The organism is Bacillus sp. NTK034 (genome assembly GCF_017303275.1).
GTDB lineage: Bacteria > Bacillota > Bacilli > Bacillales > Cytobacillaceae > Cytobacillus.
The window spans coordinates 113580-171250 of sequence record NZ_JAFKOJ010000008.1; the positions used below are offsets into that span (position 1 = coordinate 113580).

Consider the following 57671-nt stretch of genomic DNA (forward strand, 5'->3'; position numbering starts at 1 on the left):
TTTCACCGCCCGTATGATAGAGGGCAGCAGCAACCATTCTCATGACTTGGGCTGAATTCCCATAAACAGTGATTACTTCCGGTTCAAATGCTGCTCTCCCCAGAGGAGCCATTAAAATAGTTCCCGCTTCCTCCTTTGAAAACTTAGGAACGGCCGCTTCGGTTAAGGCACCAAGGTCACAGGTTTTTGTATACATGCCATCTGTTAAGCTTCCTTTTGAGTAATAGTCCAGTTCCACTTCAAATCCAAAAGCGATTTTGGCAATTGGGCATGATAAGTCTTCCTTGCCCATGGCAATGGACCAGCCATATCTTCTTGACATGGTCACACCCTGGCAGATGCTGAATGTTTTGCCAAAGTCTCTTGCCGGACGTTTTACCCTGTCAGGCAGTTCCTCCCCTTTTTTTAAAACTCTTATAGCCAGCGGAAAAGTATCGGGTCGCACATATGTAAGAATCGCAGTTTCCAGATCAGAAAGTTTTTGGGCTTGAATCGTTTCCTGCATCATGATCCCTCCTTTAGTTATTAGAATAATTCTGTAAATTATATGGATTAACCTGCATATTTAGGCTTAATTTTAGGAAACATCATAATATTCCAGTTGACATAAAACCAAAAGGTTGTATATGATTTAAATGAAACCAAAAGGTTGTACTTTATAATTAAAGGAGAGTATGTATATGGAAACACTTCAGGATATTAAACAGACAGTTATACTTAATGCACCGATTGAAAAAGTTTGGAAGACAGTTTCTACATCTGAAGGGATTGAAGCCTGGTTTATGCCAAATGATTTTAAGGCTGAGCTGGGCTATGAATTTCATATTCAGTCCCCATTTGGTCCGTCCCCGTGTAAGGTCACAGAACTGGATGAACCTAATCGGCTTTCTTTTAAATGGGATACAGATGGCTGGTTTGTATCTTTTCTATTGAAAGATTTGGGCGGCAAAACTGAATTTACGCTTATACATGGCGGCTGGAAACAGGCAGATGAACTAGTTGAGAAAGCTCAAGCCGAGAGTGCGGTTATCCGTGAAAGAATGTCTCAGGGATGGACTGGAATTCTTGCGAAGCTTGGCAAGGTTGTTGAGGAATAATGGGTGCTTCTGCCAGGAAACATGATGTGTTTCAGGCAATCGCCGATCCAACGAGGAGAGAAGTATTGAGGCTGCTGGCCGAAAAAGAACGCCCGATCTCAGAGATAAGCGCTCATTTTCCCATAAGCCGGACTGCCATATCAAAACATCTTCATATCCTTTCTGAAGCTGAGTTAGTAAAAGGGAAAAAGGCAGGCAGAGAAAGAATCTACCATCTCCAGCCTGAGCCGCTGACAGAATTGAAGCAATGGCTGTCCTATTATGAACAATTCTGGAATAATAAGCTGCAAAAACTTAAATATATAGTTGAAGAAGAAAATGAGTGATGTCCTGGAAAAAGAGCTTCTGCAGCTCTTTTTTCTTTTGTATAAAAGTAAGGTCTTTATTCTTAAAGATATAATATAATGATATTTGTGTTTACTATTTTGAGAAGGAGTCCTTAGGATGTATCAGACGTTTACTTTACAGGAGAAGATCAGGCAAATTACCATCATGCTGATTCCTATACTAATCACGCAGCTTGGCATGTTTGCAATGGTCTTTTTTAATACGATCATGTCGGGAAGATATAATGCTTCAGACCTTGCTGGTGTAGCGATAGGCTCATCCATTTGGAATCCTGTTTTTACCGGGCTCAGCGGAATTTTAATGGCTGTTTCTCCAATTGCTGCTCAAGCGTTTGGAGAGAAAAAGAACAAAGAAGTTTCTGCTATCGTGAAAAATGGAATATTTCTTGGCTTTGTTATTGCCTTTGCCGTCATCCTGTTGGGTTCATTTTTGCTTGACCCGCTGCTTGGGAGCATGAATCTTACTGATGCTGTGGAAACAACGGCTCGGGGCTATCTTGTGGGACTCAGCTTTGGAATCATTCCTTTATTCATATTTAATGTTTTAAGATCTTTCATATATGCACTCGGCAAAACGAGAGTTGTAATGGTGATTTTGTTTTGTTCGCTTCCAATCAATTTCTTTCTGAATTATGTCCTGATATTTGGCTATTGGGGATTTCCTGAATTGGGAGGAGCAGGAGGAGGGTATGCAACTTCTATCACTTATTGGTTCATCCTTGTCATGACTGCTTTTATTATAAAAACGAAGGAGCCTTTTTCGAGTTATACGATATTCAGCGGGCTTCATGATTTTTCATGGGATAAAGGTAAAGAAATCTTAAAGATTGGAGTACCCATGGGATTGTCAATCTTTTTTGAAACAAGTATGTTTGCCGTGGTGACCATCTTAATCAGCAGGTTCAATGTGACAACTATTGCGGCCTATCAGTCCGCCTTAAACATTGTTTCTTTCCTGTATATGATCCCGATCAGCATTTCTATGGCGCAGACAGTGTTAGTCGGATTTGAAGTGGGGGCAGGCAGGTATAAGGATGCAAAAGCCTACAGCTGGCTTGGCATCTATTTAGCCGTATTGATTGCCTTGTTTACTGGGCTGCTGGTTGTTTTCTTCCGCTATAAAGTTGCAGGTTTTTATTCTACTGATAGCGCTGTTATTACCTTAACTGCCCATTTTCTAATTTACGCCCTGTTTTTCCAGATTTCCGATGCCATCCAAGCTACTGCACAAGCTGCATTAAGAGGATATAAAGATGTGAATATTTCTTTTGTTATCACATTGGTTGCCTATTGGCTGATCTGTCTGCCTGCTGGCTACGTCCTTGCACATCATACCAGCCTTGGGGCTACTGGATATTGGCTTGGCCTTACGTTCGGGCTTCTTGCTGCAGGTGTTTGTCTTTCAATGAGGCTCATCTTTATCCAGAAGAAGAGATTTATCAATGAAGAAATAAGGGAAGCAGGCTAAAAAACCGTCTGGCCGATTAATGCGGCATTGAACTGCACCCCATTTGTTAGACACAACTAACAAATGGAGGTGCAGTTTTTTATTAGTAAATTTTTTTGACATCTTCCTGACATATTGCACCGATATAGTAAAGTCGAGGTTAAGAATGCTTGGCCTTGAAAATGATCAGGAGGTATAGTAATGAAAAAAACAATCATTGGTTTTAGCCTTGCCGGTTTATTACTGGCAGGGGGGTATGCAACAACATCTTTTGCCGCAGATACAGATGCTTCTGCAGAAAAAGGCGGGTTAAGCTGGAAATTTAAAAGCAAGGGGCCTGGCCATCAAGGCAGGGGGGGTACTAATGACTCTGAATCTATCCTTCAAAGGGCTGAAGAGCTCGATATTAAAACAGAAGGAAAAGATGCTGAAACATTAATTGGGGAAATCAGGGAAGCAGAAATTCTGAAAGAAGCGAAGGTGCTTGGGATTAAAACAGAAGGGAAAGACACTGAAGACCTTAAGGAAGAAGTATTGCTTACTAAGCTTAAAAAGGAAGCAGCAGAATTGGGCATCAAGACAGAAGGAAAAAATGCAGAAGCTCTCCATGAAGAAATCGGTACAGCAAAGCTGAAAGAGAAGGCAAAAGAACTGGGAGTATCGACTGAAGACAAAGATTTGGAGACTCTAAAGAAGGATATACAGACTGCTTCCTTAAAAAAGCAGGCAAAGGAGTTTGGAATTTCTGCTGATGGAAAAGATTTGCAGACCTTATCTGAAGAGATATTTACAGCATCAGTAAAAAAAGAGGCTGAAAAGCTGGGAATCTCCATAGAAGGCAAAGATATCAGGGAAGCTGCACAAGAGGTCTTTTCCGTGAAGGTCAAGAAAGAAGCGAAGGAACTGGGCATATCTATAGATGGGAAATTCATTCAGCAAATCGCCAATGAGGTTAGGGAGAAAAAAGTGGCAGACCTCGCTAAGGACTTGGGTATTCCCACCAATGACAAATCAACAGCAGACCTAATAGAGGAAATAGAAGAAAAAGACAGTGCTAAATTACAGGACGTTCTTGGAGAAACATTTATGGGGATCAAAGGATTTGGCAAAAAGGAAATGAGAGGCAGTTATGGGCATGGCAAAGATGGCAGCATGAAACAGCGGGTATCTAAAGAAGATCTTACTGATACAAGTACAGATTCAGGCTCTTTGTAATAAGTTTTAATAATCCCCGTGTACAAATTCGGGGATTTTTCTGTATAGTTAATTTATTGGAGGAAGGTAAAAATGAAAAAAATCCTTGTAGCAGAAGATGAATTAGCTATTTCCAAGGTTTTAAGCGCCTATTTGCAGCGGGAAGGATTTGAAGTTCTAACAGCATATGACGGCACCAATGCCCTTGAGCAATTTTTCAATCACTCACCTCAGCTTGTGATCCTGGATATTATGATGCCTGGCATGGATGGCTGGGGTGTACTCGAAAAAATACGTGAAAAAAGCGCATGTCCTGTCATCATGCTTACAGCGCTGGGGGATATCGATTACAAGTTGAAGGGCTTGAATACAGGTGCAGATGATTATATTTCAAAGCCATTTATTGGGGATGAGGTTGTTGCACGTGTGAATGCCGTTTTACGGCGATCAGCAAATATGTACACGGATGATCAAATAAAGCAATATGGAAGCTTAACGATAAATTTTGATGCGCATACCATTTTCCTGAATGGCAAGGAAGTAAGTTTGACTCCGCGGGATTTATCTTTGCTGCTGTTTTTGGCTGAAAGGCCAAACAGAACTTTCACCAGGGATCAGTTGATTGAACATGTCTGGGGAATGGATTATGACGGAAGCGACCGTGCTGTCGATTTGGCCGTAAAAAGGATACGGCAGGCATTAACGGACTGGCCGGAAACAGAAGGTGAAATAAGGACGCTCAGAGGAATGGGGTACCAATTCCATGTTTATGAAAAGTAACAAAAGAACAACACTGCTCCGCTATTGGACAACCCGCTATCTTTTTACACTTGTCATCGGACTTATCATACTGGCAGCGGGATCTATGTGGTGGATCAGGCAGACAACCCTTGAAAACCGGCTGAATTTGCTGCAGTATGTTGCTGATGAAACAGCGGGGCGTGTCGTACAGCAGGACGGCGGCATTGAATTCGATCCTTTTTTTAACAGAATGCTTGAGGAAAGAGCGAAGCTCCTGGAATTTAAATTTGATCCCCAGGTTTTTATAAGTGATTTAAATGGACAAATTTTATATAAGAAAACTGGACGTATGCAGAGGAATAACCAGGCTGGTCCTAATCTCGGTACTTTGCCTGCAGATTTGCTTGAGAACCAGAAGAATGTCCAAAAACTGGATACACAGGATGGGCAGGCCGTGTATGCGGTCAAGTCGGTAATATCATTCGACAATAACCAGGTTGGATGGGTCGTGGTGGTCCAAAGCGCAGATGATTTGACGAACGTAAATCAGGAATATTCCCTGTTATTTATCATGCTCACAGGATTGGGATTGCTTGGATGGAGCGTCATTTATTTTCTTTCGAGGAAAATTTCGCGGCCTATTCAGGAAGTAGCTCAGGCTGCCTCGAAAGTCAGCGAAGGAGACTATAAAATCGACCTGAAAGCCAGGGCCAATGAGGAAGAGATTCATAATTTAATCATATCGTTTAAAGAAATGACAGAGCGGCTAATGCACCTAGAAAAACTAAGGGCAGAATTGCTGGCTGGTGTCACACACGATTTGAAAACACCTGTCACATCTATAAGCGGCCTAATTCAGGCAGTGCGTGACGATGTTGTAAGCGGTGAAGAAAAAGAGGAATTTCTTGATATTTCCTTAAAAGAAGTAAGCCGTTTGCAGAAAATGATTGAGGATTTACTCGATTTCAATTCATTATCGGCTCGTGCCTTTTCAATCAGGCCTGAAATCTGTGATATGAATAAGCTCTTGAATGATATTGTGAGGCAATGGGCTTTATCACAGAAAGGCCATTTTCACTATAGTGTGAAAGTGCCCGCTGAAACCATTTGCAGATCAACAGACCCGTACCGTCTTCAGCAGGTTATGATTAATTTATTGAATAATGCTTATCATGCCATTGATGAAGATGGCAGCATTACTGTTATTTTAACTGAAAGATTTATTGAGGTTCATGATAACGGATCAGGAATAGCCGCAGAGGAGCAGCCTTATATTTTTGAGCGTTTTTACAGGGGGGAACAGAAGAAGCTGAAAGTAAGAGGGCTTGGCTTGGGGCTTCCTTTCAGCAAACTGCTGGCTAATGCTCTGAACGCAAATTTATTTTTAAAAGAAAGTTCGGCAAAAGGCAGTACATTTACGATTAAGTGGGAAGAAGAAGGGTAGGTATAAGCGGGGAAGACTTGCTTGCCTATCCTTTTTTGGAGGTGAATAAAAACTTTGCATGATGAGATGCGGAAAGTTGAATGGATTTTGGGCTCGCAGGCGGCAAATTTCAGCAGCTATTTTTCATGGCCTTTTTTCATATTTAATAAGAATTTACCGGCAGCATATACATTTTTGACTCCGAAATAATCTGGAGGGTAGAATAATAATGTTCTTTAAATAGATGACTAGACAGTAATGAATGTTTTAAATGAGGGGGCATTCGATGGAGACTAACTCTTCCAAGTATGAAATAAATGTAAATGGATCTTTATTCGATTGGGATTTGGATGATGCAACTTTTAGATTTGAGAATGACGAAGTAGTGGTATTTTGGGTTAACACAGCTTTCAAGACACTGCTGGACTCCATTGAAGAAATCTCTGGTGAAAAGTCGGCCGAGCTTGTGATGGAAACAGCTGGATACCGTACAGGGAAAATTGTCAGCAAATTTTATTTGGAATCGAATAAAGAAAAAGAAGATATTATCAATCATCTGCCCAATATTTATCTAACTGCCGGATGGGGAAAAACAGACATTGTTTCCTTCTGTCTTGAAGAAAAGAAAGCCATTGTACGTGTAAACAGCGGCTGGGAATATAAGATTAATATGGCTCAAAAGAAAAAAACAGAAGGTGCTTTTTTGCCTGGACATTGGGCAGGGGTGTTAAGCGGCCTGTTTGAAACAAATATGTGGTATAAGGTGAGTCATAGCCAGGTCCAGGGGGATCAGTATTCCGAATATGAATTTTTTAAATCCGAAATTACACCTTCCCAGAATATCAGTGCAATGATAAAGGCGCGGACTCAAAGCGCCCAGAAAGAGCTGGAAAAGGAAATTACTGAGCAGACCAGAGTATTGTCTGAAATCATTAAAGAGATTTCTTCTCCTATTATACCTGTGATCGACTCCATTTTGGTCATCCCTTTGGTTGGAAGATATGAAGAGCTGCGGGCAGAGGAATTGCTGAACAGAACATTACTGAATCTTCCCAGATATAAAGCTGAGTATTTAATACTGGACTTAACTGCATTAAAGGGTGTAGATAAATATACTCTGGATTTCCTGAAGAAATTTGTCAGGGCCGCTTCCCTTTTGGGCAGCAGCTGCATATTCGTCGGGATTTCACCGGATCTCAGCCTCCAAATAATCGAGAGCGGTAATAAGCAAACACAAATTCCATGTTTTTCTATTCTGCAGCAGGGTATCAACTACGCATTAGATCAATTGGGAATGGAGATTTCTCCTAAAAAATAAAGAGTAAAAACCAGCATTTAGGGCCAATGCTGGTTTTTTACTTCTTATTAATGTTACTGGCCTTTGACGATATTTCCTTCCGCAGGTATAGGATGAGCTTTTAACATTCTGGCAAAATGGATTAAATTGTAGGCCATTATTTTGGCATGCTGTCTTGTAAAGTCATTTTCATAGCCCTTAGCTTCAATGAAGGATGGGCCGGGACCAGCCTCTCCAACCCAATAGGTGTCAACGTTTGGCGGTATGGTGAATCCCATATGGGAGAGTGAATATAGCACAGAACGGGAAACTTGTTTGGCCCCATCTTCATTGCCAGTCACCACAACGCCGCCAACCTTGTTGTAATAAATATACTGGCCTTTTTCATTGGTCAGACTGCTTCCCCCATATAATCTTTCGATAACTTGAGTGGTGATGCTGCTCTGCTCGCCAAGCCATATGGGAGAACCAAGGATAAGGATATCTGCCTCTTCCACCTTCTTAAAAATATCCGGCCATTCATCCTCCTGATCCACAGCTTCAGAAGTAATGCCGTAACCAATCTTAAAGTCTGCAGCTGTAATAACCTCTGTTTCCACTTCCGTTTCATCAAAAAATTTAATAACCTCATCTATAAGTGCACCGGTATTGGAGGGTTCACTGCTCTTTTTTAGCGTACAGTTTAACACCAAAGCATTAATTGGCATGTTTAATCAACTCCCTTTCTATTATCCAATACTCTTAATTCCCTTTACTTTCATTCAAAAACAATAAAATAAAGGAAATGTGATGATTTTAACGAATTACATAATTTGGCATGAGATTGGAGGGGCTGAAATGATCTATGAAATGACGGTTCAATTCCGGGTTCTGGATATGAAAAAGGGTCTGTGGTGGTATGAAACTCTGTTTAATAAAAAGCCTGATTGCATTCCGCATGAAGGATTTGCAGAGTGGGAACTCATTACAGGGTGCTGGCTTCAGATAGCTGAGGGTACCCCTAGTATAGGAAGCGGTCCAATTAGGCTGGGCGTGCCTGATCTTGAACAGGAACGTGAAAGACTAATTACAGAATTAAAAATAACACCATTTGATATCCATACAAGGAAAGAAGTCCCTGTTAAGTGGGCTACATTTTCGGATCCATGGGGAAATAGAATTGGATATTTTGAATATATCGATAAGCATGAAAAGGAAAATCAAATAATAAAAGCAATTAAAAATACACTGGGGAGATGACTGCTATGGATCATCATTTTATAGAGAGAGAGGAAGGCTTTACCCTTCATTATCTGGAATGGATACCTGCATTCTAGAATGACAGCCTTCCAGTAATATGCATTCATGGGAACCTTTCAAATGGAAGAATGTTCAGGTGGATAGGAGAAAAACTTTCTCAAGGAAGATGGGGAATACAAAGACGTGATTTAAGAGGACATTCCGTTTTTGATCCAAAAAAACAAACAGAAAGTATTTTCGAAGATTATTTTGCTAGCTTGACATAAAAAGGAGGACGTAATGAAGATTCGAAGTATTGGCCATTCAGAGCCCCCTCCTATGAATCTGCTATTATTGGCAGATCCTTCAATTGAATTTATTGAGGATTATCTAAATCGAGGGAAAACATACATTGCAGAACTTAACGGAGCAGCAGTCGGCGTTTATATCCTTCTTGCCACAAGGCCAGGAACCTGTGAGATTGTTAATATTGCCGTTAGTGAAAAATACCAGGGAGAGGGCATCGGCAGAAAGCTTCTTCAGCATGCAATTGAGCATGCTTTTCAAGGTGGAAATAAGACCCTTGAAATTGGTACGGGGAATTCCAGTATTGTACAGCTGGCTCTTTACCAAAAATGCGGTTTTAGAATCACTGGGGTCGATAGAGATTTTTTTGTGCGGCATTACAAAGAAGATATCCATGAAAATGGAATTCATTGCCGGGACATGATCAGACTGTCTATGGATTTACAAAGACAGTCCCCAAATGACTAGGAACGATGGTGAAAAGGGCAGACTAAAAGCTGATTTCATGAATGTTATGCTGTAATGTGTTACGTTAAAATTAGAACAGAAAAGGAGTGTTTGGGTTTGCGTGAAAAGGAAACTTTAAAGGAAGACATTCTGAATGCCTATCAATTCAGGCATGCGACAAAGGAGTTTGACCCAAATAAAGAAATCCCCGTAGAAGATTTTCAATTTATATTGGAGACAGGCCGTCTGTCACCAAGTTCATTTGGTTTTGAACCGTGGCGTTTTGTGGTTGTTCAGAACCAGGAGCTCCGTGAGAAAATTAAGAATGCCTCCTGGGGAGCATTCGGTAAACTGCCTGAAGCAAGCCACTTTGTTTTAGTTCTGGCAAGAACGAAAAAAGATACTAAATATGATTCCCAGTATTTGCAGGATCACTTTAGAAATACCCTGGGTATGCCGGAAGAAATGATGGAAAAATATTTACAGCGGATTGAGGAATTCCAGAAGTCTGATTTTGATCTTCTGGAAGGAGACCGCCCTCTTTTTGATTGGGCCTGCAAGCAAAGCTACATCGCACTTGGGAATATGATGACCGCTGCTGCGCAAATTGGCATAGATTCCTGCCCTATTGAAGGCTTTGACATTGAAAAAATGAATAAGCTGCTTGGCGAGGAAGGTTTGCTTGAAGAAGGAAGCTTCGGTCTGTCAGTAATGTGTGCATTTGGGTACAGGGTGAAAGACCCAAGGCCGAAAACACGCAGACCATTCGATGATATTGTAAAGTGGATTGATTAGGAAAAGAGCTTTGACTCTTTTCCTTTTTTATTGTTTAAAAAAGGAAATTGAAATTCCAGCTAGAAAACTAATAAGTAATCAAACGCTCCTAATTAAGAAAGGAAATTATTTATGAAGATAACAAAAGAAAGATTTGAGAATACAGGCAGATGGATAAAAAGGAATGCAAGGCCTCTTGAATCTGCTTTATGGTCATACCATTTTGAGGATCGTAATGATGAAGGGGTAATAAAATGTATTGAAGCTTTTCAGAATGAAGATGGAGGATTCGGCCATGGCATTGAACCTGATTTCTGGTCACCTTACTCGTCACCGATGGCTTCCTGGACGGCCGGACAAATTTTGATGGAAATTGGAGCAAAACCCGGGTTAAATGTTGTACAAAAACTAGTGAATTATTTGGAACACATCTATATGCATGAGAAGAAAATTTGGCCATCAGTGATGCCTTCAAACAACGACTACCCCCATGCTCCTTGGTGGCATTGGACCGAGGGGGTTCAGGAAACTTGGTCTTATAATCCAAGTGCAGAGCTTGCCGGGTTCTTATTGCATTGGTCACTGCCTGGAAGCAGTGCTGCTGAAATAGGATGGGAAACCGTAAAGAATGCAGTTGCATATTTAATGGAAGCTGATGAGATGGATAGACATGAACTCAATAACTTTCAGCAGTTGATAAAGTTAATGTCTAAGCAGGAAACTGAATTTGATTCCCGAATTAATTACTCTCTCAAGCATACGACTGAAAAAGTGAATACTCTTGCATACAAAGCTGCCGGGAAGAACAAAGGAGATTGGGGATTAGGCTATACAGCCACTCCATTGGATTTTGCTGAGCATCCTGAAGATTCTCTTTCTATGAAATTTGGAAACTTAATTGATGATAATCTTGATTTCTATATTGAGCAGATCTCAAATGAAGGAACATGGGATATTTCCTGGAGCTGGGGACAATTTGATAATGAATTCCAAATCGCACGCAATTATTGGAAAGGAATACTTGCAGTTAAGCGATATAAAATATTGCATTCTTTTGGAAGGCTTGACGTTTAATAAATGAGGTGCAAATTATGAATCTAGTGATGAAAAGTGACTTAGCTGACAGGCTGGATCAGGCAGAGACCAGTGTGCTGCACTCCAGGTTGACAGCTATTCAAAATCGGGATGGAAACCCAATGGGTGTGGAGATTAAAAGAATAGGCCAGACAACCGTTTTTTTTGCCAGGAATATTCCGGGTCCAACCTTCAATCTCGTAAAGGGGTTTAAGGAAGCCGATGCCGAAGTTCTGGATCAAATAGTTGATTTCTACCAGGGAAAAGGGATTCCCATTCGATTGGAGATCACACCGTCAAACGGATCATCAGATTTACTGAAGATGCTTCATCAAAAAGGATTTTATCAATGTGCTTTCCATACCACTTTGTTTGCGGAGCCTTCAGATCTTAAGGACCTTCCCATTCATGCTGGTATTGATATACGCAGGATGCAAAGAACTGATTTTGATCTTTTCGGCGAGGTTTATACAAAGGGATTTGGCATGCCTCGATTCCTCAGCCAGGGGATAGCTGAAAATAATGAGGTGCTTTATGGCAATAAGAACTGGGTCTTTTACCTCGCTTTTGCAGATAACCAACCAGCTGGAATAGGTGTCATTTTTATGGAGGAAGGGATAGCAAATCTTGCGGCTGCAGCTGTTTTGCCTTCTTTTAGAAACATGGGAGTCCACAGCGCGCTTATTCAAGCCCGAATATACCAAGCGATAACAAATAATGCTGAACTGGTGACAGGTCAGGCGAGGTTTGGTTCGGCAAGCCAGAATAATATGGAAAAAGCAGGTTTGAAAATTGGATATACAAAAGCAATTTGGATAAGGGAATAAAACCGCATGAAGGCAGGAAGGTGAAAAATGGAGCATAAAATACATACCAGGAAAGCCGCTATCAAGGATATTCCACGCCTTGCCCGTTTAATGGAGGACTTGGGTTATCCTGTATCGCAGGAGCAAATGGAAACAAGGCTTAAAAACATCGGCTCACATCCTGATTACTGTACATTAGTGGCATGTCTAAAAGATAAGGTTATTGGCATGGTTGGATTCCACACCGGTCTTTTATACAATACTGACGGCATTCATATCAGGGTTATTTCTTTAGTAACTGATAAAAATTACAGAGGGGTTGGCGCAGGCAAGCAGTTGATGATGGCTGTGGAAAATTTTGCAGAACAATTGGGGGCTGCCGGAATCGTCCTAAATAGCGGAAACAGGACTGAGCGCGAAGCCGCTCATCATTTTTATTTAAGTTTAGGCTATCAGGCAATGAGTACTGGATTTGTGAAGACTCTTCATTAAATATAAAAAAAAGCTGAAATGATCGCATGGTAATAGTAAATGTAGCAAAGCATTTTCCTGTTTAACAGAGCAAGTTAAAGAGGTAAATAATAAATATACCATTGGAAGAGTCCTTATTAGGATATCATTATCAAAAGTGGAAAAAATACGTTTACAGATTGGAAAGACCAGGTGACAATCATGATTAGAATACAAGCTGTTAATAAGAAAAATGAACTGGAGAAAAATATAACACTTGAGAGGCTGAAAGCAGAGTGGGAAGGCTATAAGTGGTTTTGGGTTGATTTTGATCAGCCAACCGAGGAGGAAACAGCTGAACTCGACAAGACCTTTCACTTTCATCCCCTGGCAATAGAGGATTGTGTTGTCAAACTCCAGCGCCCCAAAATGGATTATTATGAAGACTATAGCTTTTTTGTCACCCATAGCTTAAATCATATTAACGAAGATAAGCAGGAAATCAACTTTTTCATCGGTTCAAATTACATAGTATCGTACCACCATGAACTTTCCAAAGAAATGAATGATGTTTGGGAAAGGCTAAGCCTGAGTAAGAAAATCAACAAATGGGACCCCTATCTGGTCATGTATCATATCATTGATAAAATAGTGGATAATTACTTTCCCATCGTTTATCAGCTTGAAGATCGTTTGAGTCTCATTGAAGATAATCCAAATGATGAAACAATGGAAGAATTATTGGAGAAATTATTTGATATCCGTCATCATTTATTGCAGATAAGGTATACAGTCATTCCGATGCGGGATTTAATATACCGTGTAATTAATTCCCATAGGCTTAAAGGCGTAAAGGAAAGATACGAATACTTTGCTGATATTCATGACCACTTATTGAAATTGACTGAAATGATTGATGGAAACAGGGAATTGACGACCGATATCCGTGACAGCTATTTATCAATCAACTCCCATCAGACAAACAGGGTGATGAGAGTCCTTACGGTTATAACTACCATATTCATGCCATTAACCTTCATAGCGGGCATTTACGGTATGAATTTTGAAAACATGCCGGAATTAACATGGAAATATGGATACTTTGAAACGCTGTTTTTAATGTTTATTATTGCCTTAGGCATGTTTTGGTGGTTTAAGAAAAAGGGCTGGTTTCGATAAGAGGATAATGAAAGCTTTGCCTGAATTTTTTGGCAGAGCTTTTTTATTGGAGTTTTGTTTTGAGGCAGGGAGGAGAACTTTTTACTTATATGGAATGTTAATGTATTGGATTCGCTATAAGCGGAATTGTCTGATAAAACAAAGAAACGGGTGAACGGGAATGGATATTTTCGAGGTAAAATCCATTGAAGGACATAAAAATGAGCTGTCCAAACTATTAATTGAGGTGGTAAATGATGGGGCGTCAATAGGGTTTCTGCCCCCGCTTGATCATGTTGAGGCAGAGGAGTACTGGGGGAATTTGTTAAAAAGCGATGATGTGGTTTTATTTATAGCTGTAATGGATGGGAAAGCTGCCGGAACAATCCAGCTCCATTTATGCCAGAAAGAAAATGGAAGCCATCGTGCGGAGATTGCAAAATTAATGACTGATCCCTCCATCCGCAGAAAGGGTCTGGGACGCATGCTATTAAAAGCGGCAGAAGATAAAGCGAAACAGGAGGGCCGAAGCCTGCTTGTGCTTGATACAAGAGAAGGTGATGTTTCCAATATCCTTTATCAATCAGCAGGATATGTTAAAGCAGGCATCATACCAGGCTTCGCACAGTCTGAAAAAGGCGATCTGGAGGCAACAGTGATTTACTATAAAAATCTAAACCTGACTTATGACACAAAAACTTCAAGTTAATAGAAGGCTGCTCTTAATTTTTCATTTATAATGATAAGGTATATTATATTTAACAGATGTATTTCTATTTACAAAGGAGTTTATATGGTTATTTTCTATCCGCTGGGACCGCTGGGAGTTTTAAATGAGAGTAAAAACCGGGAAGCGGCACAGCTTTTCTACGGATTTATGCAATTTGAACAAGGTATGTCTAAAATGGAGCAATACGGTTTTTCCTGCCTGCTGAAATGATTCAATCCGAATACTTTTGGTCACCGGTTAAACTCTCACTGGAAATTGCCTCTATTTCGCTTCTCGCTGTTTTAGTGATAGGGGTTTTTGCTGCAAAACTGATGGCAAATCGGACATTTAGAGGCCAGGCAATTATAGATACTTTGCTGCTTTTGCCATTGGTCCTTCCGCCATCTGTTGTAGGATTTCTGCTGATTGTGGTTTTCGGAAAGCAATCCTTTGTCGGCAGAGGGTTTGAATGGCTGTTTAACGGGCCAGTCATTTTCACGTGGTGGGCTGCTGTTATTGCAGCGACGGTTGTAGCCTTTCCTCTAATGTATCAATCAGCCAGGGCAGGTTTCGAATCCATTGACAATGAGATTGAAGACGCCTCAAGAGTCGATGGTGCATCAGATTTAAAGGTTTTTCTGTATGTAACGATGCCGCTGGCTTCTAAAGCCATCATGACAGGAGCAATACTAAGCTTTGCAAGGGCAATAGGAGAATTTGGTGCCACATTAATGTTTGCAGGCAATATACCCGGAAAGACACAAACACTTCCTACCGCGATCTACGTTGCTATGGATTCAGGAGATATGGAACTGGCTTGGATGTGGGTTTCAATTATATTACTGATATCAACTTCCATGCTTGTGTTCATGAATTTTATAAAGAAACGGTTTTAGTTAGGCGGAATGCAGTCATGTGCAATCCGCCTTTTATTTGTTTGAACCATTGGCATGATTCAAGTCGGTAAGCACCACTCGTTCTTGATTATTCAATCCGAAAGGCACTATTCTCATTTATAAGCGCCATTGACTGATGCTAAATCAGCCTGAAAGGCACTATTGGCATAGATAAGTGCCATTCACTCAAGCAGATTCAGCATGAAGGGCACTATCTAAATTTAAGGAGAGCCATTCGTTCTTATTAATCAACCATGAATCGCACGGCCCTACAAAATGATGTTTAGACGAAGTAACGTACAAATATATCCCTTTTTAATCTTTTATCAGCTGGTACAGCCTTAACATTTCATCTCTGCTGAAGATTTTCGGAACAGGATAAAGGGGATTGGCTTCCTTTAAGGCACGTTCAGCCATGATTGGAATGTCACTGTCTTGAATTCCGCTGACTTTTGACGGAATCCCCATTCTGCTGTTTAGGGATTTTATGCTAAGAATAAAATTTTTGGCATTTTCTTCAGCCGAATCTGACGCATTGCCAATACGTGCGGCCACTGCCAGCTCAGCTAAAGGATCCCATACTGCCTCACCATAATGCTCCAGTACATATGGAAGGATGACGGCATTTGCCAAACCGTGAGGGACCGAATAAAAGCCTCCGAGCGTATGGGCAATAGCATGAACATTGCCAACATAGGCCCTGGTGAAAGCCAGTCCTGCGAGATAAGCAGCCTTCTGCATGTTGGCTCTTGCCGTCAGGTTTTCACCATTCTGGTATGCTTCATAAAGATTATCATAAATTAGCCTGACTGCATCAATGCTGAATTTTTTAGTCTCTGCTGTATTGCTTCTGCCAATGTAGGCTTCGACGGCATGGGTTAGTGCATCCATACCGGTTGCTGCTGTTATAGAAGGAGGCATTTTTAATGTAATCAAGGGGTCAAGAACTGCATAATGCGGGATTAAGTTCAAATCAATGATCGCATATTTTTCATGTGATTGGCTGTCGGTAATGACCGCTGCAACAGTGGCTTCACTTCCAGTTCCTGCTGTGGTTGGGACTGCAAAGATTGGAGGGAGCTTTTTTCTAACCTTAAATTGACCTTTCAATTGTGATATGCTTTTCTCCGGCCTCACAGCTCTTGCACCAACTCCTTTGGCGCAATCCATCGGAGAACCCCCGCCAAAAGCAATTATCCCCTGGCAATCGTTCTTTTTATATACCTCCAGTGCTTCTTCTATATTAGTAATTGTAGGATTTGGAATGGTTTTATCATATATATAAAATTCAATATTCTTTTTCTGTAAATTTAACAGCAAACCATCCATTAGGCCAAGAGCACTGATGCCGCTGTCAGTTACAATCAGAATTCTGCTGATGTCTTTCTTCCTAATCACATCAGGAAGTTTGTCCAGGCTATTGGAACCTTCTAATAATTCCGGTTCCCGCCATGGCAGAAATGGCGATGCCAGCTTGAAAGTTTTTTGAACTATTCGGCAGTATGCATTATACATTCCCTCACCCCTAAATTTATCGGAAAATTCTAATATTATAAATCATATATACCTTTATGTTAAAGATGAAGTCAATATGCTGAATGAATAAAATGTTCAGTGTTTAAAATCCGTTAAAACAAATGAATTCAACATACTCTGAGCTTTTCTTGTTTTCACTGTGTAATAAAGAAAGAGTCTTTCAATCCGGAATATTGACATAATCATAAATGTATTTTATAATTATCTCGAAATCAAGATAAATCAATTCGAGGTATTGAGGCAGGTGATAATATGAAAAGGTTGTGCCCTAACCCGGCATTCCTGATTCTCATGCAGACATCCAAATCCATTCATGAATGCATAAAGGACAGTATCACCAATTATAGCCTTAGCATGACCGAGTTTTCAGTGCTGGAAGCTCTATACCATAAAGATATGCAAACGATACACGAAATTGGAAAGAGGATATTAATTACGAGCGGCTCAATGACCTATGTAATTGATAAGCTTGTGGAAAAGGGATATGCCAAACGAATCGCATGTCCGAATGACCGCCGGGCGATTCATATTGGTTTAACTGATAAAGGGAATAAGTTACTGGAAGAGATTATGCCGAAACACCAGCAGTGGGTGAACTCTTATTTTGAGGAATTGGATTCGTCTGAGCTGGATCATTTAATAAAACTACTTGAAAAAGTGAAAAGACGAACAGAGATTTAAATTGCGGTTTCATATCTTGAAAGGAAAATACTTGGATTAAAATGAGTTTTAATGGCTAATTTTAGGTTACATTAAATAGGATATGAGAAATCGCCATCGAGCGGAAATTAATTCCTATTGTAGTTAGGGAACCGGATTAAAACGAAGGGGGAAGATACTATGGAACATATTTTTCAACAAGGAAAAGATCCATCTAAACCTGTATTATTGCTGCTTCACGGAACAGGAGGTACAGAAACTGACCTGCTTCCGCTTGCAGAACATATTGATCCGGAGGCCTCTGTTTTAAGTGTGCGCGGAAATGTGCTGGAAAACGGTATGCCGAGATTTTTCCGCAGGCTGGCAGAAGGTATTTTTGATGAAGAAGATCTGATTTTTCGCACTAAAGAATTAAACGGCTTTTTAGATGAAGCCGCACAGAAATACGACTTTGAGCGTGAAAATATTGTGGCAATTGGCTATTCAAATGGAGCTAATATTGCAGGAAGCTTATTATTCCATCATGAAAACGCCTTAAGAGCAGCGATTCTGCATCATCCAATGGTTCCAAGGCGTGGTGCTGAATTGCCTGACCTTAGCGGCACATCAGTATTTATCGCAGCAGGAACCAATGACCCGATTTGTCCAGCAGAAGAATCCACTGATTTACAGTCTTTATTGGAAGGTGCAGGAGCGAAAGTCGAACTTCACTGGGAAAGTTTTGGACACCAATTAACCATGGGTGAGGTTCAGGCTGCAGCCCGCTGGTATAAAGAAATATAAAAATAGTTAATCTAATGAAATAAAAGGAAGATAATGAGTGAATAGGCGGTGCTGACATGGGTATCCTATCAAGGTTATTTGGAAATTCAGCTAAAAAGGAGACGATTAATATGGAAAATGTAAAATTGGCAGTCATTTTTTACAGCATGGGCGGAACAAACTATCAATTGTCTAAATGGGCGGAGGAAGGCGGCAAAGAAGCTGGTGCGGAAGTTAAAGTTTTTAAGGTTCCAGAGCTGGCGCCGCAATCAGCAATTGAAGGTAATCCTGTATGGAAAGCAACTGTCGAGGCGACAAAGGATGTGCCTGAAATTAAGCCGGATGATCTTGAATGGGCAGATGCCATTATCTTCAGCGTGCCGACCCGTTTCGGAAATATGCCTTCCCAAATGAAGCAGTTTCTTGATACAACGGGAGGACTTTGGGCGAAAGGAAAGCTTGCGAATAAGGCTGTAAGTGCAATGACTTCAGCCCAAAATCCGCATGGCGGTCAGGAAGCAACTATTCTTTCGCTTTATACCACGATGTACCATTGGGGTGCGATTGTGGCTGCTCCTGGTTATACAGATCCCGTTCTCTTTGGAGCAGGGGGCAATCCATATGGAACAAGCGTAACGGTTGACCAGGATGGAAAAATGATTGAAGATGTGAAAGAAGCTGTTAAGCATCAGGCGAAAAGAACTGTCACAGTTGCCGGGTGGATTAAAAAGGGGAATCAGTAATCATAGAGGGAGCAATTGTTTTCCAATTGCTCCCTCTACATGTAAAGGGGAGAAATGGCGTATGGGAAATGAGGAGATAACTAAGCGGGAAATCGCTTCAGTCAGAAAAGTAAAACTGCAGGAGCATAGCCCTATTCATACAGCAGGCCCTGTGATTGAACCAGGGAATTGGGAAAGGTTTGACCCATTCCTTCTGATGATGGAGGATAAATTTCAAAAGGGCGCGTTTGACGTCCATCCCCATCGCGGTATAGAAACTGTAACGTATGTCATTGAAGGGGCTATTGAGCATTTCGATAGTCATTCCGGTGAAGGAGGCGTGTTAGGTCCTGGAGATGTTCAATGGATGACAGCGGGCAGCGGTGTCGTTCATAACGAAGTGCCATCAGAAGGAATAACTGCCCATTCTCTGCAGCTGTGGATCAATCTTCCCAGCGAAAAGAAAATGACAGCGCCACGATATCAAAATCTTAAAGGCAGTGAAGTTCCAGTCAGAGAGGAAGAGGGTGCTGTTTTTAAAGTCTTCTCCGGATCCTCGAAAGGGGTTGTATCTCCTGCCCTAAATCATGTGCCTGTAACGATGGTTGAAGCAAGGATGAAAAAAGGCGCGGCAGCCTCGATTGACCTGCCTGGCAGTTACAAGGGCTTCATCTATATTTTAGAAGGAAGCGGTGTTTTTGGAGAAAATAAAGCTCATGCAGCAAAAGGCCAAGTCCTTGAATTGGGAGATGGCGGGAACGCTGAAAGCGAAATTTCTGTTAAAGCCGAAGAGCCTATGCGCTTTTTACTTTATGCAGGCGAGCCAGTCAAAGAACAGGTTGTTGCACGTGGACCGTTTGTTATGAACACGGTAGAAGAAATACGAACCGCTTATAAGGAATATATGGAAGGAACCTTTCTAAAATAAAAATATGGGTGAGGAGCAATCATATGGTTGCTCTTTATTGTTGTTGAGGTATGCTTTCAGAAGGAAATTACCTGTTTTTAGAGAAGTACAAATCAAATCCAAATAAGGAGCTGACTATTATGTACGAAGTAAAAACAAAAGAGAACGATAACAGTGTAATTGAATTTATAGAAAAAGTTGAGAGCCCTAAAAAGAGGGAGGATGCATATAAGCTTCTGGATAACTTTACAGAAACGGCCGGTTATCAGGCAAAAATGTGGGGACCAAGCATCATAGGTTTTGGCTCGTATCATTATAAATATGCAACTGGTCATGAAGGGGATGCACCACTTGTTGGCTTTTCGCCGAGAAAGGCAAAAATAAGCCTATACTTTGCACCCGGGGATAAAAAAAGAGCTGAAATGCTTGAAAGGTTTGGAAAACATACAACCGGAAAAGCTTGCGTTTACATAAATAAGATTTCAGATATCGATGTAGAAGTTCTAAAGGAATTAATTATTCAATCAATTGATTTTTTAAGGGAGACCTACCCGGAGTAATAGGAAGTCCAGCTTATCTCGAACCTATGCGGAAGAAAGACTTAGTGCAAATCCACCCGGAGGGGGATTGTAGTATTATTTACCAGGTTACATCACCTTCAGAATAATATATTTTTTAATTAACTATATTATTTTGAAGGTGAGCTTATGCAGCCAAGTCTAACACCCATCAAGCCGGTGGCAAGGCGCGGAAGTAAAAAATTATATGTCTCCATTAATAAAAAGTTTGTACTCAGCCACCTCGTTTCAGCAGTGTGGCTGACTTTTTCTATATATCTATCGCTGCCCTGGCTGAAGGACTTATCGGAAATTGTCACGCTCCCGATCAGTATTCTTATTATTGGAGGCATTGCCTATGTGCCTGGCTATATGAATGCTTTTCTGGTGATGAGCCTGCTTTTGGACAGGCAGCCTTCCTTTAAAAATCCGGATCCCGATAAGGAAGTGACTTTGCTGGTAGCTGCCTTTAATGAAGAGAATACAATCTTTCAAACGTTAAGCTATGTGGCAAGCCAGGATTATAAAGGCAAAATTAAAGCTATTGTTATAGACAATCGTTCTTCAGACAATACCTATTGCGAATTAGTAAGGGCTTCAAAAGAGCTTAACCTTGAAATCAAAGTTTTGAAGGAATCCAAGCCGGGAAAATTCCATGCATTAAACAAAGGGCTGCAGCATGTGACAACAGAGTATGTTATCACGCTTGATGCCGATACCCTGCTTCATCCTTCAGCTGTCCGCTTTTTAGTAGCACGCATGGAAAGCAGTCCTGAAGAAGTGTGTGCCGTAGCGGGCTCCATGCTTGTGCGCAATAGCCGAGAAAACATATTGACTAAAATACAGGAGTGGGACTATTACCTGGGCATTGCCTCAATAAAAAGGCTGCAGGGGTTATATCAGGGAACGCTGGTTGCTCAGGGGGCATTCAGTTTGTACAAAACAGATTCTGTCCGCCAGGTAAATGGCTGGCCCGATGCAATTGGCGAAGATATTGTATTGACATGGAGACTTCTTCAGAAGGAATGGAAAGTGTATTTTGAGCCGCTGGCTGCAGCATTTACTGATGTTCCTTCCAATCTAGCACACTTTGCAAAGCAAAGGTCCAGGTGGGCAAGGGGAATGATTGAGGGCTTGAATGAAATTAAACCATGGAATCAGCCCCAAATTTACACAAAATACTTAACAGGCGTTAATCTGGTTATGCCATATCTGGACATGGTGTATACTTTCTTCTGGATCCCTGGATTGATTCTGGCATTCTTCGGTTATTTCTGGATAGTTGGCCCGATGACATTGTTTGTCTTGCCGCTTACCATTTTAAGTTACGGTATTTTATATATGTATCAAAAGCATTATGTTTTTAATAATCTGAATCTGAAGGTTAGAAAAAATGTAATAGGGTTTTTTACATTTATCCTTTTCTATCAGATGATTATGTCGCCCATATCGGTATGGGGGTACTTTCAGGAATTTTTCAAATTAAAGCGTGTCTGGGATTGATCCTTCGCTGTGGTAAATGGCGGAGGTTTTTTGCTATTTTTAATGCACATTTTTCTCCATCATTCTTATAATATTGAAGAAAAATGAATTGCAGAGTTATTTTTATTGCTTTTGGTTTGCGTTGGAGATAAAATGTTTACCAAAGTAAACTTTTTAAGATAGGCGCATATACTTTTAGTAATCTTGGATATATATTTTTTTAAGGCAAAAGTTGCCCTGGAGAAACTTTTTGGCAACAGTGAAAAAGGAGAGAGTGAAATGTCGCAGGAAGTTTTATTTGCATTAGGTCTCACATTGTTTGCCGGCTTAGCGACAGGTATTGGCAGTTTAATGGCTTTTTTTACTTCTAGAACGAATACGAAGTTTTTATCATTGGCACTTGGGTTTTCCGCAGGTGTAATGATTTATGTCTCTATGATTGAAATCTTTGTAAAAGCAAAAGATGCACTTGTAGGAGCATTAGGTCAAGTAAACGGCAACTGGGCAACTGTTGGAGGTTTTTTTGGGGGGATAGTCCTTATTGCACTAATTGATCGGTTTATTCCTAAAAAGGATAACCCGCATGAAGTGAGAACAGTTGAAGAAATGAATGATGCAGGCAAGGTCGTCGAAGATCCGGCACTCTTGAAAATGGGGACCTTTGCAGCGTTGGCAATTGCGATTCATAACTTCCCGGAAGGAATTGCTACTTTTACATCGGCACTCCAGGACCCGTCGCTGGGAATCGCCATTGCTGCGGCTATCGCAATCCATAATATTCCAGAGGGGATTGCTGTCTCAGTTCCTGTCTATTATGCCACTGGGAGCAAGAAGAAGGCTTTTAAGCTCTCATTTTTATCAGGGCTGTCAGAGCCAATCGGCGCATTTGTGGCATACTTGATTTTAATGCCATATTTAAACGATGTCATGTTTGGTGTCATTTTTGCCGCAGTTGCCGGGATAATGGTGTTCATTTCTCTTGATGAATTATTGCCGGCTGCCAAGAAGTATGATGAAGCCCATACCTCTATTTATGGTCTTGTGGCAGGGATGGCCGTCATGGCGCTCAGCTTGCTGCTGTTTTTATAACTAAAAAAGCAGTCTCCATCACTGATGCAAGTGAAGGGAGCCTGCTTTTTCAATTTACATTTTAATGTCCTGTACCCTTGTCAAAGTTGCTGCCGCTGACATCAGCAATATTTTCTATAGCCACTAATGCATTCGGGTCGATATCTTCCACAATCGAACGGAGCGTAGATAATTCAATCCGTGTTACGATGGTATAAATGATTTTTTTCGGTTCTCCAGTAAAAACACCCTGGCCCTGAATATAGGTCATTCCCCGCCCCAATTGCTTCAGGAGCTCGGCAGAGATTTCTTCAGGCAGATCAGAAATGATCGTAACCGACTTCAGCTCTTCCATACCTTCCACAACGATATCAATCATTTTATAAGCAATATAATAGGTGATAATGGAGTACATGGCTGTTTCCCAGCTGAAAACGAGGAAGGCCGCAAGAATAAATATAAATACGTTGACAATCATGATAAATTGGCCTACAGACACCGGTCGCTTCTTGCTGACCAGGATGGCGATAATTTCTGATCCATCCAAAGCACCGCCAGTTCTGATCACAAGGCCGACCCCTGTACCGAGAATGACAGCGCCAATGACTGTGGCTAAAAATAAATCATTGGTTACCGGCTCAAAATGGTGCAGGTAAGCGGTACTGGCAGATAAAACTATAACACCATATAACGTATGTATCGTAAATTTCATTCCTATTTTACGGAAGCCAATATAGAGAAATGGCAGATTTAGAACAATCAGGAATATACTCATGGTCATCCCGGTCAGTTCAGCAGCGATAATGGAAAGACCGATAACCCCGCCATCTAGAATATTATTGGGAACGAGGAAAAACTCAAGTCCTGCCGCTGCAATCACCGCACCTATCGTGATCATGATGAGCTGTCTAATCTCTTTTAATACCCTTTTTTTCTTTGTCATTGCCAATATGATCAAGCCCTTCTTTATTAAATACTTTCATATTATAGCACTTGTTTAGAAAAATCTTTAAGCAGGAACCACTTTACTGCAAAAAAAAGGAAATAAATACCTAAATGTTGAATGTAATTAATCGGATTAAAAAAAGCGAGGTAAATATATGACTGCTGTTTATGTGGATTGGGGCGGAGCAAGGATAAAATTAACCTGGAAGGAGGCAGCATTTCCTCCAGATAGAGAATTTATAACCAGCGCCCATGGGTTTTGCTTTTTAGAAGGAAAGGTTTTATTAGTGAATTTGCAGGACCGGGGGTGGGATATTCCCGGAGGACACATTGAAAAAGGTGAAAGCCCAGAACATTGTTTTAAGAGAGAAGCTAAGGAAGAAGGTTATGTGGAAGGGCAGTGCACACAAGTGGGATATATTATTGTGGACCATACCGAGAATCTGCTGTGGAATGAAAGAAGTGTATATCCCAAAATAGGCTATCAAGTATTTTATCATATGAATATAGAAAGGATGCTCGACTTTGAAGCCCGGTACGAGTCATCAGAAAGGATGCTGGTCGATCCTCTGCAAATAGCTGATTTTTCCGAGGGATGGCATGAAACACTTGCTCAGGCTTTGAATGCAGCAATGAAAAGATTATTTGGTGAACCATAAGGAAAAAGAGCAGGCCTGCTCCTTTTTCCATCATGATCCGTTTTTATTCTGAGCCAACTTTTTTCGGTCTTTTGTGCCGGGCGGCTTTTCCATCCAATGATTTTTAATCATAATGTCTGCTCCCGTTTTGGCATATTTGGCAATTTCAATGGACAAGCGTTCATAATTCATGGCCAGATCGCTGCGCTGGCTGGCAGCTGCTGCCGTCGCATAATTTCCGGTTCCCGCTGCACTGATTAAACTCATATGGAACATTATCAGCTTATCTGAAAAAGTCTGTGTAACCGAATTGCTGACACTGACATCAGGCAGACGGGGGGTTGGAATATCATTTTGCAGCAGAATATCTGTAAAGATTTTAATATGTTTATTAGCTATTTCCGCACCTCTGAGCATAAAATCTGAAACCTCTTTTACTGGTGAGGTCTGAGCAAAACTGAGGCTTAAGTTTACCCCCATGGCATTGGTCATGACATTCATATATAGATGTGATATTTCTATAGCATTTAATGGTCTTTTATTGGACAAAGGATTCAGCCCGCTTAAATAACTCTTGCTGTCTATATATTCAGTCATAGGGGGTGTTTCAATAGAAGGGTGCCTTGCCAGCAGGCCTTTGGTAAGGGCAATCCGGGTTGACTTATTATATAGAACGGAAGTTTCATGAAGCCCATTTGTAAAGTAGTCACATATGTCTTCCCGTGAACTCATAGAGAGAAAGCCGCCATAAGAAATAAGACCTGTCCGAGCCATATGGTTTATATACGTTAAACAGAAAATATCAGAAAAGAGCCATGGGGCAGACATCATGACATCGTTATCAGAAAAACCATTTGGCACCGGCAGCTCACTCTGCTGAAAGAACCTGGCAAGTTTTTTTAAATGGGTGACGGTCAAATCATATGCGTATTGGACTGCTCCTTTAATTTCTTTGTCCTTCAGATCTTTAAGCATAAACCCTAAAATGCACTTAGCCATGCTGTCATTCATATAGGAAGTCCATAAAGATGCAATTTCAGCTGCTGTGAGCCGTGTCTTATTCTTCTGCATTGGATTGCCTCCATCTTACGATTAATAACTATGATTGATATTTTTTCCTTTAATGTGGTTCTTATTCTTATTTGTAAAGACTGGATTAAGAATCAAGATCAGCTTTGGAAAGGAGTCTGATTATTTGAAAAGAATTATGGTGATTGGGATTTCAGCAGGCGCAGGAAAATCAACATTTGCCAGAAAATTGGGTGAGAAAACAGGCATTGAGGTACATCATCTGGATGCTGTATTCTGGAAGCCCGGCTGGGTGGAAAGCGGACTTCAGGAATTTTCGGATGCACAGCGTGAACTTGTGAAAAAACAGCAGTGGATTATTGAAGGCAATTACAGCAATACTTTTGAAATCAGAGCAGCTGCGTGTGATACAGTCATATATATTGAACTTCCCCTGTATGTCTGCCTGTACAGGGTAATGAAGAGGTGGCTGACCAATCTTGGTAAAACACGGCCTGATATGGCAGCCGGGTGCAAAGAGAAAATGGACTGGAAATTTATAGAGTTCATTCTGACAACTTACGGATCCCGCAAAAAGAACATGGCTGAACGGCTTGACAGATTTGCAGCAGAAGGTAAAAAAGTTATAGTACTGAAAAATAAATCGGATATTGATTCATACATAGAAGATTTTGATGTTAAGACAAACAATGCTTCATAGAATACAAAAACCCCTGCATTTTTGCAGGGGTTATTCTTTACTGATTTTCGAAATATTTACCCGGCCTGAAAAGAAGACGGCACCGCCGCCCATATCGGAAAGCCGGTCCGGAGTCAGCGAATTGACCTGATGTTTTGTTCCTGGGGCGTCTGCCCATATTCCCTGTGAAACAACAGTACCAGGAAGGACAAGGTCTCCAACTGCCGCTTTGAGTTCGCATTCCCCCCGTTCATTCCAAATTCGAATCAGTTCACCATTTTTTATTTCAGCAATTATAGCATCTCTTGTATTTATGTGAAGACGCGGTTCCTTCTCCATCGCTGCATGCTTTGTATTATTTGAAAAAGTTGAATTCAAAAAGTTATGGTTCGGTGCAGGCACAAACAGAAAAGGGAATTTATTTTCTTCCTTCAGCGGTATGTATACCGGCAGAGGAGGAAATCCATCATCTTTCATTCTCTGCGAGTATAATTCTATTTTTCCGCTGGGCGTTTGCAGCCTGCCAGGAAAAAGCGGTTTTACCCTCGCTTTGATAAACTTGTTTTTCTTAAGGGAGTCAGCATTGATTTCCCCAATAAAGGGGTTTGCTGGAAAATTTAATGCGGCATCCATCATTTCTTCTTCCGTTTCTTTAAATACAGCATCATGAAAGCCCATTCCTTCTGCAAGAAGCCGAAACACTTCGACATTAGATTTTGACTCGCCGTATGGTTCAATGACTGGCTCCTGAATTTGCATGTAATGGTGCCAATAGGAGGAATAGATATCCGTATTCTCAAAAGAAGAAGCCGACGGCAGTACAATATCAGCATACTTGGCTGTTTCGGTTAAGAACAGATCATGGACAACAAGGAACAGATCCTCCCTCAGCAGCCCTTGACGTACTTTATTCCCTTCTGGTGCAACAACAGCAGGGTTGGTTCCATAGACGTACATAGATTTAATCGATTTTTCCTGTTCAAGCAGTGCCGAACCAATCCTATTCATATTAATGATGCGTGTATCCTTTTTGTGCAGGAGGTCAGGCCTTTGAAGAGCTCCAGTATTAAAAGTGAGAAAGCCGGAGTTTCCCTTAATGGCACCGCCGCCTTTTAAGAGCCAGTGGCCTGTAATGGCAGGCAGACATGAAATGGTGCGGATGCACATTCCGCCATTGTCGTGATGCTGTGTCCCGTTGCCGATTCGGATAAAAGCAGGGGAAGCCTTTCCATACATACGGGCTAATTTATAAATATCATTTTTCGGCACACCTGTTATGCCTGCTACTGTTTCAGGATCATAATCCTTCACATGTTCACGAAGTTCCTGGTGGCCAACCGTGTACTTTTTCAGAAAGTTCTCATCCGCCAAATTTTCGGCAAACAAGACATGCATCATGCCAAGGGCCAGAGCAGCATCAGTGCCGGGAGTGATAGGTATAAACCAGTCGGCCATTTTGCCAGTCTGGTTTTTATGGACGTCAATCACGACGATTTTCGCACCGCTTTTTCTTGCTTTTTGTGCGAGAACCATTTGATGCATGTTCGTGCTGACTGCATTAATGCCCCATAGAATAATGAGCTTTGAATGGATGGTATCCTCCGGATCTATTCCAAAGCTCCCGCCCATTGTATATGTATATCCAGCAGTACCGGCAGATTGACAAATCGTCCTGTCAAGGCGTGTCGCTCCGAGTTTATGGAAGAAACGACGGTCCATTCCTTCTGCGTTTAATCTGCCCATATTTCCGTAGAAACTATATGGCAGGATGCTTTCAGGGCCATTCTTGACAATTAGGTCCTTCCACCTGGAGGTGATCGTTTCTATCGCCTCTTTCCACCCAATCCGTACAAAGTGGCCATCACCTTTGGTGCCAGCTCGCTTCATTGGATATTTGAGCCGATTTTTATCATAGATCCTTGATGGCATGTTGCGGACCTTATTGCAAATATTTCCCTGTGTTACGGGATGACTGGGATCTCCTTCAATTTTTACGATTTTTCCTTCTTTTTTATGAACGAGAAGGCCGCATTGATCGGGGCAATCCAAGGAGCACACGGATGGGAAAACACCATTTAAGGATTTGCTGTAAGAGTTCATGTCCACATACTCCTTCCTCATTGTATTTCGATCATAACATAAAATTCAGTTTATTTGATGGCCGTCTGAAGGCATCCAGCAAATTTCTATAATGAAACACCAAACCTCATATTTGAAACTATGCTTTGAAAAAACTTATGTAAAATAGGTTTGATAGATACGATTGGTTCAGAATACATCCGAGCAGGTGAACAGGGAAATGGCGCTAAAAATTGCGATTGTAGATGATCATAAGCTCTTCAGAGAAGGGGTCAAACGGATACTGGAAATGGAAGAGGACCTTGAAATAGTTGCTGAAGGGGCAGATGGCCGTGATGCTCTCATTATAGATAAGAATTATAAGCCTGACGTTATGATTATGGATATCGATATGCCTAATATGAATGGCATCAAAGCAACGGATAAGCTGAATGAAAACAAATCAAAAAGCAAGATCATTATTTTATCTTTTTACGATGATGAAAATTATGTCACGAGGGTGCTTCAGAATGGTGCAGCCGGATACCTGCTTAAGGATATTGGTGCAAAAGGGTTAATCGAAGCCATCAGGATCGTTGCAAGCGGCGGCAGTTATCTGGATCCCAAGGTTACGCAAAATATTATTAAGGAATACAAAAGACTTACAGAAATGAATTCACGCAGCAATCATGCTTCAAGTCAGAACTATCAGCGCCCTCTGCATATATTGACTCGCCGCGAATGCGAGGTGCTGCAGCTGCTGGCTGATGGGAATAGCAATACTGGCATCAGTAAAGCACTTTTCATTAGCGATAAAACGGTTAAAAATCATGTAAGCAGCATTTTGAGAAAGATAAAAGTTCATGATCGGACACAGGCTGTCCTTCTTGCCATCAAAAAGGGCTGGGTCAGAATCAGTTAGAGCCAATGATGTAATTTCAAAATTAAGGCATGTTCTCCTGAGCATGTCTTTTTTCTCGTTGAGCAGCAATAATGGATGAGTAAGCAGAGACGGTAATAGAAAAGATAACTTTGAAGAGCTTGAAAGTTAGGTGATAAAATGAATCGGTTTTATAAACGCTATTCAGATTTAATCTTTCATTTGCTCAGTGAAAATAAATGGATCAGTTTAGCTCAGCTGGCAGAACGAACAGGTTTTTCAAAAAGCACGATATGGCGTGATCTGGAATTCCTGGACACTATACTGCCGGAGGATTGGAAGCTGGAAAGGCATGAGGCTTTTGGCGTTAGGCTGAGAAAACCTGAAAGCGGGACTCTGGAGAGCATTTTAAGAGAAATTCGCGATAAGAATACTTATTTCCATACGTTAAAGCTGATTTTATTAAGCGATGGAATAGATATTTCTCTGATATCCAATGAGGTGCATATAAGCCGTTCGACCGCATACCGCCACATTGAAAAGCTTCAGGAGGTTCTTCAGGAATCACAGCTTACTTTAACTTCGAGTCCTTTCAAAGTAATCGGTGATGAAAGAAATATCAGGCGTTTTATCATGCAATACTTAGATTTAATGAGCTTTAAACCGGAAGCTGAGAAGGATTGGCTGTATTCCGGGGATTTTCAGTCGGCGTTGCTGGAGCAGACCTCGAGCTATTCGATGACTCTCCGGACAGGAGCCGTTCAACGCCTCAAAATGATCTTATATATTTCAAACCTGCGTATGTCTATGGGCTATTTTGTTTCATTTCCAAAAACTTTGGTGGATGCATATAAGGAAAGTAAATTTTTTCTATCTGCTAAGGAAATAGTGCATTTTATGCCTAAAGCCAATATTCCTTCCAGGGAAACACAGCTCCAGGAAATACTTTTCTTTGCCATTTATTTAATGAGTGAGGAAAGGCCGACGAATAGATCGGAGCATCTGCGTTATCTCCGCAGGAGAAGGATAGGCGAAAGGGAACATCCTTTTTCTGTCTACTTAGAAGACCTTTCGAATATTGCTGGCTTCAATTTAACAGATGATGATATCTTTCTATTTCACATTTACCAGACATTCAAGAGAATTTATCTTGAAAAAGAATTAAATACCGAAACACTCCATAGCTCAATGATGCAATATCTTCCATATTATGAGACTAATCCACTTTTCAAAACAATAGAGGACCTGGGAGTCAAAACATTCTCGAAAGTCCCCCTTATTTTTAAAAAGCTGGATGTTCTTGAAATCTTTACTCTTCTCCAGGCTGCTATTCTGCGAAAGAGGAATAGGCATGTAATACAAGCTGCGCTTGTATGCCGGACATATTATGAAAAAGATTATATTAGGGAAGTGCTAAAATATCATTTTGGAAAACAGCTTTCTATATCAACGCTTGATTCATCAAGCATCGATTTAATATCAGAATATGAAGAGTTTGATCTGGTCATATCAACCGATTTTGATCATTCTTCCAAGCTTAAAGGGGATCTGCCGGCCATAAATGTTTCTGCATTTCCGACAGGATCAGAGCTTATGGAAATCAGGCAATTCATTCATGATCATTTTTTAAAACAAATGGACCTTGACGAAGAGATGATCTATCCCTATGAAAAGCAGGATGAGACATACAAATAAGGAGACGCCTTCAAGCTGGAGGTGTTTTTTTATTTATTTTTTAAAACCTGTTGAATTTGATAATCATTATCAATTAAAATAAAGTTAGATGATAATCGTTTTATTACATACACAGTTTTGATTTTAAGGAGGCGAGGAGTTGATCAAAAACCCTCAAGTATCCGTCCGCACAATGACTGACCAGAACTTAACCGACTTTATCCGGTGTCCCTATAAATTTTATTACACACATATTGAAAAGAAAAAACATCCTCTCGGCTGGCGTCAGGCCATTCAGCATATTATCAATAAGGTCGTTTCATCCTATTTTCAGCTGCCGCAAAGCCATCGGTCCCCTGCAAATGTGCTGGCGCTTATCGATCAATATTGGGGAAGGCTGGAGCTGCGCATGTTTGATTCCCAGCTCCAATATTATATGGCTGCAGCTGCCGTAACAGATGGATTAATGAGAAACTTAAGCAGTGAATCTGAAATAGCTCAGCCGCTGTTTTTGTATGAAAAGTTTAAAATGAATCTTAAAGAGCTGAATGCAGATCTTTCTTTAACTTTTGATGTCGCGGAATGGCAGCAGGATTCTTTTATAGTGAAGAAATTCCTGGTGGATGCTGATGAGCAAATGCTTGAGCTTTATTGTCATTTAACAGTGGTTTTTTCAGAAAAGGTATTTGGAATAAGGCCGGCCAGGATTGAGGTCGTGACATTAATGGATGGAGAGAAGCATATATTCACTCCAAATAAAGCTAGCCTGGAAGCGGGATTAAACTATCTTCAGATGCTGAAGACACTTCTCGAAGACACAAAGCTGTTTTCGGATTTGTACAATATGAATGAGTGTCCTGCCTGTCCTTTTCAGGGAGTCTGCGACAGGGATGAAAAGAATGAGAGAAAACAAAAATACTTATGCTAAAAAGGGCGCCTGGGGAAAACCAGGCGCTTCTGCTGTTTATGAACATCCAGAACCGGTTTAAGGTGAATGTATTTCCATTGCTTTTAAATGAATTTCCCGCTAAAGTTTTTACAGGGATGTTAGATAGAAAGGTTGCGATTCTTCTTTGAATATACTTATTACAGGTGCAAACGGTTTTTTAGGGAAAAAGCTTTCATTAAAGCTTTTGGAACAGGGGCATGAACTTTATTTATTAGTCAGGAGCAGAAAGCGGCTGGATGCCTTCATGCAAGGCGATGGGAGCGATTTTTCCAGACAGATTCATATATTGGAAGGCGATGTTACAGAAGAGCATCTAGGATTAAATAGAGAACTGGTGAATTCATTAAAAGGAAAGATGGATGCTTTATACCATAGTGCAGCACTTCTATCTTTTGATGAAAAGGATCGGGATAAGACTTTTAAAGTAAATGTCGGAGGAACAGCAAATGTTCTGAATTTTGCTTTGGAAATAAGTTGTCCAAAAGTTTTATATATCAGTACGGCCTATACGGTTGGAACAGAGGTGTTGGGGGCGGAGGCTCTTTACTCTGGGGATAGGCGTTTTGTAAATCCCTATGAAGCTTCCAAGTGCGAGGCAGAACACCTCGCGTTTACATTCCGGGATAAACTGGATATTGTTATTCTCCGTCCCGGTATTATCATCGGTGATTCCAGGACAGGTGAAGCTGATACAAACTTCGGCTTATATGGATTTCTAAAAGGCATCAAGATCTTAAAAAAGCGGGCCATCCGAAGACAAGACGGCCAAAGCTGCAGAATCTATCTGGATCCTGACGTTGCCCAGAATTTTGTGCCAGTGAATTATGTAATAGATACACTGAATGCCGCCTTGATTTATGCAGAAAATGGCGGGATTTTCAACATTACAAATCCAAATCCGCCTCTGCAGTCAGATGTGTACGAAATAGTAAAAGAGGTCCTGGATTTTCCGCAATTGAAAATGTGTGTCCCTGGATCATTTGCAGAAATGACGAACGAGGAAAAGGCTTTTCATGATTCGATGAGCATTTTCAACAGTTATTTCCAGCGGACCATTGATTTTCCATCAGACAATACTGAAAAGCTGCTGGCAGATGCAGGGGTTCCCATGCTGCAAATGGACCGAGATGTATTAACAAGAATAATAGCAGGATATTTGCTCGATAAAGCGAGTATATCTTCCTGACGAAAGAAAAGACCGGGGATTTGAATTCCCGGTCTTCATTTATTCATTCATGCCTGTTCCCCTCATTTTATGGGCATCTGCTTCAAGTGGAGCTTTTAAAAGTTTCCGATGCTTAATTTCCATAGTCTGAATTTGTTTTAATTCCTCAATTAAGTCATGGATGGAGAGAATCTCATATAGAATGGCTGTTTCAGGCTGGACATGGTGGTGTGTGCGGGGTTTTAAACCGCCCGCAGGGTTCAGCTGCTTTTGCTCAATAAACCACTGTGTTACTTCGCTGATTTTTTTATGATGGCTTTCTGTAATAAAAAATCCCGGGTCATACAGGCTGTCTTTTATATCCTCAAGAACAGCAGCGCCAGTCTTTTTCCTGTCCTCCTCCAGCTCCGGCAGGCCAGCCGGCAGAAAGATCAAGTTTCCCACGTGATAGGTAATCTGCCTTAAAACAGTCAGTTTTTTATATTCATAATGAAAGTCGCGCATATCCTCACGGCTAAATCGGTGATACCTATATTCAGCCTTTTGATAATGGCATAAAGTTTCAGTTTTATCGATATCTTTAATAAGTCTTTGAAATTCTGAACGGACAGTGCCATCAGATCCCTGTGAATAAAAAATTTCAAGGCCTCTTTTATGTAAAATGTCACCGGATCGTCTGTAAAGGGCATGTATGTTTTTTATAATTGATTTTGAGTAATTGGGAGGCATGACAAAAAAGTTAACTGCTGTGGAAACGACAATTCCGGTAGTGGTAGTCCCCAATCGAATGAAAAAAGAGGACAGATAATGGTCCTGTACCGTTGAAATCATTGCGACACCCGTCAATGTAGCCACAAGCATTCCATCATGAAGCTTCAGCTTATGGCAGACGATGATTGTCGCAAGCGATACGGAAGCATAACTGTACGGGCTGTCTCCGAAAATGAACGTAAATAATACAGCAAATCCCGCACCAATGGCTGCCGCCGGAAACCTGACATATGCTTTCCGAATGGAGTCCGCAACAGTGGGCTCAATCGTAACGATGGCCGTAATCACAGCAAACATGGCTGGCCAATCCAGCATATGGCAAATAAAAGCTGTTATAAAAACAGCCAGTCCGGTTTTGGCTATTCTTCCTCCAATAAATTTATATGGAATAGTCTGTTTCATACATAATCCTTCTTTAAATCTGTGGTTTCAATATAAATTAATATTAGTGCAAGAAACCAATAAGAGCAAATGTGAATTTTCTGATAAAAAGAAAATATCCCGGTGACATGATCTGATAGTATGTTAAAATAGACAACTATAAAGTAAAAATATTGAATATATATATAAGATTTTTCGGACTTTGAGGAAGGGTGAGTTTGAATGTCAATTGAAAGCGTGAAAGCCCATTTTAAAAAGTGGGATCGGGAACAAGATGTTATGGAGTTTGATTCTTTAAGCGCAACAGTGGAACAGGCTGCAGAAACAATCGGTGTCTGTCCTGCACAAATTGCCAAGACTCTATCCTTCAGGGGTGATGGGGATGAAGCAATTCTTGTGGTGGCAGCAGGCGATGCCAAAATTGATAACAAAAAGTTCCGGAAAACGTTCGGTTTCAAAGCCCGGATGCTTTCAGCTGAGGAAGTACTCGAACAGACCGGCCATGCCGTAGGAGGAGTTTGTCCATTTGGATTGAAGAATGACCTGGATGTATATCTGGATGAATCTATGAAAAGATTCGAGACCCTTTTCCCTGCATGCGGAAGCAGCAATTCCGCCATTGAACTGACACCTGCTGAAATTAATACATATTCAGATGCAAAAGCCTGGGTGGATGTTTGCAAGGACTGGGAAGATGAGCTGATCATTGAGCGGCCACTGGAAAAAATAACGAAATAGAAGTCATATTTTCGTGCCGAAATCAAAATAGTGTTGTATTATTATAATTATTAATGAATAAATATATAGATTTGCGGATTAGGAGAGCAGATAATTCATGGGAAAGAATCTGATTATTAAACAAATTGATGAACTTCAAGATGACTTTAATAGAATAAGCACCTATATCGGTAACAATCCCGAACTGGGACATGAAGAGTACAAGGCATGCAAAGTATTGACAGAGGAGCTTGAAAAGCATGGTTTTTCTGTAGAAATCGGCACCTGCGGTTTACCGACTGCATTTATGGCAGCTTATGATAGCGGAAAAGAAGGTCCTGTGATTGGGTTTATGTCTGAATACGATGCACTGCCCGAAGTAGGGCATGCATGCGGTCATAATCTGATCGGAACGATGGGGATTGCTGCAGGAATAGGACTAAGTAAAGTGATTCATGAAACTGGAGGAAAGGTTGTTGTCTTCGGCACGCCTGCAGAGGAGACGAAAGGCGGTAAGGTGACCATGGCCGAAGCTGGTATTTTTGATGTTTTGGATGCAGCGATCATGGTTCATCCCCTTGACAATTATGTGAAGAGCGGGACATCACTGGCAATGGATGCGATACAGTTTGAATTTTTTGGAAAATCAGCGCATGCAGCTGCCAGCCCGCATTTGGGAATTAATGCATTGGATGCTGTCCTGCAAACGTTCAGCAGCATAAATGCTCTGCGCCAGCATATCAAACCTGATGCCAGAATCCATGGCATTATCACGGAGGGGGGCAAAGCTGCAAACGTGGTTCCGGACTATGCGGTTGCCCAATTTTATGTTCGTGCAGCCAAACGTGAGTATGTGAATGAACTTGTAGAAAAGGTCAAGAAATGTGCAGAAGGGGCAGCTCTGCAGACTGGTGCCGAAATGAAGTGGTCATTTTATGAATTCTCTTATGATGATATGGTTACGAACAGTCCTTTATCAGAAGCATTCAATAAAGAACTGATTTCCCTTGGTGTGAATGAGGAGGAAATTCTGGAACAGAAGGACGGGTCAGGTTCTCTTGACATGGGGAATGTCAGCCAGGCGGCACCTTCCATTCATCCTTATATTAAAATCTGCAACGAGGCGTATGCATGCCACACACATGAATTCCGCGAAGCTGCTATGAGTGAGCAGGCTAGAGAAGCCATGATCCTTGGAGCTAAGGCAATGGCACTTACGGGGTATGAAGTGTTAACCAACCAGGAGCTTTTAAAACAGATTAAAGAGGAATTCGAGTCAAACAAGACATTAGCTTAAATCCAAAATAAGGCCATGATCCATAAGAAGCATGAGGATCATGGCCATTCTATTATGATAAACTATTCCATTCTGAATACAGTCCGGTTCCATTGCAGCCCTGGCAGTCGAATTGGTTTGCATGATAAGCGAATTCATTCCCCGGATAGAGTGAAAAACCTCTGCCGTAACAGTCAGGACACTTATTTTCTTCCTTCATGCGATTGACATGATTTTGATATCTGCTTTCGCGCCATTCATTAAAGGCATTCAATAATCCCATCTTTTTTCACCTCAGCCATTTTTTCCTTATTTTGAATAAAATGGGCAGATTTTATACACTTCGCTGCTATAGTATATGAATAAAGTGGGACTAGTGTGAAAAAAGCTTGTTCAAAAATGGCTATTTTTCCTTAGGGTGCTTCCATTTTTCTTCGAGTGCTTCGATAAAAATGCTGACATTCTTTTTTTCCTGCATGATGGGGGATAGAACATAGGAAAGAGTGCGTTTGAATTCCTGATTTTTCACTTTGATTATAGACAGGTTATTTTGTTTAACATCCCTTTCGACGACGCTTCCGGAAAGTATGCTTATTCCCAGCCCATTGATGAGTGTTTCTTTTATCCCCTGATTGCTGCTGATCGTTAAGAGTGATTTCACCTTAAGAGCATTTGATCTTACAACATGATTAAAATACTCACGGGTTCCTGACCCGTTTTCCCTCATGATCCATGCCTGATCTTGCAGGTCAGCAATGGTTGCTTCTTCTTTTTGCACCAATGGATGCTGGTTGGAAGCCACTATAAATAATTCATCCTCTAAAAAGGGAGTCACAATAAGCTCTCTTTCATTTGTCTGGCCCTCAATAAGCCCAATATCCACATGATGGGAACGGGTTGACTGGACAACTTCCTCTGTGTTGGCAATCGTCACCTGAAGATTCAGCTCAGGGTACTGATTTTGCAGATCAAGCAGCAGGGGAGGCAGGATGTATTCCCCTATAGTGAAACTGGCCGCAATTTTCAGATCACCTTTAATGGTGTTTTGCTGTTCTAAAATTTCCTGCCTGGTTTGCTCGTAAATGGTAATCATCTGCTTGGCCCGGTCATATAATATTTCACCGCTGGGCGTAATTTTCAAGTATTTTGGAGAGCGTTGAAATAGTTTGGTCTGAAATTCCTTTTCCAGATTTTTAATATGCAGGCTGACACTGGGCTGTGACATAAGAAGGAGCTCGGCCGTCTTCGTAAAGTTTTTCACTTCAGCCAATGTGACGAATGTTTTTAACGCATCATAATACAAAATATCACCCTTTCTATAATTAGTAATATTAATAGCTGCGATAATTAATATTTATTTTACTAATGAAATATCATTCGGTAAAGTAATAGATATATATTTTTTGCGTATAAAACCGACTTTTTTTATAGGAAAAGAGGAAATTTAAAGAAATACTATAAAACCAGCCTTTTGCGCTGGTTTGCGAGGTGGAATATGTTGCAACTTCAGGTAATAAACAGTCCGTTTAATCAGGAGCAGGCAGAGCTCCTTAATCGTCTGCTTCCGACTTTGACAGAGACACAATCCCTCTGGCTGAGCGGGTATCTTGCCGCGATACAGTCTTCATCATTGCAGGCTGCCCCGGCAGTGGAAGAACGTCCCGCACCTGCAGCGGTACCGGCCATTCCAAAAGAAGTAACCATCTTATTTGGATCACAAACCGGTAATGCCCAGAATCTGGCCAAAAAAGCTGGGAAAACACTTGAGGAGAGAGGCTTTCAAGTAACGGTTTCAGCAATGAGTGACTTTAAGCCCAATAATCTTAAAAAGGTTAAAAATCTGTTAATTGTCGTAAGTACCCATGGTGAGGGAGATCCGCCGGACAACGCTTTGACATTCCATGAATTTGTTCACGGAAAAAGGGCGCCAAAACTGGAAGACTTCCGATACTCTGTTTTGGCTCTTGGCGACAGCTCATATGAATTCTTCTGCCAAACGGGAAAAGATTTTGATAAACGCCTCGAGGAGCTTGGCGGAACAAGAATAACGCCGAGAGTAGATTGTGATCTTGATTTCGAGGAGCCAGCAGCAGTGTGGGCGGAAGCCGTTTTAGCCGGATTGAGCGAAGGAGAAAGCAGCAGTCATTCTACTGCAGCTTCCGTTTCAGCTTTATCTTCAGCACCTGCCGAGTCAGTCTATTCCCGGTCCAATCCTTTCCGGGCAGAAGTTCTCGAAAATCTGAATCTCAATGGACGCGGCTCCAATAAAGAAACCCGCCATCTTGAGATTTCACTGGAAGGTTCCGGGCTGACTTATCAGCCTGGTGACAGCCTTGGGGTATACCCTGAAAACGATCCCGAATTGGTTGATCTGCTTTTAGCTGAGATGAGCTGGGATCCCGAGGAAACAGTCAGAGTCAAGGAGGAAACAGTAACGTTAAAAGAAGCGCTTACCGCTCACTTTGAGATTACTGTCCTGACCAAACCGCTTGTTGAAAAAGCTGCAAAGCTTTCTGGAAATGAAGATCTGCACCAGCTTGTGTCAGACAGCAATCAACTGAAATCCTATATGGACGGGCGGGACTTAATTGATTTAGTCCGTGACTTTAAACCATGGAACAGTTCGGCACAGGAGTTTGTTTCTATACTGCGTAAGATGCCTGCGCGTCTTTATTCCATTTCCAGCAGCTTTGAGGCGAATCCCGATGAAGTTCATTTAACAATCGGTGCTGTCCGCTATGATGCCCATGGCCGTGAACGAAAAGGTGTCTGCTCCATTTTATGTGCGGAACGTCTCCAGCCTGGCGATACACTGCCAGTATTTATTCAGCACAATGAAAACTTTAAACTGCCTGAAAATCCGGACACACCAATCATTATGGTTGGTCCTGGAACCGGAATTGCACCATTCCGCTCATTTATGCAGGAGCGTGAAGAAAAAGGCGCTGATGGGAAATCATGGCTATTCTTTGGCGACCAGCATTTTGTGACTGATTTTCTGTATCAGACTGAATGGCAAAAATGGCTCAAGGATGGAGTCTTGTCGAAGCTGGATGTCGCTTTTTCCCGTGATGATGATGAGAAGGTATACGTTCAGCATAGAATGCAGGAAAATAGCAAGGAATTATTCCAATGGCTTCAGGAAGGCGCAGCCGTCTATATCTGCGGTGATGAGAAAAACATGGCTCATGATGTCCATAATACACTCATAGATATTATTGAAAAAGAAGGCGGTATGAGCCGCGATCATGCTTCAGAATATCTTGCCGGCATGCAGAAAAATAAACGCTACCAGCGCGACGTATATTGATTTGGAAGGAAAGGAGTTTTACAGCATGGTAAACCCAAACTTAAAAGCACCGGATGGCCCTCCGAGTGATGTTGAGGGAATTAAGGATCGAAGCAACTATTTGCGCGGAACGCTGGCGGAAGTTATGCAGGACAGGATCAGCGCCGGAATTCCCGATGATGATAATAGATTAATGAAGCACCACGGGAGCTATCTGCAGGATGACCGGGATCTGCGGAATGAACGCCAGAGGCAGAAGCTTGAGCCTGCCTACCAGTTTATGCTCCGGCTTCGTCTTCCTGGAGGCGTCGCAACACCAGAACAATGGCTTGTCGTGGATGATTTAGCCGAAAAATATGGCAACGGCACCTTAAAACTGACAACACGCCAGACCTTCCAGATGCATGGAATCCTTAAATGGAATATGAAAAAGACAATCCAGGCAATCCATTCGACCATGCTTGATACAATAGCGGCATGCGGCGATGTGAACCGTAATGTAATGTGTATTTCAAATCCCGATCAATCGGAGATTCATTCGGAAGTGTATGAGCTGGCAAAGATGCTTAGTAACGATCTTCTTCCTCGTACACGTGCCTATCATGAAATATGGCTTGATGAAGAAAAGGTAGCCGGCTCTCCTGAAGTGGATGAAGAAGTTGAGCCGATGTATGGCCCGCTTTATTTGCCCCGCAAATTTAAGATTGGGATAGCTGTGCCGCCTTCCAATGATATTGATGTCTTTTCACAGGATCTCGGCTTCATTGCCATTGTGGAAAACGGCAAACTGGCAGGTTTTAACGTGGCAATCGGCGGCGGAATGGGCTTCTCTCATGGAGATAAGGCGACCTATCCGCAGCTTTCAAAAGTAATCGGCTTTGTGACACCTGATAAGATTTACGAAGTGGCTGAGAAGGTAATTACAATCCAGCGCGATTACGGCAACCGCTCAGTCCGGAAAAATGCCCGTTTTAAATATACGGTTGACCGCCTTGGTCTGGAAACAGTTATTGTAGAGCTGGAGAATCGTCTGGGCTGGAAACTGGATGAAGCTCGCGGATTCAAGTTTGATTCCAATGGAGACCGCTACGGCTGGGTAAAGGGTGTCCGCGGTAAATGGCATTTTACGATGTTCATAGAAGGCGGGCGTGTGGCGGACTTCGATGGATATAAACTAAAAACAGCATTGCGGGAGATCGCCAAAGTTCATAAAGGTGATTTCAGGCTGACTGCCAATCAGAACCTGATTATCGGAAGTGTGCCAACAAAAGATAAGGCAAAGATCGAGGCGCTGATTAATGAATATGGCTTAACAGATGGAAGCCGCTATAGTGCATTGCGCCGCGGATCCATGGCCTGTGTGGCCCTGCCGACATGCGGTCTGGCAATGGCAGAGGCAGAGCGCTATCTTCCTGGATTGGTCGATAAAATTGATGAAATCGCCGATAAAGCAGGCCTGCGGAACGAAGAAATCACTATCCGCATGACCGGCTGCCCGAACGGCTGCGCGCGTCACGCACTCGGCGAAATCGGCTTTATCGGCAAGGCGGTCGGCAAGTACAATATGTATCTCGGGGCAGCATTCGACGGCAGCCGCCTCAGTAAAATGTACCGCGAAAACATTGGCGAAGAAGAAATCCTGAACGAGCTGCGCGTCATCCTGCCGCGCTACGCCCGTGAACGTGAGGATGGCGAACATTTTGGCGACTTCGTAGTCCGGGCGGGGATTATTGAAGCGACAACGGACGGGACTAATTTTCATGGTTGAGGTTGAGAAAGACGGGGCGGGGGCCCTGTCTTTTTTTCTTTGTGTGCAGGAGCCGAGCGCACGTAAATATTTCTATCCGCACATATTTTATGCCTATGCGCACACAAAAAAGTCTATCCGCACATAAATTTTGGCTATCCGCACATAAACATTCCCTTCTGAGTTTTTCTTAGAGGATTTGAAGGAGCAATGCAGAATTTTTTAGTATTAAACAAGAATGGAGTGAAAAAATGATCCTCAAAGAACGAAAAATCCCTCTTTTAATCCTTAAAACAGAAGCTCTCCTCCGCAGGCTTCCAGCTCATCACCCAAAAATCCCTATCATTAACGAAGAACTGAATAAAAGACTTGCAGGTTATAAAGGAGAAGCTTCATTGGATTTTCCTCTTGATTTTCTAGATAGTAAGGAATATATTATCCTTCATGATCTCCGCCTGCCAGATAGTGATCGCTTTTTCCAAATTGATACTCTTATACTTACAAAAAAGTTTGCTTTAATACTTGAAGTGAAAAATATAACAGGTATCTTGCATTTTGATACAGTATATAATCAATTAATTCGTATAAAGAATGGAAAAGAGCAAGTTTTTCCCTGCCCTTTAATTCAGGTTAATAGACAGGCATCACAACTTAGAAGGTGGTTTAATGCCAATGTCAGCAAAGAAGGTTTACCGGTCAATTCTTTTGTAGTCATAAGTAATCCGCATACAGGAATTAAAGTTATTCCTCCTCATATTGACCTCAGCCATAAAATTATACACCGAAATACTCTTCCTATAAAAATTGAGCAAATAGAAAAGTCCATAAATAGAGAAATCAGTGAGAAACTCCTTAAAAAGATCATTCGCTTATTAAAAAAGCAAAATACAGAGCTGGAAAGCTCAATACTATCAAGATTCCAGATCAATCAATCTGAAATACTTACGGGTGTATTCTGCCCTGTCTGCAGCTTTCTGCCTCTCGAAAGAGTAAGTCGCACCTGGAGATGTCCCAGATGCAAGATTACCAGCAAAGAAGCACATATGAAAGCATTGCATGACTACAGCCTTCTGCTGGGGGCTGCCATCACGAACAGGGAGCTCAGAAACTTTCTCCATATCTCTTCTTCCTATACCGCAACCCGACTCCTCCAATCCCTCAATCTACCTGAAACTGGCGCTTATAAAAATAAAACATATACACTCATACTCCCCGAAGAAACAACAGTAATTAAAAGAGGTATTTAATAGTAAATGTCGAAACATTTAGATATCTACACACCTGCCAAAGGAGGAATTTTCATGCCAAACGAGGAAATGCTTTTGATTCCGGGACCTACACCTGTTGTGGATTCGATTTATGAGGCAATGTCACAGGAGACAAGGGGACATACGGATCCAAGGTTTGCCGCTGTTTATAAGAGTGCGATAGAGAAAACGAGGGAGATGCTGAAGACGGATGGAGAAGTGTTTGTGATCTCCGGCTCCGGGACGATTGCAATGGAAATGGCTCTGGTCAACACGGTGGCAGCTGGAGAAAGGCTATTAATTATAAGCCAGGGCTTCTTCGGTGATCGTTTTCAGCACTTAGCAAAGGCGTTCGGAATCCAGGCAGATATCATTCAGTCTGACTGGGGAAGGCAGGTTGACACGGCAATTATTGAAGAAAAGCTTGCCTCTCATTCCTATAAAGCTGTGACCATTACTCACGCTGATACTTCTACTGGTGTTGCGGCTGACTTGGATACATTAGTGCCTATCATTAAAAAGCACGGGGCTCTTGTCATTTTGGATGGGGTCTGTGCAACAGCAGCAATGGAGGAGGATATGAGCAAGTCATATGGCGAAGGGAAGATTGATGTCGTTTTGACAGGTTCACAGAAGGCGATCGGTGTACCCCCAGGACTGGCAATTGTAGCATTTAACCAGACGGCGCTTGCTGCCCGCGAACAAATGGAACGGGTCCCTGCCTATTATTGCGATATCTATAATTGGATTCCCATTATGCATGATCCGCAAAAATACTTTGCCACACCTCCAGTGAATCTGATTTATGCCTATGATGAGGGCATGAAACTGGTCCTGGCTGAAGGAATGGAACATCGATACAAGCGCCATGAAGCATACGGCAAAGCTGTTCGGGCAGCACTTGCTGAGTATGGTATGAAGGCAATTGCCGACGAAAATGCTGCTGCAGCAACTCTCAGCTGTATCCTTTATCCTGAAGGAATGGATGATGCTGAATTCCGTGCATCCCTTGCGAAAAAAGGTGTCATTGTTGCCGGAGCACTGGCTCATCTTGCAGGAAGAGCGTTCCGAATTGGCCATATGGGGAATACGACTGAAGACATGCTTGAAAAAGCCATTGTGCTGATCGGTGAAACCATGAATGAAATGGGCTTTGAGGCAGATATTCAAAAAGCTGCTGATAGGTTTAGAGAACTGGCATTGCCTGTTGCTTAATAAGGAGGGAAAAGATGTCTGATTTGACTTTGCAGGCTGCTGAGACAGAACTCGGAGAATTGAGACTAATAGGGATCCGCGTCTTATGCCCGCCGGATCAGTATTCAGATGAAATTCCGCGTGCTATTAATCTATTATTGGAACGCCTTACAGAAATTAAGGGAGCTGCACATTCAGATCGGCTTGTTGGTGCCTTCAAAGTGGAGGAAGACTGTCCTGAAGAAGACGGATATTGGATTGGCATTGAGGTGAAGGAATTTATTAGCATTCCTGATGGTATGTTCTCATTAGAAATTCCACCGCAAAAATATGCCTCTATCCGGCACAAAGGACCTAATAATGAGATTAAAAATTCCTATAGGGAATTACACAAGTGGATTGAAGAAAAGGGATACAAACGGCTAAAAAATAAGTGGCACATAGAAATCCATCAAAGCTGGGAAAGTATAGAGGATTTAGATATAGAGCTGCTGGATACGATAGCATAATGTTAAAAGACTGCCTACCCGGCAGTCTTTTCCCTGAAAAAAGAAGAATGGAGAATTTAAAAGTGATAGATTATCGAATTAAGCATATGAAAGGCTACGATGAAAAAATAGGAAATCTTGTATCAATGCTTGAACATGCCAGGTCTGTGACTCTCAAAGATGTTGCTGGGTTGACACAGAAAGAGCTGGATTTTCTTCCTGATGAAAACAGTAATTCAATAGGATCACTTCTGAAGCATATCGCTTTTGTTGAATATGTTCACCAAATTATTACTTTTGAAAATAGAGATCTTAACGACAAAGAACTTTCAAAATGGGCTGCAGCGTATGAGCTGGGAGAGAAAGCGAGGAATGAAATTAATAACCATCCTCTTGAATTTTACTTGGAGGAACTGTCAGCAATTAGAGAGAAAACGTTAAAACTTTTAGCATCCAAACAGGATAGCTGGCTATACGAAGAAGGTAAGTGGAGCAACGGAGTGCCTTTTAATAACTATTGGTTCTGGTATCACGTTATGGAGGATGAAATCAGCCATCGCGGGCAAATCCGGGTGATAAAAAGACAGCTGGCTGCTCAGAGTTAATAAGATAACCAACTGCCTTTTTCCAAAAATATGAAACTAAAGTTCCATTAGTTCGTATATAAGGTAAAACATTTAAAGGCGGTTTAATGGATGAGAAAAATGAATTGGGGTTTTTCAGGAAGCGGAATGGCATTTGGTCTGTCTCTGGGATTAGTTTTTGGAATGCTTTTTGAAAATTGGGCTTTGGGCATTGCTATGGGAGCTGCTTTTGGGGCATCGTTTGGATCCTCAGAAAAGAAGTAAAGGAGGATCTGCCTTGATTAAAAATAAAAAGCTCTTTCTGACATCAATTGTCTTAATCGTTATTTCCATGGCTCTAAACTTTCCTTTTCCGCATGAAAATCCACTAGGTGATACAGCAATAACGATTTTAAATATTCCAATCAAATCAGCAGATGGCTTTCATTTTGCAGGAGTATTTATTCTCATATTACTTATCCTGGGTATGGTATTGCTTCATCGTTCACTTGAAAAATACCATTTGAGATCTTTCTTTGCCGTTATCATCATCGTTTCCCTTCTTCCTCCTTCTCTGGCAGAGGCTTATCAAAAAACGCTGGCAAATGGCATCAATGCCGTTTCCTATATAAAAGATGAAAGTCAATGTAAGTTTGTAATGATTGGTGAAGATACTTTGCAGGGAACTTGTGAGCTGCCATTTGAAAATTACAGCAATGAGGAAGTGTCTTTTACTATCGGCTTTTATGACGGATATTTATTTGAAGAGGATGTAAAGATGCTTTCACTGATGAACAGCGGTAATCCTAGTAACGTTAAATTGCTCCCAAACGAAGCTAAGGTTGTCCGGATTGAGAAAGAGATCGATGTGTCAAAAATCAAAAACCACGTTGAAAATGGAGAATCAGCTTATGTAAGCCTCTTTATTCAGTCTGGTAAGAAAAACAGGAAATTGTAAGAGGGGTAGAGCTAATGAACATTGAGTTAAAACCCGTCACAAGAGACAATTGGGAAGAAGTCATTAAGATGAAAGTAAAAGAATCGCAGCGTGATTTCGTTCCATCAGCGGCTGTTTCACTAGCAAAGGTATATATTAAACCAGATGGGGATGCAGTAGAATATATCCCATTCTCAATATATGACAATGAAAAAATGGTCGGTTTTATCATGCATGCTTATGAACCGGACACGATTAATATGTATTGGATAAACGGTTTTTTTATTGACCAGAATTATCAGGGCAGGGGATATGGCCGGGCAGCATTAGGCGAGATGATCTGCTGGATAAAAACGAAATTTCCAAAATGCGAGGAAATCCGCTTAACGGTTCATAAAGATAATCGCCACGCAAGAAGTCTGTATAAAAACTTCGGATTTATCCCGACCGGAGAGATTTGGGGAGAGGAAGAGGTTTACTATTTTTCGGTATAAAGGAGTTATTTATGATTAATGAAACACTGGAATTAAATAAGAAAAGCTGGGATGAAGCGGCTAAAAGGTTTTATGGGCGCAATCCGCTGCCTGAATATGGACCATTAGCGCCAACTGAAGATGACCTTCAATTGTTCGGAGATGTGCGCAGCTTAAAGATGCTGGAGATTGGCTGCGGCAGCGGGCATTCCCTAAAGTATTTGGACGAGCGAGGAGCAGGTGAATTATGGGGATTGGACTTGTCTTCCAGGCAGATCGAATCTGCAAAGGAACTTCTGGTAAATTCTTCTTCGCAGGTAAAGCTGTTTGAATCCCCGATGGAACAAAATCCGGGAATCCCTGCTGCATATTTCGATGTCGTTTTTTCCATCTATGCGATTGGATGGACCACGAATTTAGACAAGACGCTAAAAAATGTTCATTCCTACCTTAAATCAGGCGGGGTGTTTATTTTCAGCTGGGAACATCCGATGTATAACCGGATTAAGGCTGAAAATGGTGCATTAATTATGGATAAATCCTATCATGAGGAAGGCTCCTATCAGCATATAGCCTGGAACCAGCCTGCCATTATGCAGCAATATAAACTAAGTACATATATTAATTTATTAATAGAAAACGGGTTTGTGATTGACAGGGTAATTGAAGACGTAAGCCTTACTGAGGAAGATGTTCAGCGGCATACCAACCGCTGGTATTCCTATGAAAAAACCAAAGCTATACCCGCTGCTTTTATTATTAAATGCAGCAAGCTATAGAAGAAAAGGCGGATGAGACCGAATGACTTATCATATTAGAGTCAGAGCAGGTGCAGTTATTATCGAAAATAATTCGATTCTGCTGATTGAGTTTCAGGATGAAAGAGGCCTTCATTACAATTTGCCTGCAGGAGGGGCTGAACCTAATGAATCTGTTATTGATACAGTGAAAAGGGAAGCAAAAGAAGAGGCATCTGTGGATGTGATGGTCGGCCCATTGGCATTCGTTTATGAATACGCCCCTCACTTAAATGAATTCAGGTATGGGCAGATACATTCTCTGGGCTTAATGTTTGAATGCCAGTTAAGAGAGGGCTCACTGCCTAAAATGCCTTCAGATCCCGATCCTAACCAGACAGGAGTTAGGTGGGTGCCGCTTTCAGAGCTGGCCAATATAGTGTTGTATCCTAATATGAAAGCTCAAATCTTAGAATATGTAAAAAATAGAAGAAACATAGATTTTATCGAAGAACACACACTGGAAGTATACTCATTGGAGATAAAAAAATGAAGGAAGAAATCATGATTGACTGTGGTGAAGTAGTCCTCCGGGAATACCGGATGGAGGATGTCCAGGCACTCTATGAAATTACTTCCCAGCCGGAAGTTTATGAGTTTATTCCAGGTGCGCAGGCTACACTGGAACAGCGGGTGAACTGGATGGAGAATTATGAAATTCCGGCGAATGAAAAATTTAAGTCCTCAATGCCAGACCTGAAAGATGCCGGATTTTTGAATTTGGGGATCATTTTAAAGGAAACTGGAGAGTTTATAGGCTTTTGCAATACAGGAATAAAGGATGAATTGCCGGAACCGAACAGGGAAATTGGCTATGCCATCTCAAAGCACTGGCGGAATAAAGGCTATTCTACCCTTGCTGCAAAAGGGCTAATAGGATTTCTTTTTGAAAAGACGGCTCTTGAAATACTGAATGCTGTTGCATTAACAAGCAATGCCAGTTCCAATAAAGTTCTGCGAAAGTGCGGATTCAAGCTTGCTGGCGAAATAGAGATTGATGGAGAACCGTTTTTCCATTACATCATGAGAAAAACTAGGCATAAATAAATTCAAAGACACCCGCCATTCAATATGGGGGTGTCCCATTATTTTGGTTAAAGGTCAGATTTAGGATTTGTATTAAATGTGCCGTTTTTGTTTTCCTGTTCATGTCCGCGCACCTGGTCTCCGCCGTTTCCTTTTTCGTGTACCTTTTTGCCGCCGAGTTTTACGTTTGGATATTCTTGTTCCCGCATGGTATTCACCTCCATGTTAATTAAATTATCCATAAAGGAAAAAAATATATAAATTTTGGGGTTTTTAAATGGAAATAACACTTATCAGACATGGCAGGTCATCGCAAATGGATAATCACCGCATGAATAGGCGTGAATTTAAAAAATGGGTTGAAAGGTACAATCACTTAGGCATTCTTGAGGGTGAGACTTGTCCTGCTGACGTAATAGAAAAAGTGATTTCAGCACCTTTTTTACTCACAAGTGATTTAAATAGGTCAATCGAGTCGGCCAGAAGCATAAATCCATCTGCGAAAATACAAGCAGATCCATTATTCAGGGAAGCTGATTTCCCCATACCTGCCGGTAAATTTCCTGGTATGAGATTAAGGCCAAATACCTGGGCTGTTTTATTAAGATTACTATGGTTATGCGGCGATTCACAGGGCTGTGAATCATACAGAGATGCAAAGCTGCGGGCAAAGCAAGCATCATTAACATTAACCTCTATTGCAAAAGAACATCACTTTGCCGTTCTCATAGGTCACGGTTTTTTCAACCTTTTAATTGCAAGGGAGCTTCAAAAAGCCGGATGGGCTGGGAAGAGAAAAACAGGTTCAAAGCACTGGAATGCAGATACCTACATCTTATAAAGGAGGGGAAGGAGAATGGTAAAACCTAATCTGGCATCCAGATTTAAAACATTTGGACAATATGAATGTCACGGATCGAGCGGGCTTTATGAGTTCTTGTCTTATAAGATTGCAGAGGATGAAGAATTGCTGTGTTTGGCATCTGAAGCGAGAGAAGGCCAGCCTGTGCCGAATTTATTTCTTGGGGCCATTCATTATCTGCTTTTAAGCGGGAAAGAGCATGATCTTAAGGAATTCTATCCAAGTTTAGTGGAGAATCCAAGGAACGCTCTGGAATCTTTCAAATGCTTTAAAGATTTCTGCAGGATAAATTCACGGGAAATTGAAGAAATAGTAAAATCAAAATTAGTCCAGACGAACGAAGTCAGGCGCTGTGCTTACTTGTACCCGGTGTTTGCCTGGATCTTTCAGCAAACCAAAAAGCCCCTGGCCTTGATTGAAATTGGGACAAGCGCAGGCCTGCAGCTTCTTTGGGATAAATACAGATACTCTTATGGAACAGGAAAAACATTTGGGAATCCAAGCACGAACGTTCATTTAACCTCTGAAATAAAAGGAGGCCATGTTCCGATTTTACCGCCAGAAATGCCGCCGGTAGCTTCAAGAACTGGAGTTGATCTGCATATAAATGACCTGAATAATGGGGAAGATTTTCTATGGCTGAAATCACTTATCTGGCCAGAACACTATGAAAGAAGAACTTTATTCGAAAAAGCAGCCCAATGTGTTAAAGCAAATCCAATCAGCCTGATTGAAGGAGATGGAGTTGAGCTTTTGCCAATTTTGATTGAAGGAATACCTGAAGAACATTCAATTTGTGTTTTCCACACCCATGTGGCGAATCAAATGCCCCAAGAAGTAAAAGAGAACCTGCTTGCAAAAATAAAAGCAAGCGGACAAAGCAGGGATATCTTTCATCTTTATAACAATATCAAGGACCGGAATCTGCATCTTGATTATTATCTGGATTCCAAGGAGCACAAGAAATTAGTCGGCCAAACAGAGGGACATGGAAAGTGGTTCACATGGGAATTGATTTAAGCTGCATCATTATTTCGTACCGCTGAAATTTTGAAACTTGACATCATCTGTTATACTTATCTAGGTAAGTATATATTGTTTTAACCTATTAACAGATATATCTTGCAAATATTAAGTGATAGGTGGAAATACAAATGAGTCAAAAACCATACAGAGTTCTACTTTACTACATGTATGTTCCTATTGAGGACCCTGAGGAGTTCGCAAAGGAGCATAAAGCTTTTTGCGATGAGCTGGGCCTTAAGGGGCGTATTCTTGTTGCGAGTGAAGGCATAAACGGGACTGTTTCCGGACCAGTGGAACAGACAGACCGGTATATGGAAGCAATGAAGCAGGATCCGCGCTTTGCGGAGATGGTTTTCAAAATAGATGAAGCAGATGGACATGCATTTCCTAAGATGAAAGTTCGTGCACGTCCCGAGCTTGTAACTCTTCGCCTTGAAGATGATGTGAACCCGAACGAGGTTACAGGCAAATACCTGGAGCCAAAGGAGTTCTTCGAAAGACTTCAGGATGAAAACACAATTGTATTAGATGCACGAAATGATTATGAATATGATCTTGGCCACTTTAGAGGGGCGATCAGGCCGGATATCAAAAATTTCCGCGATCTGCCGGATTGGGTGCGTGAGAATAAAGAATTGCTTGGCGATAAAAAGATCATTACGTATTGCACAGGCGGCATCCGCTGTGAAAAGTTCTCCGGCTGGCTTGTAAAGGAAGGATTTGAAGATGTAGCACAGCTTCACGGAGGAATTGTCACTTATGGAAAAGATCCGGAAGTACAGGGACAGCTATGGGACGGTCAGCTTTATGTATTCGATGACCGCATTGGCGTTCCTGTTAACCAAAAGGAGCATGTAATTGTAGGCAAGGACTACTTCACAGGTGAGCCTTGTGAACGCTATGTCAACTGTGCAAATCCTGCATGCAATAAGAAAATCCTATGCTCTGAAGAAAATGAGCATAAATATATGCGCAGCTGTTCTGATGAATGCCGAACGCATCCTAGGAACCGTTATGTAGCTGAACACGGTCTTTCCGAGTCAGAAGTGGAAGAAAGATTAGAAAAAGTAAGAGCGTAAGAAATTTGGAGCAGATTTTCCTTTAGGAAAACTGCTTTTTTTTATTGGAAATTTCATAAAAACTGATATAATATTCTTAAAATTTTTTATGAGGTGGGTGGGATATGGAGAATTTACTGTTATTTCTGTTTATGTCGTTTCTGCTTGTCATTTTGCCGGGACCTGATACTGGAATCTTAATACAAAACACGATTTCTAGCGGGAAAAAAAGCGGCATTAAAACGATGTTCGGATCTGTCGCTGGGCTGATGGTCCATACAATGGCTGTGGTATTTGGCTTATCGGCATTAATTGTAAAGTCTGCTTACATTTTTTCTTTTATTAAGTATGCTGGTGCGCTATATCTTATTTATTTGGGCATCGTTTCGTTAAAGTCTCTATCGAATAAGCAAGAACCAGCTGATACGGATAGAAAGCATAAGAAGAACAAATCGCATTTTCTGCAAGGATTTTTTACTTGTGTGTCCAACCCAAAAGTAGCTGTGTTCTTTTTAACATTCTTTCCCCAATTTTTAAGTACGGAAGGGAATCACTTTGCGCAATTTCTTGCGATGGGCTTAATATATAGTCTTATTACAATCATCTGGTTCTTTTTCTATGTATATCTGATCGACTTCTTCAGGGCCTGGCTGAAAAAACCTTCTGTTAATAATGCAATTCAAGGAGTTTCTGGTGTGGTTTTAATGGGCTTTGGCATTAAATTGGCACTTGAGAAACAGCCTTAAGAAGGGACTGCTTAACCTCTAAAATAGGTTAAAGCAGTTTTTTTATTGGATTAATTGATCCTTTGTCAGCGGCCCGCCTTTTGGCAGCTTTTCAATGGCCGGAAGATACTTCGAAAGTATGAGCACTCCATCGAGATCTCCTTCTAATAAGAATTGGTATATGAATAATGTTACCAAATCATGCATAATAATAGCCAGCTATGAGACATTAACAAATAAAAAGGATTCTGCTCATGATTGGACTGATAATAGCTGCCATTCTTTTTAATTTCATTGCATTTACAACAAAAAAACGTCTGACTAAGAATCAAATTTTACATATATGGACATTCACAATTTCAGCTCAGCTGATATTTGATGTCATGATTGAGTTTAAATATTGGGGATACTGGTACTTTGACAAAGAGCCAAATTGGGGAGGACTGCTGGCACATATTGTACTGGTTCCCCCAGTAAATATGATGTTTCTGAATTGGTATCCTTTCAGAGGAGATCTTATTAAACGATTTTCTTATATTATTTTTTGGGTAGTTGCCATTCTGCTGTATGAAGTCATCGCTTTATTGCCCGAGCCCTGGGGATATTTTAATTATGGCTGGTGGAGAATATGGCATGCAGCATTAGTCGATCCATTGCTGCTAATATTGATACTCAAATTCTATAAGCTGATTACAAGGCTGGAAGGGGAACTTAAATAACAGTGTATAAATGATGTTCTAAAAGGGGGATTTGCTCTCCCTTTTTTGTGTTAGATGAAATGATTTATGGCAGATGACTGTGATACAATTTAGTAATACATATTCCCGGAAGGAGAACGTTTGTGGATATTAAATTGACTCACAAATTAATAAAAGAAATGTGCGGTACTGTCTCCTTCAAAAGAGGGGACGCTTTTTTCCGTAATAAGAGGGTAACAATAAATAATTACGATGAGGAGATTTGTGAAGCAACAGTATCTGCTGGTGAAGATTTTTTCGTTTCGGTCGAGAAAACATCCGGAAACAGTTTTAAGATATTGTGCAGCTGTCCAAAGCTGGCTTCGTTTGATAAAGAATGCCAGCATGCAGCGGCTGTGCTGCTGGCAATTTATGATATGCAGCAGCACAGATCGCCTATGATAAAGGATTCAGCAGTCACCCTTAGGGTTTCTCCCGAACACGTCTTAACTGATGGTCTCATGACACTTTTCAGTGAACAGCCAAGAAGGTCAAGCGGACACCAGCTTCATTTTGAAAACAGGCAGGTGCTCCATCCAGAATTCACATGTGTGCCTGTTCATTTGGGGAAGGGGCATTATTTGCTAGCAGTAAAATGTACCATCGGTCAACTCGCTGTCCTTGATATCCGGCAATTTCTTCACTCTGTAAAAGAGGGGAAGCCAAGCCCATTATCATTGTCTTTTACCTATGACCCCGCTTTGCATTGTTTCCCGCCAGAGGCTGATGCAGTCCTTCAGCAGCTGATACAGCTTATACACGATGAATCCATTTATATAAAGGCTTTAATGGATGATTTCGATTATACTGCGACCAAGCATATGCTCTTAATCCCTCCATCATCGTGGGAACGTTTGAAGCCTGTTTTGGCGCTCGCTGAGAAAGTAAGGCTTGAGATAATGGGAAAGACATTTGAAAGGATGGCCTTTTCAAAGGAACGGCTGCCTTTAAGGTTTGAGCTTAGCGAAAAAGAAGAGAAATGTTATTTAAATGTTTTTGGCCTGGATCGAATGCTGATCCTGGATTCGTATTATGCTGTTCTATCTGGCGGCAAATTAATCACGCTCAATAAAGAAGATTGCCAGCGTTTATATGATTTAACACAAATGCTGGAGTCAGCCGGGAGAAGACAGATTCCGGTTGCTGCTGAACAAATGGAACTGTTTCTGGAAAAAGTTGTCCCTGGACTGAGAAAGCTGGGGGATGTCCATATTTCTGAAGACATGTCACAAAAATTTATGAAAACACCTTTGGTTGCCAAGCTATACTTAGATCGCCTGCGGAACCGGCTTCTGGCAGGAATTGAATTTCACTATGAAAATATCGTGATCAATCCGCTTGAAAGTAGAGAGCCGAAAGGCGGCACGCGGATTATTAGAGATGTGGAATTAGAGGATGAGATCCTTCAGCTTATGGAGGAAAGCTCCTTTGCAAAGACGGATGGCGGCTATTTTCTGCAAAATGAAGAGCTGGAATATGAATTCCTTTATCATGTTGTCCCTAAACTGCAAAAACTGGTGCAAATATATGCCACTACTTCTGTCAGAAATCGTATTTTCAGGGAGAATGCCAAACCGCAGATACGGATAAAAATGAAAAAAGAGCGGACGAATTGGCTGGAATTCAAGTTTGAATTGACCGGCATAGCTGATCAGGAGATACGGGATGTATTATTTGCACTTGAGGAGAAACGGAAATTCTATCGCCTGAAAAATGGCGCGCTCCTTTCTTTGGAAACAAAAGAATTTGAGGAAATCCAGCGTTTTCTGAAAGCTGTGCCCCAACAGGCTGAGGATCTGGAGAGCGGTTTGAACATGCCGATTGTATCTGGTCTTAGAATGCTGGAGGCAGCTAGTGATCAGGAGATGTTCCGCCATGAGGAATCCTTCAGGGAGTTTTTAGAAGAGCTTCAGAATCCATCATGCCTCCAGATTCCTGTGCCGGAATTCCTGAATCCTATTTTGAGGGAATACCAGAAAAACGGCTTTAAATGGTTAAAGACAATGGCGCATTATGGATTTGGCGGCATTTTGGCTGATGATATGGGACTGGGGAAGACGCTGCAAAGCATTGCTTTTATTCAGTCTGACCTTAAGGAAATTCGGGACTATACCGGTCCTGCACTTATTGTGTGCCCTTCATCCTTAACATATAACTGGTTAAGCGAACTGACGAAGTTCACACCGGACATCCAGGCAATTGTCATCGATGGAACTCAAAATGAACGGGCTGAGCTTCAAACGGATTTATCTGGCATTGATGTGGTGATTACTTCCTACCCCTTGGTGCTTAAAGATATTAAATGGTATGAAATGCAGGATTTTTACACGGTTTTTTTCGACGAAGCACAGGCATTTAAAAATCCGGTAACCCAAACAGCGAGAGCAGTAAAGAAAATTAACGCCAAGTATCGCTTTGCTTTAACAGGCACACCCGTTGAAAATTCTGCGGAGGAACTGTGGTCTATTTTTCATGTCGTCTTCCCTGAATTGTTTGGCGGCTTAAAGGATTACGGAAATTTAACAAGGAAGACGATTGCCAGAAGGGTTCGTCCCTTCATGCTCAGGAGGCTGAAAGAAGATGTTCTTTCAGAGCTGCCTGAAAAGATGGAGCTTATTGATTCTGCTGAATTGCTGCCGGATCAGAAGAAGCTTTATGCAGCTTACCTGGCAAAACTGAGAGAAGATACCTTAAAGCATTTAAATAAAGATACACTCAGAAAAAACCGCATAAGAATCCTTGCTGGTTTGACACGGCTCCGTCAAATTTGCTGCCACCCTGCTTTATTTGTGGATGGATATAAAGGGAGTTCAGCAAAATTTGAACAGCTCAAAAGAATTATCGAAGAATCCAGATTGTCTGGAAGAAGAGTGCTTATTTTTTCGCAGTTCACTAAAATGCTTGATCTTATTGGCCGGGAACTTGCCCTTCTGGATCTGCCGTTTTTCTATCTGGATGGACAGACACCTTCCGCGGAAAGGGTGGAAATCTGCCGCCGATTTAATGAGGGAGAGCGCGACTTTTTCCTGATTTCATTGAAGGCAGGCGGTACGGGTCTAAATTTGACTGGTGCAGATACAGTCATCTTATATGATTTGTGGTGGAACCCCGCCGTTGAGGAACAGGCAGCCGATCGGGCTCATCGCATAGGACAGAAAAATACTGTCCAGGTAATAAAATTATTGTCGAGAGGCACCATCGAAGAGAAGATGAATGAACTTCAGGATAAAAAGAAAAACTTAATTGAAGAAATCATCGATTCGAATGAAAGTGCAGCCGGAAGACTGACGGAAGAAGATATACGCGAAATATTAATGATCTAAAAGGAGAAATACCATGCCTGAAAATAATCTGAAGGGGAGCAGCTTCCCTGAAAAGCTGGCAAAGCCAGCAGTGCGTGCACTTGAGGGAGCGGGCTATTTTTCACTGGAACAGCTAGCCGGTGCCTCTGAAGCAGAATTGCTGGAACTTCACGGAATGGGACCAAATGCCATGGCAAAACTTCGCAAGGCAATGGCAGACAGAGGTTTGACATTTAAAGTTTAGAACGGAAGACGCGACTCTTGAGACGCGTCTTTTTTATGCTGTTTTCGTATATTTTGGTGCTTTTTAATTACTTAGTTTAATTTGCTGAGTTGATCTTCGCTGTGGGCACTTGATCCTCGAAAATGCTGACGCATTTCCTTCGTGCGTTGTTGGTTCGATGAAGTTTATTCAGTGTCCTGCGGGAGCAGCGGGACAGGTGAGGCCCCGCAGGCGCAAAGCGACGAGGAGGCTCACCGCACGCCCCGCGGAAAGCAAGTGCCCCGTGCTGAAATCAACGGGCTGAATTCATGGGCAAAAACAACAATCTATTAGAAAGATTCCTTTTTAATCTATCAGACTAAAGGAGGAATTTTCCAAAAGTTAGAGAAATCCTTAGTATTAATAATTTGGAGGGATTCATAATGTGTAAAGTTGTTTCGCAGGAGTTTAAAGCAACGGTCATAAGGAGCAAGGGTCTTTTTAAGGAATATGCCCATCTGGTGCCTGAAGCAGCTCAGAACTTCTTGAAGCAGGGACACCTTGTACAGCATAGCAGCGGAATTGAAGTGTCCATTTATGAACCTAAGAGAGGGGAAGCCCACTTAGAAGGAATATTTTTTACCGGTTACTTAGTTCGTGAAAAAGCTGATACATTACCAGATGGGATGGAGTATTTGGAGGTGCAGCATAAGTATGCATCCATTAGAGGGAAGGCAGCTAAGATGGGCGATTTGTATGCGCGGCTAACTAACTGGATTAATGAGCAGGGTTATCAGAGTGAGTCCTTTGATCATTATATTTTGGAAGTTTATTATCCTATTGAAAATGAGGATGAGGATGTAGAAGTATATATTCCAATTAAAAACTAACCGCTCAAACTCTGAGCGGCTGCCTTTCTTAGATCTCTTTCGACGAAACCGGGAGAAAAAGCTTTATTCCCCTTTTATTAAATGGAAGCAATTTAATATCGGCTAACAAATGGCTTATATAACCGGCGAGGCATGTATAAAATACACCCTCTATGCCAAGCGATGCTTCAAATTTTGCAGAGATGAATCCGAAAAAAATAACACCCAGGATAGAATGTGTATAACTGCGGTGGGAAACGAAGGAAGCTATCAATATATAAATCCCAAATAATATCAGCCAAAGTTCCTGCAAAGAGATGCCTCCCGCCAGGACGCCAATTCCCGTAATGGTCAGCATATGCTTTTGCCTGATTTTCGCAGAAATGGCGGTCATGCTGATTCCTATAGCGATTCCCAGCCATTTCTCTTTCGGCGAGCCTTCATAGAAGCTATATATGATCATTAAAATTCCTATGATTTGGGCAACAGTCCGAACGACTTCATGTGATAGTGTTAGCCGGTCACGAAGTTTTCCATCAATGTCGAGGTCCGGGATTAATCCAGAAACGCTCCCCAGTCCTACTAATAATAGAGTTGTGGATGGGCTGGCATGAACAGTGTTCGCAACCACGTATCCTGCTGCTGCTCCTATTGCTGCATGGGCGGTGCCATTCAAAATAATTTCCACCTTTATGAGATATTTGCATTTTTTTCATGCATTCTTATATTATATCAAAACATTTGTTCTGTTTAGAGGTTAATAAATTATTTTTTATTTCAGGACTAAATTCCCTCTGCAGTTAATTATCCTGGGCATACTTAAAACAGTTCATGGTATAATCAATACATTGAGCTATAAGCATACATATTAGAATTTGTATCTAAGGAA

The 57671-nt window shown here is 41.5% G+C and carries 64 protein-coding genes (1 of these 64 only partly in view); 52 read left to right on the forward strand and 12 right to left on the reverse strand.

All coding sequences use genetic code 11. The features are described from left to right. A protein-coding gene (locus JI665_RS20780; RefSeq protein WP_206843516.1) for a DUF169 domain-containing protein crosses the window boundary here: on the reverse strand, window positions 1-508 show its 5' portion. It extends 293 nt beyond the left edge of the window; the window shows 508 of its 801 coding nt (coding positions 1-508); the start codon lies at window positions 506-508; the stop codon falls past the left edge of the window. A gap of 172 nt (window positions 509-680) precedes the next feature. On the opposite strand from JI665_RS20780, the gene JI665_RS20785 reads away from it, so the two are divergent. From JI665_RS20785 to JI665_RS20815, 7 genes are all read left to right on the forward strand, one after another. Continuing rightward, window positions 681-1097 (forward strand): SRPBCC family protein, encoded by a 417-nt coding sequence (locus JI665_RS20785; protein ID WP_206843518.1) that lies wholly within the window; start codon window positions 681-683, stop codon window positions 1095-1097. Further along, window positions 1097-1423, forward strand: coding sequence for an ArsR/SmtB family transcription factor (locus tag JI665_RS20790; protein WP_206843520.1), 327 nt, complete (start codon window positions 1097-1099; stop codon window positions 1421-1423). Before JI665_RS20785 ends, JI665_RS20790 begins: the two co-directional genes overlap by 1 nt. 118 nt (window positions 1424-1541) lie before the next feature. Beyond that, the gene (locus tag JI665_RS20795; protein WP_206843523.1) at window positions 1542-2912 is read left to right on the forward strand and encodes an MATE family efflux transporter; all 1371 of its coding nucleotides are present in this window, start codon (window positions 1542-1544) and stop codon (window positions 2910-2912) included. A gap of 180 nt (window positions 2913-3092) precedes the next feature. Beyond that, complete coding sequence (locus JI665_RS20800; RefSeq protein ID WP_206843526.1) at window positions 3093-4106, forward strand: hypothetical protein; 1014 nt, start codon at window positions 3093-3095, stop codon at window positions 4104-4106. Window positions 4107-4178: 72 nt separating this feature from the next. Next, a complete protein-coding gene (locus JI665_RS20805) occupies window positions 4179-4865 on the forward strand; it encodes a response regulator transcription factor (RefSeq protein WP_206843528.1) in 687 nt (228 codons plus the stop codon). After that, entirely contained in the window at window positions 4849-6270 is a 1422-nt protein-coding gene (locus JI665_RS20810; protein ID WP_206843533.1) for a sensor histidine kinase, read from the forward strand. The genes JI665_RS20805 and JI665_RS20810 overlap by 17 nt, the downstream gene beginning before the upstream one ends. Window positions 6271-6535: 265 nt before the next feature. Then, complete coding sequence (locus tag JI665_RS20815) at window positions 6536-7567, forward strand: STAS domain-containing protein (protein WP_206843535.1); 1032 nt, start codon at window positions 6536-6538, stop codon at window positions 7565-7567. 53 nt (window positions 7568-7620) lie between these two features. Here the strand turns inward: JI665_RS20815 and JI665_RS20820 are convergent, their stop codons facing one another. After that, the gene (locus tag JI665_RS20820; protein ID WP_211202651.1) at window positions 7621-8253 is read right to left on the reverse strand and encodes a flavodoxin family protein; all 633 of its coding nucleotides are present in this window, start codon (window positions 8251-8253) and stop codon (window positions 7621-7623) included. Between the two features lie 130 nt (window positions 8254-8383). Between JI665_RS20820 and JI665_RS20825 the strand changes: the two genes are divergently transcribed. The 10 genes from JI665_RS20825 (at window position 8384) to modB (ending at window position 15384) form a co-directional block, all read left to right on the forward strand. Then, window positions 8384-8785, forward strand: a complete 402-nt coding sequence (locus JI665_RS20825; RefSeq protein WP_206843537.1) for a VOC family protein — start codon at window positions 8384-8386, stop codon at window positions 8783-8785. Between the two features lie 279 nt (window positions 8786-9064). Beyond that, on the forward strand, window positions 9065-9538 hold the full coding sequence (locus tag JI665_RS20830) for a GNAT family N-acetyltransferase (RefSeq protein WP_206843539.1): 474 nt from the start codon (window positions 9065-9067) through the stop codon (window positions 9536-9538). Window positions 9539-9592: 54 nt separating this feature from the next. Next, on the forward strand, window positions 9593-10312 hold the full coding sequence (locus JI665_RS20835) for an NAD(P)H-dependent oxidoreductase (protein ID WP_206843543.1): 720 nt from the start codon (window positions 9593-9595) through the stop codon (window positions 10310-10312). 111 nt (window positions 10313-10423) lie between these two features. After that, window positions 10424-11365 carry a hypothetical protein gene (locus JI665_RS20840; RefSeq protein ID WP_206843546.1) on the forward strand — a complete coding sequence of 314 codons (942 nt, stop codon included), beginning with the start codon at window positions 10424-10426 and terminating at the stop codon, window positions 11363-11365. A 17-nt stretch (window positions 11366-11382) separates the two neighbouring features. Further along, entirely contained in the window at window positions 11383-12192 is an 810-nt protein-coding gene (locus JI665_RS20845) for a GNAT family N-acetyltransferase (protein WP_206843548.1), read from the forward strand. 27 nt (window positions 12193-12219) lie between these two features. Then, window positions 12220-12663: a GNAT family N-acetyltransferase gene (locus JI665_RS20850; RefSeq protein ID WP_206843551.1), complete on the forward strand. Its 444-nt coding sequence runs from the start codon at window positions 12220-12222 to the stop codon at window positions 12661-12663. Between the two features lie 180 nt (window positions 12664-12843). Then, on the forward strand, window positions 12844-13800 hold the full coding sequence (gene corA, locus JI665_RS20855) for a magnesium/cobalt transporter CorA (RefSeq protein ID WP_206843572.1): 957 nt from the start codon (window positions 12844-12846) through the stop codon (window positions 13798-13800). Between the two features lie 160 nt (window positions 13801-13960). Further along, the gene (locus tag JI665_RS20860) at window positions 13961-14488 is read left to right on the forward strand and encodes a GNAT family N-acetyltransferase (RefSeq protein ID WP_206843575.1); all 528 of its coding nucleotides are present in this window, start codon (window positions 13961-13963) and stop codon (window positions 14486-14488) included. A gap of 84 nt (window positions 14489-14572) precedes the next feature. Then, window positions 14573-14719 (forward strand): hypothetical protein, encoded by a 147-nt coding sequence (locus JI665_RS20865; RefSeq protein WP_206843577.1) that lies wholly within the window; start codon window positions 14573-14575, stop codon window positions 14717-14719. Beyond that, window positions 14716-15384: a molybdate ABC transporter permease subunit gene (gene modB, locus JI665_RS20870; protein WP_206843588.1), complete on the forward strand. Its 669-nt coding sequence runs from the start codon at window positions 14716-14718 to the stop codon at window positions 15382-15384. Before JI665_RS20865 ends, modB begins: the two co-directional genes overlap by 4 nt. Window positions 15385-15699: 315 nt before the next feature. Here modB and JI665_RS20875 read toward each other — a convergent pair whose 3' ends face one another. Then, a complete protein-coding gene (locus JI665_RS20875) occupies window positions 15700-16899 on the reverse strand; it encodes an iron-containing alcohol dehydrogenase (protein ID WP_206843590.1) in 1200 nt (399 codons plus the stop codon). Window positions 16900-17172: 273 nt separating this feature from the next. Here JI665_RS20875 and JI665_RS20880 point away from each other — a divergent pair, with 273 nt between their 5' ends. The 7 genes from JI665_RS20880 to zupT all read left to right on the forward strand — a co-directional run bounded on the left by JI665_RS20880 (window position 17173) and on the right by zupT (window position 23099). After that, window positions 17173-17601: a MarR family winged helix-turn-helix transcriptional regulator gene (locus JI665_RS20880; RefSeq protein ID WP_206843591.1), complete on the forward strand. Its 429-nt coding sequence runs from the start codon at window positions 17173-17175 to the stop codon at window positions 17599-17601. Between the two features lie 159 nt (window positions 17602-17760). Then, window positions 17761-18363, forward strand: a complete 603-nt coding sequence (locus JI665_RS20885; RefSeq protein WP_206843593.1) for an alpha/beta hydrolase — start codon at window positions 17761-17763, stop codon at window positions 18361-18363. A gap of 110 nt (window positions 18364-18473) precedes the next feature. Beyond that, window positions 18474-19085 (forward strand): NAD(P)H:quinone oxidoreductase, encoded by a 612-nt coding sequence (gene wrbA, locus JI665_RS20890; RefSeq protein WP_113881368.1) that lies wholly within the window; start codon window positions 18474-18476, stop codon window positions 19083-19085. 61 nt (window positions 19086-19146) lie between these two features. Next, window positions 19147-19992, forward strand: a complete 846-nt coding sequence (locus JI665_RS20895) for a pirin family protein (protein WP_206843620.1) — start codon at window positions 19147-19149, stop codon at window positions 19990-19992. Between the two features lie 119 nt (window positions 19993-20111). Further along, window positions 20112-20531 (forward strand): DUF1801 domain-containing protein, encoded by a 420-nt coding sequence (locus JI665_RS20900; protein ID WP_206843623.1) that lies wholly within the window; start codon window positions 20112-20114, stop codon window positions 20529-20531. 147 nt (window positions 20532-20678) lie between these two features. Beyond that, window positions 20679-22031: a glycosyltransferase family 2 protein gene (locus JI665_RS20905; protein WP_206843625.1), complete on the forward strand. Its 1353-nt coding sequence runs from the start codon at window positions 20679-20681 to the stop codon at window positions 22029-22031. 258 nt (window positions 22032-22289) lie between these two features. Beyond that, window positions 22290-23099: a zinc transporter ZupT gene (zupT, locus tag JI665_RS20910; RefSeq protein WP_009333594.1), complete on the forward strand. Its 810-nt coding sequence runs from the start codon at window positions 22290-22292 to the stop codon at window positions 23097-23099. A 61-nt stretch (window positions 23100-23160) separates the two neighbouring features. Here zupT and JI665_RS20915 read toward each other — a convergent pair whose 3' ends face one another. Then, a complete protein-coding gene (locus JI665_RS20915; RefSeq protein WP_206843974.1) occupies window positions 23161-24021 on the reverse strand; it encodes a YitT family protein in 861 nt (286 codons plus the stop codon). 157 nt (window positions 24022-24178) lie between these two features. Between JI665_RS20915 and JI665_RS20920 the strand changes: the two genes are divergently transcribed. After that, window positions 24179-24682 (forward strand): NUDIX domain-containing protein, encoded by a 504-nt coding sequence (locus tag JI665_RS20920; protein ID WP_206843627.1) that lies wholly within the window; start codon window positions 24179-24181, stop codon window positions 24680-24682. A gap of 30 nt (window positions 24683-24712) precedes the next feature. On the opposite strand, the gene JI665_RS20925 is transcribed toward JI665_RS20920, so the two are convergent. Beyond that, window positions 24713-25732: a DUF3231 family protein gene (locus tag JI665_RS20925; protein WP_206843629.1), complete on the reverse strand. Its 1020-nt coding sequence runs from the start codon at window positions 25730-25732 to the stop codon at window positions 24713-24715. 124 nt (window positions 25733-25856) lie between these two features. Here JI665_RS20925 and JI665_RS20930 point away from each other — a divergent pair, with 124 nt between their 5' ends. Further along, window positions 25857-26390 (forward strand): topology modulation protein, encoded by a 534-nt coding sequence (locus JI665_RS20930; RefSeq protein WP_206843631.1) that lies wholly within the window; start codon window positions 25857-25859, stop codon window positions 26388-26390. Window positions 26391-26420: 30 nt separating this feature from the next. Here the strand turns inward: JI665_RS20930 and JI665_RS20935 are convergent, their stop codons facing one another. Beyond that, window positions 26421-28469, reverse strand: a complete 2049-nt coding sequence (locus JI665_RS20935; RefSeq protein WP_206843634.1) for a molybdopterin-dependent oxidoreductase — start codon at window positions 28467-28469, stop codon at window positions 26421-26423. Window positions 28470-28668: 199 nt separating this feature from the next. Here JI665_RS20935 and JI665_RS20940 point away from each other — a divergent pair, with 199 nt between their 5' ends. The 4 genes from JI665_RS20940 to JI665_RS20955 all read left to right on the forward strand — a co-directional run bounded on the left by JI665_RS20940 (window position 28669) and on the right by JI665_RS20955 (window position 33116). Further along, window positions 28669-29349, forward strand: a complete 681-nt coding sequence (locus JI665_RS20940) for a response regulator (RefSeq protein ID WP_206843636.1) — start codon at window positions 28669-28671, stop codon at window positions 29347-29349. A gap of 138 nt (window positions 29350-29487) precedes the next feature. Further along, complete coding sequence (locus tag JI665_RS20945) at window positions 29488-31002, forward strand: helix-turn-helix domain-containing protein (RefSeq protein ID WP_206843644.1); 1515 nt, start codon at window positions 29488-29490, stop codon at window positions 31000-31002. A gap of 139 nt (window positions 31003-31141) precedes the next feature. After that, complete coding sequence (locus tag JI665_RS20950) at window positions 31142-31909, forward strand: hypothetical protein (RefSeq protein ID WP_206843660.1); 768 nt, start codon at window positions 31142-31144, stop codon at window positions 31907-31909. Between the two features lie 145 nt (window positions 31910-32054). After that, window positions 32055-33116, forward strand: coding sequence for an SDR family NAD(P)-dependent oxidoreductase (locus JI665_RS20955; RefSeq protein ID WP_206843671.1), 1062 nt, complete (start codon window positions 32055-32057; stop codon window positions 33114-33116). Window positions 33117-33155: 39 nt separating this feature from the next. Here the strand turns inward: JI665_RS20955 and JI665_RS20960 are convergent, their stop codons facing one another. Then, window positions 33156-34268 (reverse strand): aromatic acid exporter family protein, encoded by a 1113-nt coding sequence (locus JI665_RS20960; protein ID WP_206843684.1) that lies wholly within the window; start codon window positions 34266-34268, stop codon window positions 33156-33158. Window positions 34269-34469: 201 nt separating this feature from the next. Here JI665_RS20960 and JI665_RS20965 point away from each other — a divergent pair, with 201 nt between their 5' ends. Continuing rightward, window positions 34470-34985: a YbaK/EbsC family protein gene (locus JI665_RS20965; RefSeq protein WP_206843686.1), complete on the forward strand. Its 516-nt coding sequence runs from the start codon at window positions 34470-34472 to the stop codon at window positions 34983-34985. Window positions 34986-35082: 97 nt separating this feature from the next. Beyond that, window positions 35083-36261, forward strand: coding sequence for a M20 family metallopeptidase (locus JI665_RS20970; RefSeq protein ID WP_206843688.1), 1179 nt, complete (start codon window positions 35083-35085; stop codon window positions 36259-36261). Window positions 36262-36313: 52 nt separating this feature from the next. On the opposite strand, the gene JI665_RS20975 is transcribed toward JI665_RS20970, so the two are convergent. Together JI665_RS20975 and JI665_RS20980 are read right to left on the reverse strand one after the other, a co-directional pair. Beyond that, window positions 36314-36523 (reverse strand): methionine aminopeptidase, encoded by a 210-nt coding sequence (locus JI665_RS20975; protein WP_113881403.1) that lies wholly within the window; start codon window positions 36521-36523, stop codon window positions 36314-36316. A 120-nt stretch (window positions 36524-36643) separates the two neighbouring features. Further along, window positions 36644-37543, reverse strand: a complete 900-nt coding sequence (locus tag JI665_RS20980; protein WP_206843690.1) for a LysR family transcriptional regulator — start codon at window positions 37541-37543, stop codon at window positions 36644-36646. A gap of 195 nt (window positions 37544-37738) precedes the next feature. Between JI665_RS20980 and JI665_RS20985 the strand changes: the two genes are divergently transcribed. The 12 genes from JI665_RS20985 (at window position 37739) to JI665_RS21040 (ending at window position 48022) form a co-directional block, all read left to right on the forward strand. Continuing rightward, window positions 37739-39550, forward strand: a complete 1812-nt coding sequence (locus JI665_RS20985) for an assimilatory sulfite reductase (NADPH) flavoprotein subunit (protein WP_206843978.1) — start codon at window positions 37739-37741, stop codon at window positions 39548-39550. A gap of 25 nt (window positions 39551-39575) precedes the next feature. Further along, window positions 39576-41297 (forward strand): assimilatory sulfite reductase (NADPH) hemoprotein subunit, encoded by a 1722-nt coding sequence (gene cysI / locus JI665_RS20990; protein WP_206843695.1) that lies wholly within the window; start codon window positions 39576-39578, stop codon window positions 41295-41297. 230 nt (window positions 41298-41527) lie between these two features. Beyond that, entirely contained in the window at window positions 41528-42523 is a 996-nt protein-coding gene (locus JI665_RS20995) for a nuclease-related domain-containing protein (protein WP_206843707.1), read from the forward strand. 54 nt (window positions 42524-42577) lie between these two features. Then, window positions 42578-43738 (forward strand): pyridoxal-phosphate-dependent aminotransferase family protein, encoded by a 1161-nt coding sequence (locus JI665_RS21000; RefSeq protein WP_206843710.1) that lies wholly within the window; start codon window positions 42578-42580, stop codon window positions 43736-43738. A gap of 14 nt (window positions 43739-43752) precedes the next feature. After that, entirely contained in the window at window positions 43753-44226 is a 474-nt protein-coding gene (locus JI665_RS21005; RefSeq protein ID WP_206843712.1) for a GyrI-like domain-containing protein, read from the forward strand. A 62-nt stretch (window positions 44227-44288) separates the two neighbouring features. Continuing rightward, entirely contained in the window at window positions 44289-44810 is a 522-nt protein-coding gene (locus tag JI665_RS21010; protein ID WP_206843714.1) for a DinB family protein, read from the forward strand. A gap of 90 nt (window positions 44811-44900) precedes the next feature. After that, a complete protein-coding gene (locus tag JI665_RS21015; protein ID WP_206843716.1) occupies window positions 44901-45053 on the forward strand; it encodes a hypothetical protein in 153 nt (50 codons plus the stop codon). A gap of 13 nt (window positions 45054-45066) precedes the next feature. Beyond that, on the forward strand, window positions 45067-45726 hold the full coding sequence (locus JI665_RS21020; protein WP_206843718.1) for a hypothetical protein: 660 nt from the start codon (window positions 45067-45069) through the stop codon (window positions 45724-45726). Between the two features lie 14 nt (window positions 45727-45740). Next, a complete protein-coding gene (locus JI665_RS21025) occupies window positions 45741-46199 on the forward strand; it encodes a GNAT family N-acetyltransferase (RefSeq protein WP_206843719.1) in 459 nt (152 codons plus the stop codon). Window positions 46200-46210: 11 nt separating this feature from the next. Then, on the forward strand, window positions 46211-46957 hold the full coding sequence (locus tag JI665_RS21030) for a class I SAM-dependent methyltransferase (protein WP_206843723.1): 747 nt from the start codon (window positions 46211-46213) through the stop codon (window positions 46955-46957). A gap of 22 nt (window positions 46958-46979) precedes the next feature. Next, the gene (locus tag JI665_RS21035) at window positions 46980-47468 is read left to right on the forward strand and encodes an NUDIX domain-containing protein (protein WP_206843726.1); all 489 of its coding nucleotides are present in this window, start codon (window positions 46980-46982) and stop codon (window positions 47466-47468) included. Then, window positions 47465-48022: a GNAT family N-acetyltransferase gene (locus JI665_RS21040; protein WP_206843729.1), complete on the forward strand. Its 558-nt coding sequence runs from the start codon at window positions 47465-47467 to the stop codon at window positions 48020-48022. The genes JI665_RS21035 and JI665_RS21040 overlap by 4 nt, the downstream gene beginning before the upstream one ends. A gap of 47 nt (window positions 48023-48069) precedes the next feature. On the opposite strand, the gene JI665_RS21045 is transcribed toward JI665_RS21040, so the two are convergent. After that, window positions 48070-48210: a hypothetical protein gene (locus tag JI665_RS21045; RefSeq protein WP_169799759.1), complete on the reverse strand. Its 141-nt coding sequence runs from the start codon at window positions 48208-48210 to the stop codon at window positions 48070-48072. Between the two features lie 68 nt (window positions 48211-48278). Between JI665_RS21045 and JI665_RS21050 the strand changes: the two genes are divergently transcribed. From JI665_RS21050 to JI665_RS21065, 4 genes are all read left to right on the forward strand, one after another. After that, on the forward strand, window positions 48279-48842 hold the full coding sequence (locus JI665_RS21050) for a histidine phosphatase family protein (protein ID WP_206843732.1): 564 nt from the start codon (window positions 48279-48281) through the stop codon (window positions 48840-48842). A 15-nt stretch (window positions 48843-48857) separates the two neighbouring features. Further along, on the forward strand, window positions 48858-49883 hold the full coding sequence (locus JI665_RS21055; protein WP_206843735.1) for a DUF2332 domain-containing protein: 1026 nt from the start codon (window positions 48858-48860) through the stop codon (window positions 49881-49883). 134 nt (window positions 49884-50017) lie between these two features. After that, window positions 50018-50968 (forward strand): rhodanese-related sulfurtransferase, encoded by a 951-nt coding sequence (locus JI665_RS21060; protein ID WP_206843738.1) that lies wholly within the window; start codon window positions 50018-50020, stop codon window positions 50966-50968. A gap of 104 nt (window positions 50969-51072) precedes the next feature. Next, window positions 51073-51693, forward strand: coding sequence for a LysE family translocator (locus JI665_RS21065; RefSeq protein ID WP_206843740.1), 621 nt, complete (start codon window positions 51073-51075; stop codon window positions 51691-51693). A gap of 42 nt (window positions 51694-51735) precedes the next feature. On the opposite strand, the gene JI665_RS21070 is transcribed toward JI665_RS21065, so the two are convergent. Beyond that, window positions 51736-51879, reverse strand: coding sequence for a hypothetical protein (locus tag JI665_RS21070; protein ID WP_206843989.1), 144 nt, complete (start codon window positions 51877-51879; stop codon window positions 51736-51738). Window positions 51880-51926: 47 nt separating this feature from the next. Here JI665_RS21070 and JI665_RS21075 point away from each other — a divergent pair, with 47 nt between their 5' ends. From JI665_RS21075 to JI665_RS21090, 4 genes are all read left to right on the forward strand, one after another. Further along, window positions 51927-52391 carry a hypothetical protein gene (locus tag JI665_RS21075; RefSeq protein WP_206843743.1) on the forward strand — a complete coding sequence of 155 codons (465 nt, stop codon included), beginning with the start codon at window positions 51927-51929 and terminating at the stop codon, window positions 52389-52391. Between the two features lie 122 nt (window positions 52392-52513). Continuing rightward, a complete protein-coding gene (locus JI665_RS21080; RefSeq protein WP_206843746.1) occupies window positions 52514-55732 on the forward strand; it encodes a DEAD/DEAH box helicase in 3219 nt (1072 codons plus the stop codon). A 13-nt stretch (window positions 55733-55745) separates the two neighbouring features. Continuing rightward, window positions 55746-55955 carry a DNA-binding protein gene (locus tag JI665_RS21085; protein WP_206843749.1) on the forward strand — a complete coding sequence of 70 codons (210 nt, stop codon included), beginning with the start codon at window positions 55746-55748 and terminating at the stop codon, window positions 55953-55955. Between the two features lie 401 nt (window positions 55956-56356). Next, complete coding sequence (locus tag JI665_RS21090) at window positions 56357-56803, forward strand: GyrI-like domain-containing protein (protein ID WP_206843753.1); 447 nt, start codon at window positions 56357-56359, stop codon at window positions 56801-56803. A 28-nt stretch (window positions 56804-56831) separates the two neighbouring features. Here JI665_RS21090 and JI665_RS21095 read toward each other — a convergent pair whose 3' ends face one another. Further along, entirely contained in the window at window positions 56832-57458 is a 627-nt protein-coding gene (locus tag JI665_RS21095) for a metal-dependent hydrolase (RefSeq protein ID WP_206843755.1), read from the reverse strand. Window positions 57459-57671: the final 213 nt, after the last annotated feature.

Coding starts and splice junctions, on each gene's coding strand:
- JI665_RS21050 (WP_206843732.1), top strand. CDS start 48,279: ATGGAAATAACACTTATCAGACATGGCAGGTCATCGCAAATGGATAAT.
- JI665_RS20895 (WP_206843620.1), top strand. CDS start 19,147: ATGGGAAATGAGGAGATAACTAAGCGGGAAATCGCTTCAGTCAGAAAA.
- JI665_RS21030 (WP_206843723.1), top strand. CDS start 46,211: ATGATTAATGAAACACTGGAATTAAATAAGAAAAGCTGGGATGAAGCG.
- JI665_RS20795 (WP_206843523.1), top strand. CDS start 1,542: ATGTATCAGACGTTTACTTTACAGGAGAAGATCAGGCAAATTACCATC.
- JI665_RS20810 (WP_206843533.1), top strand. CDS start 4,849: ATGTTTATGAAAAGTAACAAAAGAACAACACTGCTCCGCTATTGGACA.
- JI665_RS21040 (WP_206843729.1), top strand. CDS start 47,465: ATGAAGGAAGAAATCATGATTGACTGTGGTGAAGTAGTCCTCCGGGAA.
- JI665_RS20805 (WP_206843528.1), top strand. CDS start 4,179: ATGAAAAAAATCCTTGTAGCAGAAGATGAATTAGCTATTTCCAAGGTT.
- JI665_RS20940 (WP_206843636.1), top strand. CDS start 28,669: ATGGCGCTAAAAATTGCGATTGTAGATGATCATAAGCTCTTCAGAGAA.
- JI665_RS20905 (WP_206843625.1), top strand. CDS start 20,679: ATGCAGCCAAGTCTAACACCCATCAAGCCGGTGGCAAGGCGCGGAAGT.
- JI665_RS20880 (WP_206843591.1), top strand. CDS start 17,173: ATGAAAAGGTTGTGCCCTAACCCGGCATTCCTGATTCTCATGCAGACA.
- JI665_RS20960 (WP_206843684.1), bottom strand. CDS start 34,268: ATGAAACAGACTATTCCATATAAATTTATTGGAGGAAGAATAGCCAAA.
- JI665_RS20975 (WP_113881403.1), bottom strand. CDS start 36,523: ATGGGATTATTGAATGCCTTTAATGAATGGCGCGAAAGCAGATATCAA.
- JI665_RS20970 (WP_206843688.1), top strand. CDS start 35,083: ATGGGAAAGAATCTGATTATTAAACAAATTGATGAACTTCAAGATGAC.
- JI665_RS21025 (WP_206843719.1), top strand. CDS start 45,741: ATGAACATTGAGTTAAAACCCGTCACAAGAGACAATTGGGAAGAAGTC.
- JI665_RS21015 (WP_206843716.1), top strand. CDS start 44,901: ATGAGAAAAATGAATTGGGGTTTTTCAGGAAGCGGAATGGCATTTGGT.
- JI665_RS21000 (WP_206843710.1), top strand. CDS start 42,578: ATGCCAAACGAGGAAATGCTTTTGATTCCGGGACCTACACCTGTTGTG.
- JI665_RS20840 (WP_206843546.1), top strand. CDS start 10,424: ATGAAGATAACAAAAGAAAGATTTGAGAATACAGGCAGATGGATAAAA.
- JI665_RS20800 (WP_206843526.1), top strand. CDS start 3,093: ATGAAAAAAACAATCATTGGTTTTAGCCTTGCCGGTTTATTACTGGCA.
- JI665_RS21005 (WP_206843712.1), top strand. CDS start 43,753: ATGTCTGATTTGACTTTGCAGGCTGCTGAGACAGAACTCGGAGAATTG.
- JI665_RS20925 (WP_206843629.1), bottom strand. CDS start 25,732: ATGCAGAAGAATAAGACACGGCTCACAGCAGCTGAAATTGCATCTTTA.
- zupT (WP_009333594.1), top strand. CDS start 22,290: ATGTCGCAGGAAGTTTTATTTGCATTAGGTCTCACATTGTTTGCCGGC.
- JI665_RS21085 (WP_206843749.1), top strand. CDS start 55,746: ATGCCTGAAAATAATCTGAAGGGGAGCAGCTTCCCTGAAAAGCTGGCA.
- JI665_RS20825 (WP_206843537.1), top strand. CDS start 8,384: ATGATCTATGAAATGACGGTTCAATTCCGGGTTCTGGATATGAAAAAG.
- JI665_RS20785 (WP_206843518.1), top strand. CDS start 681: ATGGAAACACTTCAGGATATTAAACAGACAGTTATACTTAATGCACCG.
- JI665_RS21060 (WP_206843738.1), top strand. CDS start 50,018: ATGAGTCAAAAACCATACAGAGTTCTACTTTACTACATGTATGTTCCT.
- JI665_RS21035 (WP_206843726.1), top strand. CDS start 46,980: ATGACTTATCATATTAGAGTCAGAGCAGGTGCAGTTATTATCGAAAAT.
- JI665_RS20995 (WP_206843707.1), top strand. CDS start 41,528: ATGATCCTCAAAGAACGAAAAATCCCTCTTTTAATCCTTAAAACAGAA.
- JI665_RS20945 (WP_206843644.1), top strand. CDS start 29,488: ATGAATCGGTTTTATAAACGCTATTCAGATTTAATCTTTCATTTGCTC.
- modB (WP_206843588.1), top strand. CDS start 14,716: ATGATTCAATCCGAATACTTTTGGTCACCGGTTAAACTCTCACTGGAA.
- JI665_RS21075 (WP_206843743.1), top strand. CDS start 51,927: ATGATTGGACTGATAATAGCTGCCATTCTTTTTAATTTCATTGCATTT.
- JI665_RS20865 (WP_206843577.1), top strand. CDS start 14,573: ATGGTTATTTTCTATCCGCTGGGACCGCTGGGAGTTTTAAATGAGAGT.
- JI665_RS20845 (WP_206843548.1), top strand. CDS start 11,383: ATGAATCTAGTGATGAAAAGTGACTTAGCTGACAGGCTGGATCAGGCA.
- JI665_RS20920 (WP_206843627.1), top strand. CDS start 24,179: ATGACTGCTGTTTATGTGGATTGGGGCGGAGCAAGGATAAAATTAACC.
- JI665_RS20875 (WP_206843590.1), bottom strand. CDS start 16,899: ATGTATAATGCATACTGCCGAATAGTTCAAAAAACTTTCAAGCTGGCA.
- JI665_RS20965 (WP_206843686.1), top strand. CDS start 34,470: ATGTCAATTGAAAGCGTGAAAGCCCATTTTAAAAAGTGGGATCGGGAA.
- JI665_RS20790 (WP_206843520.1), top strand. CDS start 1,097: ATGGGTGCTTCTGCCAGGAAACATGATGTGTTTCAGGCAATCGCCGAT.
- JI665_RS20830 (WP_206843539.1), top strand. CDS start 9,065: ATGAAGATTCGAAGTATTGGCCATTCAGAGCCCCCTCCTATGAATCTG.
- JI665_RS20850 (WP_206843551.1), top strand. CDS start 12,220: ATGGAGCATAAAATACATACCAGGAAAGCCGCTATCAAGGATATTCCA.
- JI665_RS20885 (WP_206843593.1), top strand. CDS start 17,761: ATGGAACATATTTTTCAACAAGGAAAAGATCCATCTAAACCTGTATTA.
- JI665_RS20815 (WP_206843535.1), top strand. CDS start 6,536: ATGGAGACTAACTCTTCCAAGTATGAAATAAATGTAAATGGATCTTTA.
- JI665_RS20860 (WP_206843575.1), top strand. CDS start 13,961: ATGGATATTTTCGAGGTAAAATCCATTGAAGGACATAAAAATGAGCTG.
- JI665_RS21090 (WP_206843753.1), top strand. CDS start 56,357: ATGTGTAAAGTTGTTTCGCAGGAGTTTAAAGCAACGGTCATAAGGAGC.
- cysI (WP_206843695.1), top strand. CDS start 39,576: ATGGTAAACCCAAACTTAAAAGCACCGGATGGCCCTCCGAGTGATGTT.
- JI665_RS20820 (WP_211202651.1), bottom strand. CDS start 8,253: ATGCCAATTAATGCTTTGGTGTTAAACTGTACGCTAAAAAAGAGCAGT.
- JI665_RS21070 (WP_206843989.1), bottom strand. CDS start 51,879: ATGCATGATTTGGTAACATTATTCATATACCAATTCTTATTAGAAGGA.
- JI665_RS20835 (WP_206843543.1), top strand. CDS start 9,593: ATGTGTTACGTTAAAATTAGAACAGAAAAGGAGTGTTTGGGTTTGCGT.
- JI665_RS21055 (WP_206843735.1), top strand. CDS start 48,858: ATGGTAAAACCTAATCTGGCATCCAGATTTAAAACATTTGGACAATAT.
- JI665_RS20915 (WP_206843974.1), bottom strand. CDS start 24,021: ATGACAAAGAAAAAAAGGGTATTAAAAGAGATTAGACAGCTCATCATG.
- JI665_RS21065 (WP_206843740.1), top strand. CDS start 51,073: ATGGAGAATTTACTGTTATTTCTGTTTATGTCGTTTCTGCTTGTCATT.
- JI665_RS20900 (WP_206843623.1), top strand. CDS start 20,112: ATGTACGAAGTAAAAACAAAAGAGAACGATAACAGTGTAATTGAATTT.
- corA (WP_206843572.1), top strand. CDS start 12,844: ATGATTAGAATACAAGCTGTTAATAAGAAAAATGAACTGGAGAAAAAT.
- JI665_RS20935 (WP_206843634.1), bottom strand. CDS start 28,469: ATGAACTCTTACAGCAAATCCTTAAATGGTGTTTTCCCATCCGTGTGC.
- wrbA (WP_113881368.1), top strand. CDS start 18,474: ATGGAAAATGTAAAATTGGCAGTCATTTTTTACAGCATGGGCGGAACA.
- JI665_RS21045 (WP_169799759.1), bottom strand. CDS start 48,210: ATGCGGGAACAAGAATATCCAAACGTAAAACTCGGCGGCAAAAAGGTA.